Source organism: Kitasatospora sp. NPDC059747 (assembly GCF_042732955.1).
Classification (GTDB): Bacteria; Actinomycetota; Actinomycetes; order Streptomycetales; family Streptomycetaceae; genus Kitasatospora.
Window position 1 is genome coordinate 1 of the sequence record NZ_JBHWGV010000087.1, and the last position, 40499, is coordinate 40499.

Genomic DNA, 40499 nt, shown 5'->3' on the forward strand with positions numbered 1-40499 from the left:
GGTTACATTCCGAACCCGGAAGCTAAGCCTCACAGCGCCGATGGTACTGCAGGGGGGACCCTGTGGGAGAGTAGGACGCCGCCGAACAATCATTCCAAAAAGACCCACTCCCGATCGGGAGTGGGTTTTTTTGCGTTACCCTCTGCGAATGCAGAACCTGACCCTGACCTGGCAGTCCGCCGGGGGCACCGCCGTTGTTCTCTACGGCGGCGCGTACGTCGCCGCAAGGGTCCGGAAGCCGTCCTTGTCGGCGCTCCTGCGTGAGGCCGGCACCCTGCTCGCCCTGTTCGCGCTGTGGCAGCTGGTGGGGCACCTGTCGGTGATGAGCGCGGACCACGCGCTGGACCGGGCGGAGTGGATCCACCGGACGGAGCTGGCGGTCGGGCTGCCGGACGAGGCGTCGTGGCAGGCCGCGATCACGCCGTACCCGGTGCTGGTGCGGCTGGCGAACTACTACTACGCGGTCATGCACTTCGGCGTCATGCTGGTGGTGCTGCTCTGGGTGTTCCTGCGGCACCGCGAGCGGTACGCGTGGGTGCGGAACACCGTGGTGATCACGACGGCGGTCTGCCTCCTGGTCCAGTTCATCCCGGTGGCACCGCCGCGGATGCTGCCGGAGAACGGCTTCGTCGACGTGGCCGCGCAGTACGGGCAGTCCGTGTACGGCGGCGCGGTCGGCGGCGTGGTGGTGGCGGACCAGCTGTCCGCGATGCCGTCGGTGCACGTGGCGTGGTGCGTGCTGGCGGCGGTCGCGGTGATCCGGGTGGCGCGGAGCCCGTTGCGCTGGCTGATGGTGCTGCACCCCGTCCTGACGGTCGCCGTGGTCGTCGTGACCGCCAACCACTTCTGGGCGGACGGCATCGTCGCCGTGACGATCCTGCTCTTCGCCTACGCCGTCCTGGCGCTGACGGCACGCCGGCGGGGCCGGCCCTCCGTCGACGAGACGGAGGACCGGCCCCGCAGCGGGTCCGGTTCGCGGACCGGGCAGGTCACTTGAGCGGCAGCGCGATCCGACCCCACTTGCCGTTGCTCAGCCTGGCCGTGGCCCCGTACCAGGCGATGAGCCCGGAGAGCGCCGCGACCCAGCCCGCGAGCTTGGTGAGGCTGCCGTGGCCGCCGAACGCACCGATGGCGGCGACCAGCAGGGACAGCGTCAGCAGGCCGTAGACGGCCCGGCTGTACAGGCCCGCGCCCCAGCTCGCCGCGGTGAGGGTGAGGGCGAGCAGGGCCCACAGCAGCAGGAACAGCCCGGCGGCGTTCTTGCTCGCGCCGCCGGCCACCGACCAGGTCGCCCAGAAGGCGCCGAGGCTGGTGAACGCGGTGCCGGTGAAGCCCTCGCCGCCGCGGAGCTGCCAGAGGCCCGCGACGAACAGGGTGATGCCGCCGACGACGTGGGCGAGGTGGGCCGCGTCCCCGGCGCCGGTGCCCTTGAGGATTCCGGTCGAGAGCAGGCCGTAGGCGAGAAGTGTGAGGCCGAGTGCGAGGTAGCCGAGGTTACCCGCGTCGGCTCCGGTGGGACGGGCGTTCGTTGCCCCGGAGGCGTCGTTGCTCACCGGAGGCTCCTTTCACTCTGGGCGCGCGCAGGGCGCAGTCAACGCAGTGGAGTGGTCCGAAGGAGTGGTTGCGAGAAGGTGCGCGCGACCGCGCCGAGGGCGCACGGCAGGAGCGTGCGCGGGCTGCGGTCAGAGGTGGTGGGCCGAGGGCCGAATGTTCCGGGCCGAGGGGTGGGGGGAAGTCCCCGCTGAGGTCGGTGTACCCGGGCCGACCAGGCTTGTACCCTTGTGAATCGCACAATTTGTGGCGCCGTCAGCTGTGGAACGCTCACGATCGGCCGCCGGGCGGGTCCGGCCGTGGCAGATCTGCTCAGTGGCGGCGGTCCGGCGGGTCCGCCCCGGCGCCGACCCGATCGGCACGGGTGCGTCGCGCTCAGCTCGTGCGCTGGGCTGGCACCCGCAGCGTCAGGATCGCCATGTCGTCGGACGGCGGCTCCGGGGCGAAGCGCTCGACCGCGCGCTGCACGCGCATGGCGACGGCCCCGGCGGTGAGGCCGGTGCAGCCGGTGAGGACCTCGGCGAGGCCGTCGTCGCCCAACATCCGGCGGCCCTCGCGGCGTTCGGTGACGCCGTCGGTGACGCAGAGCAGGACCTCGCCCGGGGCGAGCACGAGGTGCTCGGCGGTGAGGTCGAGGTCGTCCATGACGCCGAGCAGGGGCTGCGGGGTGGCGGCGCGGTCGACCTGGCCGTCGGTGCGCAGCCGCAGCGGCAGCGGGTGGCCGGCGCAGACCAGGGACAGTTCGGTGCTGCCGTCCGGTCGGGGCGTCAGTTCGCCGTAGAGCAGGGTGAGGAAGCGGCTGCGCGAACCCTCGTCCAGGATGGCCGCGTTGAGCCGGGTGAGGACCTGCGGGGCGTCCAGGCCCTCACGGGCGAGCAGGCGCAGCGAGTGGCGGGCCAGGCCGGTGACGGAGGCGGCCTCGGGGCCGGTGCCGCAGACGTCGCCGATGGCGAAGCCGTACGTGCCCTCGCGGATGGTGAACAGGTCGTAGAAGTCGCCGCCGACCTCGTTCCCCTCGCCGGCGGCCTGGTAGTACACGTCCACCTCGACGCCGGGGATCTCGGGCAGGTCGGGCGGCAGGAGACTGCGCTGGAGGGCCTGGCTGGTCGCGGTGCGCTCGGAGTAGAGGCGGGAGTTGTCGAGGGCGAGGGCGGCCCGGCGGGAGAGGTCCTCGGCGAGTTCGAGGATCTCCTGGCGGAAGCGGACGCCGGCCGGGGTGCCGAGGGCGAGCAGGCCGATGACGCGGTTGCGGGCGGTGAGCGGCAGGACGACGGTCTCGCCGAGCACGCCCGCGAGTTCGGGGCTGTCGGTGAGTCCGCCGGCGGCGGCGGTCTCGGTGGGTGCGGGCCAGAACCGGGCGCTGTGGGCGGGACCGGGGTCGGGCGCGGGGGTCTTGTCGAGCAGGCCGCGCAACGCGTCGATGCGGTCCTCGTCCTCGTGCAGGACGAAGGCGAGGTTGGGCGCGGCGCCGTGGTCGCCCTTGGTGTAGACGGCGCACCAGGAGGCGAGGGTGGGGACGGCCATCTGGGCCATCAGGGCGAGGGTCTGCTCGTGTTCGAGGGTGCCGGCGAGCAGGTCGGAGGCTTCGACGAGGAAGGAGAGCGAGCCGCGGCGCAGTCGTTCGAGCTCGGTGAGGCGGGTGCTCTCGACGGCGAGGGCGACCCGGTCGGCGGCGAACTGCAGGCGCAGCGCGTCCTCGTTGTCGTAGCGGCCGGGGGCGGCGGTGGCGATGCCGAGGGAGCCGATCAGCCGGCCCTCGACCTTGAGCGGGACGGTGACCAGGGAACGCATGCCGCTGCCGTCGAGGAGGGCCGGTCCGGCCGGACGGGCGATCAGGTCGTCGTGGACGGTGGGCAGCCGGGCGGAGTCGTAGCGGTTGCCGTGTCCGACCGGGAAGCGGGTGTGGCGGCGGTGTCCGGTGGTGAGGCCGGTGGCGGCGCGGACCTCGAACTCGGTCTCGTCCTCGGTGGTGAGGAGCAGGTAGGCGGCGTCGGCGTCGAGCAGGTCGCGGGCGCGTTCGACGGTGCGCTGGAGCAGGGTGTCGAGGTCGTCGGTGGCGACCGGGCCGGCCAGCAGGTCGAGCCGGGGGCCGGCCGGGTCGGTGCGGTCGCCGGGCAGGGCGCGGGCGGGGGAGCGCAGGACGGCGCGGTCGGGTTCGAGGACGAGCAGGCAGAGTGTGGAGGGGACGCCCTCGGTGTCGCGGACGCGGACCTGGACGCCGTACACCTCCTCGGTGCGGCCGTCGGCGCGGCGGACGGCGAAGCCGCCCTCCCAGCGCGCGAGGCGCAGGGTCTCGGCGAGGCCGAGGCCGCGGGCGGGGGTGTCGGGCCAGACGGCGAGGTCGGCCCACGGGCGGCCGAGGACGCTGTCGGCGGGGTGCCGGAAGAGGGCTTCGGCGTCCGGGTTCCAGGCGAGGACGCGGCCGTCGTCGTCGAGCTGGACGACGGCGACGTGCACCGGGCCGGGGCCGCTGGGCAGGTCGCTGCCGGGGGTGGCGGGGACGGCGTAGCGGGTGCCGGCGACGGGGACCGGCAGGGCGAGGCGGAACCAGACGGTCTTGCGGCCGGCCGCGTACTCGACGCCCCAGCGTTCGGCGAGGGCGGAGCACATCAGCAGGCCGCGGCCGCCCTCGCCGTCGGGGTCGGCGTAGCGGTCGGAGGAGGTGACGGGGCCGTCGGTGAAGGCGGGCAGGCCGCGTTCCGGGTGGTGGTCGGTGACCTCGATCCGGACGGTGCCCTCCTCGCGCAGGCAGCCGACCTCGGCGGCGGTGCCGGCGTGCACGACGGCGTTGGTGACGAGTTCGCTGACCAGGACGACGGCGTCGTCGACGACCTCCGGCAGCCCCCAGCCGAGCAGCGCGTCCCGGACGAAGCCCCGGGCGGCGGCCGCGGACCTGCCGTCGGGGTCGAAGGTGGCGGCTGCGCGCGCGGTGACCACGTTGCCACTTCTCCTCTGCTGCTCTTGCCCTGGCTGTCCGGGTGCGGCGCCGTCTCCCGGTACGCGCCGGCGGGTGGGCGGCGGCGCTGGGACGGGTCGTGGCCCGGTGCAGCGCTCCACCCTACTTTCCGCTTGGTTCCCCGTGGGGGCGGGGCGTCGAAACGGGCACCAGAGGGTGATTCTGCCCACGCGTTTCGGGAGAGGCGGTAACAACCGTGTGCAACCGGCCGTATACCCGGGGCCGGTGCTGCCAGACTGGGGGGTCCGCGACGGTCGGTCGGGACAGTACGGTCGACGCGGGTGCCGGTGCGTCGTGAGGTGCGGCCGGTGCGCAGCCCAAGCCGGGGCGGTGCCCGGGCCCCGGTCCGCCGGGGCGCGGAGGGCCACCGGACAGTTCACGACGTGGGAGGGGCCCGTTGAGTTCGGCCACCAAGGACGCAACCGGTACGACGCAGGCCGCCCAGCGCGGTGCTCGCCCCGGGGCCGCGCCGCGGAGCGCGGCCGGCCGGCGAGCGAACCACGGCCGGGGCGCGGAACCGGCGGAGCTGCGCAAGCTGCTGTCGGCGCTGACGGCGATGCGCGACGGCAACTTCCGGCGCCGGCTGACGGTGCCGGGGGACGGGCCGCTGGCGGAGATCGCCGCGGTGTTCAACGAGGTGGCCGAGCGCAACCAGCACCTGACCGGTGAACTGGCCCGGGTGCGGCGGGCGGTGGGCCGCGAGGGCCGGCTGAACGAGCGGCTGGAGACCGGTGCGGGCGAGGGCGCCTGGATGGCGGCGGTCGACAACTGCAACGCGCTGATCGACGACCTGGCCCGTCCGATGGCCGAGGTGGGCCGGGTGCTGACCTCGATCGCCGAGGGTGACCTGGACCAGAAGATGGAGCTGCGCTCGCTGCACAGCAACGGGGTGAGCCACCCGCTGCGCGGCGAGTACCTGAAGATCGGGCGGACGGTCAACGGACTGGTGGACCAGCTCTCGGAGTTCACCGACGAGGTGACCCGGGTGGCCCGCGAGGTCGGTACCGAGGGCAAGCTGGGCGGTCAGGCCAAGGTCCGCAGCGTGTCGGGCAGTTGGAAGGACCTGGCGGACTCGGTCAACACGATGGCCGGGCGCCTGACGGCCCAGGTGCGCAACATCGCCCAGGTGACGACGGCGGTGGCCAAGGGCGACCTGTCCCGCAAGGTCACCGTCGAGGTGGCCGGCGAGATGCTGGAGCTGAAGAACACCGTCAACACGATGGTGGACCAGCTCAACGGCTTCGCGGCGCAGGTGACGAGGGTCGCCCGGGACGTCGGGACCGAGGGCCGCCTCGGCGGTCAGGCGCAGGTGCCGGGCGTGGCCGGGGTCTGGCGGGACCTGACCGACTCGGTGAACTTCATGGCCGACAACCTGACCGGCCAGGTGCGGAACATCGCCCAGGTGACGACGGCGGTGGCGCGCGGGGACCTCTCGCAGAAGATCGAGGTGGACGCGCGCGGCGAGATGCTGGAGCTGAAGAACACCATCAACACGATGGTGGACCAGCTGTCCGGGTTCGCCGAGCAGGTGACCAGGGTGGCCCGCCAGGTGGGCACCGAGGGCCGCCTCGGCGGTCAGGCGCAGGTGCCGGGCGCGGCGGGCGTGTGGCGCGACCTGACCGACAACGTCAACTTCATGGCGAACAACCTCACCGATCAGGTGCGCAACATCGCCCAGGTGACGACCGCGGTCGCCAAGGGCGACCTGTCGCAGAAGATCCAGGTGGACGCGCGCGGGGAGATCCTGGAGCTGAAGAACACCATCAACACGATGGTGGACCAGCTCTCGGCGTTCGCGGACGAGGTGACCCGGGTGGCTCGGGACGTCGGCACCGAGGGCATCCTCGGCGGCCAGGCGAGCGTGCCGGGGGTGTCCGGGACCTGGAAGGACCTGACCAACTCCGTCAACCTGATGGCCAACAACCTGACCAGCCAGGTCCGCAACATCGCCGAGGTGACCACGGCGGTCGCGCGCGGCGACGTCTCGAAGAAGATCACCGTCGACGCCCGGGGCGAGATCCTGGAGCTGGTGACGACCGTCAACACGATGGTGGACCAGCTGTCGGCGTTCGCCGACGAGGTGACCCGCGTCGCCCGCGAGGTGGGCACCGAGGGGATCCTGGGCGGCCAGGCCCGGGTGCGGGGGGTGTCGGGCATCTGGAAGGACCTGACCGACAACGTCAACTTCATGGCGTCCAACCTGACCGGGCAGGTGCGCAACATCGCCGAGGTCGCCTCGGCGGTGGCCCGCGGCGACCTCTCGAAGAAGATCACCATCGACGCGCAGGGCGAGATCGCGACGCTCGCCGGGACGCTGAACACGATGGTCGACCAGCTCTCGTCCTTCGCCGTCGAGGTGACCAGGGTCGCCCGCGAGGTCGGCACCGACGGCACCCTGGGCGGCCAGGCGAGCGTGCCCGGCGTGGCCGGCATCTGGAAGGACCTGACCGACAACGTCAACCTGATGGCCAACAACCTCACCGGCCAGGTCCGCAACATCGCGCTGGTGATCACGGCGGTGGCCCGCGGCGACCTGTCGCAGAAGATCGACGTCGACGCGCGCGGCGAGATCCTCCAGCTCAAGACCAGCATCAACACGATGGTCGACCAGCTGTCCGCGTTCGCCGACGAGGTCACCCGCGTCGCCCGCGAGGTGGGCACCGACGGCCGCCTCGGCGGCCAGGCCCGGGTGCCCGGGGTGGACGGCACCTGGCAGGACCTCACCGAGTCGGTGAACGAGCTGGCCAACAACCTGACCCGGCAGGTGCGCGCGATCGCGCAGGTCGCCACCGCCGTGACCAGGGGCGACCTGAGCCTGCGGATCGACGTCGACGCCGCGGGGGAGCTCGACGAGCTCAAGGACAACATCAACCAGATGATCGCCAACCTGCGCGAGACCACCCGCACCAACCAGGAGCAGGACTGGCTCAAGACCAACCTGGCCCGGATCTCCGGCCTGCTCCAGGGCCGCCGGGACCTGGAGGCGGTCGCCTCGCTGATCATGACCGAGCTCACCCCGGTGGTCTCCGCCCAGCACGGCGCGTTCTTCCTCGCCCAGCCGGCCGGCCGCACCGCCGAGCTGATTACCGAGGACGACGACGAGAACGACACCGTGCTGCGCCTGATCGGCAGCTACGGCTACCAGCGGCGCGCGATGCCGACCACCTTCCGCCCCGGCGAGTCGCTGATCGGCCAGGCCGCGGTGGAGAAGCGGGCGATCATCCTCAAGGAGGCGCCGCCCGGGTACCTCAAGATCGCCTCGGGCCTCGGCGAGGCCTCGCCGGCCCACATCGTGGTGCTGCCGGTGCTGTTCGAGGGCCGGCTGCTCGGCGTGATCGAACTCGCCACCTTCAGCTCGTTCACGACCGTCGCCCTCGACTTCCTCAACCAGATCGCCGACCTGATCGGCGTCACCGTCAACACCATCAGCGTCAACACCAAGACCGAGGGCCTGCTGCTGGAGTCCCAGCGGCTCACCGCGGAACTCTCCATGCGTTCGGCCGAGTTGGAGGCCCGCCAGGAGGAACTGGAGCGCACCAACGAGGAGTTGCAGGAGAAGGCCGAGCAACTCGCCCAGCAGAACCGCGACATCGAGATCAAGAACAGCGAGATCGAGGAGGCCCGCCAGGTCCTGGAGGAGCGCGCCGAACAGCTCGCCCTGGCCTCCCGCTACAAGAGCGAGTTCCTCGCCAACATGTCGCACGAGCTGCGCACCCCGCTCAACTCGCTGCTGATCCTGGCCAAGCTGCTCTCCGACAACAACGAGGGCAACCTCTCGCCCAAGCAGGTCGAGTTCGCCGACACCATCCACGGCGCCGGCTCCGACCTGCTCCAGCTGATCAACGACATCCTCGACCTGTCCAAGGTCGAGGCCGGCAAGATGGACGTCCGCCCGAGCCGGATCGCCCTGGTCCAGCTGGTCGACTACGTCGAGGCCACCTTCCAGCCGGTCGCGCTGGACAAGAACCTGGACTTCGCCGTCCGGGTCTCGCCCGCGCTGCCGGTCACCCTGCACACCGACGAGCAGCGGCTCCAGCAGGTGCTGCGCAACCTGATCTCCAACGCGGTCAAGTTCACCGACGCGGGCGCCGTCGACTTCTCGATCAGCCCGGCCGGGCCGGACGTGCCCCAGCACGTCCGCGAGCAGCTGCTGGAGTCCGGCTCGATCAAGGACCCGGACGACCCGCTGATCGCCTTCGCCGTCTCCGACACCGGCATCGGCATCCCCGGCAACAAGCTGCGGGAGATCTTCGAGGCCTTCAAGCAGGCCGACGGCGGCATCAGCCGCAAGTACGCCGGAACGGGCCTGGGCCTCTCGATCAGCCGGGAGATCGCCCGGCTGCTCGGCGGTGAGATCCACGTCGAGAGCGAGCTCGGCAGGGGCTCGACCTTCACGCTCTACCTGCCGCTGCGCACCGAGTCCTCGGACACCCCGCCCACCGAGCGCGCCGCCGTGGCGGCCGTGCCCAACACCCCGGTGCTGCGCGCCACCGTCGGCGTGACCCCGGTGGGCGTTCCCGTCCCGGTGGGCGAGAACCCGGCCGATCACTGGGCCCAGGAGGTCCGCGAACTCGCCGAGGAGCGCCGCCGCGGCGCCGTGGAGCGCCGTCGCACCGCCGCCCTGGACCTCCCCGCCGGGGGCCGCCCGGTGGAGCCGGTCCCGCTGCGCCCCGGCCGCACCGACGCGCGCTTCGGCGGCCAGCAGGTGCTGATCGTCGACGACGACGTCCGCAACGTGTTCGCCCTCACCAGCGTCCTGGAACAGCACGGCCTGACCGTCCTGTACGCCGAGAACGGGCGCGAGGGCATCGAGATGCTGGAGCAGCACGAGCACGTCGCGCTGGTCCTGATGGACATCATGATGCCGGAGATGGACGGCTACGCGACCACCGAGGCGATCCGCCGGATGCCCCAGTTCGCCGGCCTGCCGATCATCGCGCTGACCGCCAAGGCGATGAAGGGCGACCGCGAGAAGTCCCTCGCGGCGGGCGCCACCGACCACATCACCAAGCCGGTGGAGACCGACCACCTGCTGGCGGTGATGCACGAGTGGCTGCGGCCCGACCGGCCCTGAGCGCGTACCCCAGGTCCCGTTTCCCAAGCGGGACTTGGGCGACGGGCCGCCGGCGGGGCGCGCACCGGGAGGCGGACTCCGGGGCGTACGCCGGGCCGGAGATCGGTTTGCTGGCGGGGAGGGCCGGGAACCCGGTAGGGTCACCGATCGTTGCGAACAGTGACCGGACGGCGACACACTGCTGAGCGTGCGCCGGAGCACCGGCCGTGCACCGGTCCCGATCGGGTCCGACGCAGCCGGGTCGCGACGGAGCGATGTGCCGGGCGAGGGGGTGCGGCTAGCATGACCGGGGTAGCGGTGGGCAGTACGCGAGTGCCCTCACCGGGCAGGCAGGCGACAGGAGGGCGGGCCCTGATGCAGAAGGCGAAGATCCTCCTGGTCGACGACCGGCCGGAGAACCTGCTGGCACTGGAGGCGATCCTGTCGGCGCTCGACCAGACGCTGGTGCGCGCGGCGTCCGGCGAGGAGGCGCTCAAGGCGCTGCTGACCGACGACTTCGCCGTGATCCTGCTGGACGTCCAGATGCCGGGCATGGACGGCTTCGAGACCGCCGCCCACATCAAGCGCCGCGAGCGCACCCGGGACATCCCGATCATCTTCCTCACCGCGATCAACCACGGCCCGCACCACACCTTCCGCGGCTACGCGGCCGGCGCGGTCGACTACATCTCCAAGCCGTTCGACCCGTGGGTGCTGCGCGCCAAGGTCTCCGTCTTCGTCGACCTGTACGTGAAGAACTGCCAGCTGAAGGAGCAGGCCGCGCTGCTGCGGCTGGAGCTGGAGGCGGGCGGCGGAGAGCCGGCCCTCGGCGGGGCGCTGCTCGGCGAGCTGTCCGCGCGGCTGGCGGCGGTCGAGGAGCAGGCGGAGGCGCTGGGCAAGCAGCTGGACGGCAGCGCCGACTCGGGGGTGGCCGCCACCGCGGCGCACCTGGAGCGGAAGCTGGCCGGGCTGCGCCGGGCCCTGGACGCGCTGCGCCCGGGCAGCTCGTAGGGGTACGCAGGAGCCGCGCCGGCCGGCCCGACCGGGTGGAGCGCGCGGGCGTCCGGGTGAATTCCGGTCAGCGTGACGGAGTGTCTGCGACACGTCGGGGCGCCCCGGCTCGCCACATGTGCACCGGTGGCCCGCACCGGTAGGCTGCTGACCCATGGCCACTCGTACGCCCGGAAACGCAGCACGTAAGACGAGTCCGGGACCGTCCAAGAAGGCCGCGGCGAGGACTCCGGGCAAACCGCCGGCGAAGAAGGCGGCGCCCCGCAAGGCACCCGCGAAGAAGACGGCGGCCAGGTCGGCCCCGCCACCGCCGCCGAACAGGTCGATACTCCTGCGCGCCCTCAACGGGCTCGCGAGCCCGATCGCCGCGATCTTCCGGGGCGTCGGCGACGGTGCCAAGAACCTCCACCCGGCCCACCGCAAGGACGGGCTGGGCCTCGTGCTGTTCGCGCTCGGCCTGGTGACGGCCGCGGGGACCTGGTTCAGCCCGCAGGGCTGGCTCGGCGAGGCGGCCACCGCCGTGGTGTCCGGGCTGTTCGGGCGGCTCGACGTGCTGGTGCCGTTCCTGCTGGTCGGGATCGCGATCCGGCTCTGGCGCCACCCGGAGCTGCCGGAGGCCAACGGGCGGATCGTGATCGGCCTGAGCGCGCTGGTGGTCGGCGTCCTCGGCCTGGTCCACATCGGCTGCGGGGCGCCCACGATGGGCAGCGGCGCGTCCCGGATAAGGGCGGCGGGCGGCATCATCGGCTGGGCCGCGTCGACGCCCATGATGGCCGCCGCGGGCCCGGCGCTCGCCGTGCCGCTGCTCCTGCTGCTCGCCTTCTTCGGCCTGCTGGTGGTCACCGCCACCCCGGTCAACCGCATCCCCGAGCGGTTGCGCTCCGCCGGCGTGCGGCTCGGCGTGGTCGAGCCGGGGCCGGAGGACGAGTACGGCGAGGGGCGTGCGCCGGAGCGCGAACTGTCCACGGATCCGCCGGAGGACGCCGACCCGTCGGCGCTGCCGTTCAGCGTCGACTCCGAGGACACGGTCGACGAGGTGGCCGCCCGTCGGCGCCGCCGCCGGCGCAAGCCGCAGTCCGAGGAGCCCGAGGGCGCGGAGGCGGGCCCCGAGCCCGTCTCGTTCGACAAGGACGTCGACGACCCGTTCACCACCCGCAACCTCGCCGCGGGCGCCGCCGCCGACCTGGACGGCGCGCTGGTCTACGGCGTGCCCGCCTCCTCCGCGGTGGCGGACATGATGCACCAGGTGCAGGACCGCACCGCCCCGCCCGAGGAGGCCCTCGTCCCGGCGGCCCGCGGCGGCGGCCCGGGCGCGCCCGAGGAGCACGGCCGCGCCCCGGTGCGGATGGAGCAGCTCCAGCTCTCCGGCGACATCACCTACAGCCTGCCGCCGCTCGACCTGCTGGAGCGCGGCGGCCCGGCCAAGCCCCGCAGCGCCCTCAACGACGAGGTGGTGGCCCAGCTCACGAGCACGTTCGCCGAGTTCAAGGTGGACGCCAAGGTCACCGGATTCACCCGGGGCCCGACGGTCACCCGCTACGAGGTCGAGCTCGGCCCGGCCGTCAAGGTGGAGCGGATCACCGCGCTCGCCAAGAACATCGCGTACGCGGTGGCCAGCGCGGACGTGCGGATCATCAGCCCGATCCCGGGCAAGTCCGCGGTCGGCATCGAGATCCCCAACCGGGACCGCGAGATGGTCAACCTCGGCGACCTGCTGCGCTCGCGCACGGCCGCCGAGGACACCCACCCGATGGTCGTCGGCATGGGCAAGGACGTCGAGGGCCACACCGTGATGGCCAACCTCGCGAAGATGCCGCACATCCTGGTGGCCGGGGCGACCGGCGCGGGCAAGTCCTCCTGCATCAACTGCCTGATCACCTCGATCCTCGCCCGGGCCACCCCGGACGAGGTGCGGATGGTGCTGGTCGACCCCAAGCGGGTCGAGCTGACCGCCTACGAGGGCATCCCGCACCTGATCACACCGATCATCACCAACCCCAAGAAGGCCGCCGAGGCCCTCCAGTGGGTGGTGCGCGAGATGGACATGCGCTACGACGACCTCGCGGCGTTCGGCTTCCGGCACGTCGACGACTTCAACGCGGCGGTGCGCGCCGGGAAGGTCACCCCGCCGCTCGGCAGCGAGCGCGAGCTGACGCCGTACCCGTACCTGCTGGTGATCGTCGACGAGCTGGCCGACCTGATGATGGTCGCCCCGCGCGACGTCGAGGACTCGGTGGTCCGGATCACCCAGCTGGCCCGCGCGGCCGGCATCCACCTGGTGCTCGCCACCCAGCGGCCCTCGGTGGACGTCGTGACCGGTCTGATCAAGGCCAACGTGCCGTCCCGGCTGGCCTTCGCGACCTCCGCGATGGCCGACTCCCGGGTCATCCTGGACCAGCCCGGCGCCGAGAAGCTGATCGGCAAGGGCGACGCGCTCTTCCTGCCGATGGGCGCCGGCAAGCCGATCCGCATGCAGGGCGCGTTCGTCACCGAGGCCGAGATCGCCGCGGTGGTGCAGCACTGCAAGGACCAGTTGGCCGCCCGCTACCGGGACGACGTCGCGGTCGGCGGCGGGCCGAAGAAGGAGATCGACGAGGAGATCGGCGACGACCTCGACCTGCTGATCCAGGCCGCGGAGCTGGTGGTCTCCACCCAGTTCGGCTCGACCTCGATGCTCCAGCGCAAGCTCCGGGTCGGCTTCGCCAAGGCGGGCCGGCTGATGGACCTGATGGAGTCACGCGGGATCGTCGGCCCGAGCGAGGGCTCCAAGGCGCGCGACGTGCTGGTGAAGCCGGACGAGCTCGACGGGGTGCTGGTGACCCTGCGCGGCTGACGGACCGGGCGCGGGAGGCGGGTGTCCCGGACGAGGTGTCACTCGTTCGGAGGAGGGTAGGCGCCAGGGCGGGAACCGAACGTCCGCGCACCGCGTCACTGGCCGGAAAGCGATCACCGTGCTCCCCCTGCGTGACCCCGCCGACCGGCCGTCTGCGGGGCCCCACCCCGATCGGGGCGGGTGCGCGCATTCGGGCCTGTTCCGCTTGAGAATCGATCCGTCCACGCCCCTAGACTGTTCCCCAGCAGGTGGCCATCCGCTCGAAAGGCGTGCCCCGTGACCATCGGCAAGTCCCCCGACCGCGAGAACGCCCCGTCGTCCGCAGAGCCGAGCGACGCGGTCCAGGCGGCCGATGCCCCGAGCATCGGCCGGGTGCTGTCCGCCGCCCGGCTGGAGGCCGGACTCACGGTGGATCAGGTGAGTACGGCGACCCGCGTCCGGGTGCCGATCGTGCATGCCATCGAGGAGGACGATTTCGGCCGCTGCGGCGGCGACTTCTACGCCCGCGGGCACATCCGTGCGATCGCCCGCGAGGTCGGCGTGGACGGCGAGGCCCTGGTGGCCCGCTACGACGCCGCGCACGGCGGCTCGCCGGCCTCCAAGCGGCCCACCCAGCTGATCGAGAGCGGCCCGATCAAGGTGCCCTCCCGCGGCCGGCCGAACTGGACCGCCGCCATGGTCGCCGCGATCGTCGCGGTGGTCGCCCTGATCGGCTTCAACCTGGTGAGCGGCAAGGGCGGCCACACCGGCACCGGCTCGGCCAGCGCGCCGCTGCCCAGCGGCACCGGCACCGGCTCGATCGCCCCCGCGCCCTCGCCCTCCGTGCAGCCCCCGGCCCCCGCGCCGAGCGCCGCGGCGATCGCGGCCGTCCCGGCCGACAAGGTCACCGTGAAGCTGGTCGCCGAGGGCACCAGCTGGGTCTCGGCCATAGACGGGAACGGCAAGTCGCTGTTCCAGAACAACATCAGCGACGGCCAGGACCAGACCTTCACCGACCCCAAGCAGATCAAGCTGGTGCTCGGCAACGGCGGGGCCGTGCACGCGTACGTCAACGGCAAGGACCTCGGTCTGCTCGGCAAGGACGGGCAGGTGGTGCACGTCACGTACACCCCCGGAGACCCGCAGGCGGGCTGACCACCGGCACCGGGCGGGGCCCGCAGAAGATCGTGTTATCGAGGCGCGCGGCCTCCGGGGCGAACGGCACCGGGAGCCGCGCGTTAATCTTGGGCCTATGCCTGAACGCCGTACTGTCGCCCTTGTCACGCTCGGATGCGCCCGCAACGAGGTGGACTCCGAGGAACTCGCCGGGCGACTGGAGGCCGACGGCTGGTCGCTGGTCGACGACGCCGCCGAAGCCGACGTGGCCGTCGTCAACACCTGCGGCTTCGTCGAGGCCGCCAAGAAGGACTCCGTCGACGCCCTGCTGGAGGCCAACGACCTCAAGGGGCACGGCCGCACCCAGGCCGTCGTCGCGGTCGGCTGCATGGCCGAGCGCTACGGCAAGGAGCTCGCCGACGCGCTGCCCGAGGCCGACGGGGTCCTCGGCTTCGACGACTACGCCGACATCTCCGACCGCCTCCAGACCATCCTCTCCGGCGGCCACCACGCCCCGCACCTGCCGCGCGACCGCCGCAAGCTGCTGCCGATCAGCCCGGCCGAGCGGCAGTCCGCCGCCGAGACCGTCGCGCTGCCCGGCCACGGGCCCGCCGAGACCCCGGCCGAGCCGATCGACGACCTCCCCGAGGGCCTCGCGCCCGCCTCCGGCCCGCGCACCCTGCGCAAGCGGCTGGACGACAGCCCGGTCGCCTCGGTCAAGCTCGCCTCCGGCTGCGACCGCCGCTGCTCCTTCTGCGCCATCCCGGCCTTCCGCGGCTCGTTCATCTCCCGCCGCCCCTCCGACGTCCTGAACGAGGCCAAGTGGCTGGCCGAGCAGGGCGTCCGCGAGGTCGTCCTGGTCAGCGAGAACAACACCTCGTACGGCAAGGACCTCGGCGACATCCGCCTGCTGGAGACGCTGCTCGGCGAGATCGCGGAGATCGACGGCGTCGAGCGCGTCCGGGTGTCCTACCTGCAGCCCGCCGAGATGCGCCCCGGCCTGATCGACGCGATGACCGGCACCGCCGACGTCCTGCCCTACTTCGACCTGTCCTTCCAGCACTCGGCGCCGGCGGTCCTGCGCCGGATGCGCCGCTTCGGCTCCACCGACCAGTTCCTGGAGCTGCTGAAGACCATCCGGGACAAGGCCCCGCAGGCCGGCGCCCGCTCCAACTTCATCGTCGGCTTCCCCGGTGAGACCGAGGAGGACTTCGCCGAGCTGGAGCGCTTCGTCACGCACGCCGGGCTCGACGCGATCGGCGTCTTCGGCTACTCGGACGAGGACGGCACGGAGGCCGCGACCTACGACGGCAAGCTCGCCGAGGACGTGATCGCCGACCGGCTGGACCGGCTCAGCCGGCTCGCCGAGGAGATGACCGCGCAGCGCGCCGAGCAGCGGATCGGTACCGAGGTCGAGGTCCTGATCGAGTCGGTCGAGGAGGACGTGGTCGAGGGCCGCGCCGCCCACCAGGCCCCCGAGACGGACGGTCTGACCACCCTCACCGGCGTCGAGGACCCTCGGGTCGGCCAGTTCTGGCGGGCCAGGGTGGTGGCCAGCGAGGGCGTCGACCTGATCGCCGAGGCCCTGGAGCCGGTGCGGGTCCGGCAGGCCCCGGGAGCCGGGGAATGACCAAGGGGCCCGGCGCCCCGCCCGCGGCCCATCCGGACAGACCGGCCGCCGCGCTGCCGCCGGCGCCGGCCGTCTGGAACATCGCCAACATGCTCACGATGCTCCGGCTGCTGCTGGTGCCGGTCTTCGTGGCGCTGCTGTTCGCCGACGGCGGGCACGACCCCAAGTGGCGCTCGGTGGCCTGGGCCTCCTTCGCCATCGCGATGATCACCGACCTGTTCGACGGCGAGATCGCCCGGCGCAAGGGCCTGGTCACCGACTTCGGCAAGATCGCCGACCCGATCGCCGACAAGGCGATCATGGGCTCGGCGCTGATCGGCCTGTCGGTCCTCGGCGACCTGCCCTGGTGGGTCACCGCGGTGATCCTCGCCCGCGAGCTCGGCATCACGCTGATGCGCTTCTGGGTGATCCGCTACGGCGTCATCCCGGCCAGCCGGGGCGGCAAGCTCAAGACCCTGGCCCAGGGCATCGCGGTCGGCATGTACGTGCTGGAGCTGACCGGGTGGCTCGCCACCGCGCGGGCCGTGCTGATGGGCCTGGCGGTGCTGCTGACCGTCGGCACCGCGCTGGACTACATCGGGCAGGCGCTGCGCCTGCGCCGCGAGGGAATGGCCGCGGAGCGCGCGGACCGGTGAACGAGGGGGGCCTGGTGACGCACCACGGGACTGCGGAGCACACGACCGCGGACTACGCGCTGGCCGAGCGGGTGCACGCGGCGCTGCGCGGCGGGGGCAGCACGGTGGCCGTCGCCGAGTCGCTGACCGGCGGGCTGCTGGCGGCCGCGCTGGTCGACGTCCCCGGGGCGTCCGCGACCTTCCGGGGATCGGTGACGGCGTACGCGACCGAGCTGAAGGCCTCGGTGCTCGGGGTGGACGAGGGCCTGCTCGACGTCCACGGGCCGGTGCACCCGGTGGTGGCCCGGCAGATGGCCGAGGGCGTCCGGCGGTTGCTGGGGGCGACGTACGGGCTCGCGACGACCGGGGTGGCCGGGCCGGAGCCGCAGGATGGGCAGCCGGTGGGCACCGTACACCTGGCGCTCGCCGGTCCGGGGGGAACTCTGGTCAGTTCGCCCCGGCTGTCCGGGGGGCGTGCCACAATCCGTCACGGGGCCGTGACCGCCGCGCTGGAGCTGCTCGCCGGTCGGCTGCCGGCCTGAGCCGAAGGCACGGCCCAGGACCCCGTCCGTCCCGATCCCTGCCGACCGGGATCCGCCCGAAGTCGCGTGCGGGGACGGTGGAGCCGCAGGATCGTGTTACATCCGACAGCCTGGTTGGGCAGAAACCAGGTGGAGAACGAGTTGCGTGACGGTGGCCGGGCGGCCCGCGAGGGGTACCACGAGGGGCCCGCGGACCCGGGTACGACACCGGAACGAGGAGGGGGACAGCCTTGCAGCCCAGAGTGAACACGACCAGGGTCCCCGCACGCGAAGCGGGCAAGGCGGTACGGTGGGGGCGTGACATCTCGATCCGCAGTCCGAGGAGGGAGGCACCGATGATCCTGCTCCGTCGCCTACTGGGCGATGTACTGCGTCGGCAGCGCCAGCGCCAGGGCCGCACACTCCGCGAGGTGTCGGCGGCCGCCAGGGTTTCGCTCGGTTACCTCTCCGAGGTCGAGCGGGGACAGAAGGAGGCCTCGTCCGAGCTGCTCTCCGCCATCTGCGACGCGCTCGACGTCCGGATGTCCGAGGTCATGCGCGAGGTCAGCGACGAACTGTCGCTCGCCGAACTTGCGGCGATGGCCACCCTCTCCGAAGGTGATCTGCTGAGGCCGGTGCTCGAACCGGTACCGCTGCCCGCCCCCGGCGCCGACCGGGCGACCATGTCGCCCAAGGCCGCCGCGATGGACGTGGTCGCCGCCTGATCCGGCCTCGACTCCCGGCACGCCTGCTCGACGCAGGGCAGGGCCCGGGGCGAGCGAAGGAGGGCGGTCGTGCGGAGAGACGCGACGGCGCACGCGGTGGCCCGAATACGGCCGTTGCTGCGGCGCCTGGTGCCGTGGCCGGCCCGCTGGGTCCTGGTGGTCCTGTCGGCCGGGCTGGTCTGGTGGCTCCTGGTGGTCCGGGGGCAGCTGGCCGACGGCGCGGTGCTCGGCCTGCTCGCGGCCGGCGGCTGGGGGCTCGGTCTGATCCCGGTCCACGCCGACCGGAGCGCGACCGGACCGGTCCGCCGCGGGGCCCGCGGGGCCGTGGGCCGAACGGAGGCGCCGACGCCCCCGATCGGGTGAGAAGCGTGCGGGAAGGCCGCGGGGTCGTTGACTCCGCGGCCTTCGGCGTACCCGGGCACCGGTCCCGCGGGGTTCACGGACGCAGGCGCAGCCCGCGCGGAGTGGCGTGGAAGCCCGCCTCCTCCAGGGCCGCGCCGAGCTCCGAGCCGAGGGCGGGCTCGCCGTTGGCCCGTTCGACCGTGACGCTGCCGAGCGCGCCCTCCCGGACGGCACCGGCCAGGGCGGCGGCCGCCGACGCCCGGGTGGCCCCGTCCTCCGGCCAGGCCAGCAGGGACTTGCCGCCGCGCTCGACGTACAGGGCGAGCTCGCCGTCCACCAGCACCACCAGGGCGCCCGCCTTGCGGCCGGGCCGGTGCGCCCCGGCCTCCTTGGCGCCGGGGGCGGCCGGGGGCTCGGGCCAGGGCAGCGCGGCGCCGTAGGCGTTCGCCGGGTCGGCGGCGGCGAGCACCAGCACCTGCGGCGGCTCGGCGGCGGGGCCGGCCGGCCATTCGGTGGCCCGGGTGCGCTCCAGCCGGCCGTTGACCGACCGCAGCCGGTCGGCCGCGCCCTCCATCGCGAACTGGGCGCCGCCGAGGCCCTCGACGAAGTAGCCGCGGCGGGTGCGCCCGCGCTCCTCCATCGCGGCGAGCACCCGGTACACCCCGGCAAAGCCGCCCGGGACCCGCTCGGCCGCCACCGTGCCCCGGGTCAGCAGGCCGTGGCGGTCCAGCAGGGCCTGGGCCTGGGCGGTGGCCCGGACCGTGGGGTCGGCGGCCGGGGCGGGCAGCAGCGACCAGCGGCCGGCCACCGTCGGCGGGCCGCTGCGCAGGGCGCCGCCGGCCCGGCCGAAGGCGCGGCCGGCCCCGCCGTAGCGGCCGCGCGGGGTGGCCCTGGGGGCGCGGTGGGCGGTGGCGCCCGCCGTCCGGCCGGAGCCGAGCAGGGCGCGCAGCGGGGCGAGGGTGTCGTTGCTGACGTAGCCGGCCCAGACGAGGTCCCACAGGGCCTCGACGACCTCCGGTTCGGGGGTCTCGTCGCCGTCGGCGCGGAGCCGCTCGACCAGCTGGCGGAAGAACAGGCCGTAGCCGCCGGTGAGGGCGGTCATCAGGGCGCCGTGCAGCCGGGTGACGGCGGGCGGGACGGGCTCGGGGCGCAGCAGGTGGGCGTTCTCGGCCAGGTGGAGGCTGATCCAGCCGTCCTTGCCGGGCAGGGCGCCGGCGCCGCACCAGCCGAGCTCGCCGGCCGCCATCAGTTCGTCCAGCAGGCCGGGGGAGTAGTCGGCGAGGCGGGCCGGGAGGATCAGCTTCTCCAGGGCGGAGGCGGGCAGGGCGGTGCCCTGGAGCTGTTCGACCACCCGGAGCAGACCGTCCGGCCCGCGCAACCGGTGGCCGGCGAGGTGCTGCCACTGGGGGAGGAAGGCGGCCAGGGCGCGCGGCGGGACGGGCTCGACCTCCTGGCGCAGGGCGGCCAGGGAGCGGCGGCGCAGGCGGCGCAGGACCTCGGCGTCGCACCACTCGACGGTGGCGGTGTGGCCCTCGACGGGCCTGAATTCGCCCTGGACGAGGCGGCCGATGGCGGTGAGGCGGCGCAGGACGCCGGTGACGACGGCGGTGCCGAGGCCGAGGCGGGCGGCGGCCTCGGCGGCGGTGAACGGGCCGTGGGTGCGGGCGTGCCGGGCGAGGAGGTCGCCCAGGGGGTCCTTGACCGGTTCGGTGAAGGCTTCGGGGACGCCGACGGGCAGGGGGGTGCCGAGGGCGTCGCGCAGCCGTCCGGCGTCCTCGACGGCGGCCCAGCGCTGCTCGCCGGCGATCCGGACCTGGATGACCCGGCGGGCGGCCTCCAGCTCCAGGGCCCAGAGCGGCTCGGCGCCGCGGGCGGCGAGCTCCGCCTCGGCGAGCGGGCCGAGCAGGCGCAGCGCGTCGGCGACGCCCTCGGCGTCCTTGATCCGGCGCTCGGGGGTGAGGCGCTGGAGCTCGGCCTCCAGTTCGGCGAGCACCTGCGGGTCGAGCAGTTCGCGCAGTTCGGCCTGGCCGAGGAGTTCGGACAGCAGCCGGGAGTCGAGCGACAGGGCGGCGGCGCGGCGCTCGGCGAGCGGGGAGTCGCCCTCGTAGAGGAACTGGGCGACGTAGCCGAAGAGCAGGGAGCGGGCGAAGGGGGAGGGCTCGGGGGTGGTGACCTCGACCAGGCGGACGGCGCGGGATTCGAGGTCGCCCATCAGCTCGACCAGGCCGGGCACGTCGAAGACGTCCTGGAGGCACTCGCGGACGGCCTCCAGGACGATCGGGAACGAGCCGTACTCGGAGGCGACTTCGAGGAGCTGGGCGGCGCGCTGGCGCTGCTGCCAGAGCGGTGTGCGGCGGCCGGGGTTGCGCCGGGGGAGCAGCAGGGCGCGGCCGGCGCACTCGCGGAAGCGGGAGGCGAACAGGGCGGAGCCGCCGACCTGGTCGGTGACGAGCCGCTCGATCTCGCCGGGGTCGAAGAGGGCGGCGTCGGCGCCGACCGGGGCCTCGTCCGGGGCGCTGTCCGGGGCGGACCGCTGCGACGGGCCGGCGAAGTCGAAGTCGGGAGCGAGCAGGTCGGCGTCGGGCAGGCGGAGCACGATGCCGTCGTCGGCGTGCATGACCTGCGGGTCGAGGCCGTGCTTCTCGCGGAGCCGGGCGCCGAGGGCGAGGGCCCAGGGGGCGTGCACCTGGGCGCCGAAGGGGGAGTGGATGACGATCCGCCAGTCGCCGAGTTCGTCGCGGAAGCGCTCGACGACGATCGTGCGGTCGTCCGGGAGGTGGCCGCAGGCGGTGCGCTGTTGGGCGAGGTAGTCGAGCAGGTTCCCGGCGGCCCAGTCGTCGAGGCCGGCCCGCTTGAGGCGCTCGGTGGCGTCGGCGGGGGCGAGTGCGCCCAGCTCGCGGGTGAACGCGCCGAGGGCGCGGCCGAGTTCGAGCGGGCGGCCGAGGGTGTCGCCCTTCCAGAACGGGAGCCGGCCGGGGATTCCGGGGGCGGGCGTGACGAGGACCTTGTCGTGGGTGATGTCCTCGATCCGCCAGGACGTGGTGCCGAGGGTGAAGACGTCGCCCACGCGGGACTCGTAGACCATCTCCTCGTCCAGCTCTCCGACGCGGCCGCCGCCCTTCTTCGGGTCCGTCCCGGCGATGAAGACGCCGAACAGGCCGCGGTCGGGGATGGTGCCGCCGGAGGTGACGGCGAGGCGCTGGGCGCCGGGGCGGCCGGTGACGGTGCCGGCGACGCGGTCCCAGACCAGGCGGGGGCGCAGCTCGGCGAAGGCGTCCGAGGGGTAGCGGCCGGCGAGCATGTCGAGCACCGCGTCGAAGGCGGACTGCGGGAGGGTGGCGAACGGCGCGGCGCGGCGGACCACGGTGAGCAGGTCGTCCACCGGCCAGGTGTCCAGCGCCGTCATGGCGACGAGCTGCTGGGCGAGGACGTCCAGCGGGTTGCGCGGGACGCGCAGGGCCTCGATCCGGCCGGCCCGCATGCGTTCGGTGACCACGGCGGACTGGACGAGGTCCCCGCGGTACTTGGGGAAGAAGACGCCGGTGGAGACGGCGCCGACCTGGTGGCCGGCCCGGCCGACCCGCTGGAGGCCGGAGGCCACCGAGGGCGGGGACTCGACCTGGACGACCAGTTCGACGGCGCCCATGTCGATGCCCAGCTCCAGGCTGGAGGTGGCGACCACGGCGGGCAGCCGGCCGGCCTTCAGCTCCTCCTCGACCAGGGACCGCTGCTCCTTGGAGACCGAGCCGTGGTGGGCCCGGGCGAGGACCGGCGGGACGCCCCTGGCCGCGCCGGAGCCGCCCATCAGCTGGGCGGGGGCGTGTGCCTCGGGGGCGGCGGCGCCGGTGGCGCGCTCGTGGGCGATCTCGTTCAGCCGGTTGCACAGGCGCTCGGCGAGGCGGCGGGAGTTGGCGAAGACGATCGTCGAGCGGTGCGCCTGGACGAGGTCGACGATCCGCTCCTCGACGTGCGGCCAGATCGAGCTCTGGCGCTGTGGATCGCTGTCGGAGGAGCCGCCGGTGGCGGGGGCGGCGGGCAGGTCGTCCAGATCGGGGACGGGCACGACGACCGAGAGGTCGAACTCCTTGGCGGCGGCGGGCTGGACGACGGCGGCGCCGCGCTGCGGGCTGAGGAAGCGGGCCACCTCCTCCACCGGGCGCACGGTGGCGGACAGGCCGATCCGGCGGGCCGGGCGGTCCAGCAGCTCGTCCAGGCGCTCCAGGCTGAGCGCGAGGTGGGCGCCGCGCTTGGTGCCGGCGACCGCGTGGACCTCGTCGAGGATCACGGTGTCGATGCCGCGCAGCGCCTCCCGGGAGGCCGAGGTGAGCAGCAGGAAGAGCGACTCGGGGGTGGTGATCAGGATGTCGGGCGGGTGGGTCGCGAAGCGGCGGCGGTCGGCGGCGGGGGTGTCGCCGGAGCGGATGGCGACCTGGACGTCCGGTTCGGGCACGCCGAGCCGGACGGCGGCCTGGCGGAGCCCGGTCAGCGGGGCGCGGAGGTTGCGCTCGACGTCCACGGCGAGGGCCTTGAGCGGCGAGACGTACAGGACCCGGCAGCGGCGCTTGGTGTCGGCCGGGGGCGGGGTGCTGCTGAGCCGGTCCAGGGCGGAGAGGAACGCGGCGAGCGTCTTGCCGGAGCCGGTGGGGGCGACCACCAGGACGTCCGTCCCCCGTCCGATGGCGCGCCAGGCCTCGGCCTGGGCGGTGGTGGGCGCGGGGAAGGCGCCGGTGAACCAGGCCCGGGTGGCGGGGGCGAACCCGGCGAGCGGGTCGTCCTGCGGTTCGTCCGGCCGGTCGGCCGGCGGGGTCAGCTGCTGGGGCGCCATGCCCCCATGGTGCCGGGTGGGACCGACAACCGGGCGGGTGGCGGGGGAGCGCCGGGTGGGTGGGGCGGTGCGGTGGGCGGTGCAGCGAAAGGAGGTGTAGTTAAAGGAGCAAAAAAGACAATCCGCTCATATGGTGATGATTCCAGCCCATGATCACCCGCGCGCCCGCGGGACCGACGAGCGGAGACCGTGCGATGGCGCAGGTGAACCCGTCCGGAACAGGTCCCGTCCGCGCCCCCCGCCGCGGGGCCCGCGGGCCCGTCCGGGTCCTGCTGGCGATGCTGCTCACCGCGCTCGTGGTCGGCGGCGCCGTGCCGTACGTGTCCGGCAGCGGCCGGGTCTACCTCAGCTACCTGGTGCTGGCCGGACGGGACGACGCCGCCGGCGCGGCCCTGGCCGGGGCCGAGGCCCGCGCGGCGGGCGGGCAGGTCGTCCAGGAGTACCCGCAGATCGGGGCCGTACTGGCGTACGCCCCCGGCGGCTTCGCGGACGAGGTGCGGGCCAGGCCCGGGATCGCCGCCGTCGGGGCCACCCGCACCGCGCCGGTGGTCGGCCCGCCGCGCCCGCTGGACGGCGCCGGGGACTTCGCGGCCGGCACCGAACGCGCCGGGCGCAGCAGCGCGGACCGGTCGGGCGGGGCGGAGCGCTCCGGCGGGACCGACACCGCAGAACTGTCCGAGCGGCAGGAGGACACCACCCTCACGGTGCCCGACCCCGCCGAGCACGACGGCTGGAACCTCACCATGCTCGGCGCCCCCGGCGCCGGGGGCGGCGACGCGACCGCCGCGCCGGCCGGGCCCGCCGGGCCGGCGCCGGAGGCGCTGCACAAGGTGCTCGTCGCGGTGCTCGACTCCGGCGTCGACGACACCCACCCCGACCTCAGGACCGCCGTCGACCCCAAGGCCTCCGCCTCGTGCGCCGACGGGCGCCCCGACCCGCGCACCGGCTCCTGGCGGCCCGACCCCGGGGTCGGCGAGAGCGGGCACGGCACCCACGTCGCCGGGATCGTCGGCGCCGTCCGGGACGGCCGGGGCGTCACCGGGGTCGCGCCGGGCGTGCGGATCGCCGCCGTCCGGCTGCTCGGGCCGCTGGGCCAGTACTACGCGGAGAACATCGTCTGCGGCATGCTGTGGGCCGCCGACCACGGCGCCAGGGCGATCAACAACAGCTACTTCGCCGACCCGTGGAAGTACAACTGCCCGGAGGACCGCGACCAGGCCGCGCTGATCGCCGCCGTCGGCCGGGCCGCGGCCTACGCCCAGCGCAAGGGCGCCGTCGTCGTCGCCTCGGCGGGCAACGACGGGCAGGACCTCGGCGCGGCCAGGACGGACGAGCGCAGTCCGAACGACCGGGTCTCCGGCCCGGCGCAGTCCCGCCACCTTGGTACCGAATGCGTCAGGCTGCCCGGCGAGCTGCCCGGCGTCGTCACCGTCACCGCCGTCAACCGGGACGGCCGCCCCTCCGCGTACTCCAACTACGGGCGCGGCAGGGTCTCGCTGGCCGCGCCCGGCGGGGACCCGGACGGCGGGCCGCAGGGCGCGATCGTCTCCGACTGGCCCGGCGGGCAGTACGCGGCGCTGGCCGGCACCTCGATGGCGGCCGCGCACGTGACGGGTGCGGTCGCGGTGGCCGCCGCGCTCCACCCGGACTACGGCTCGGCCGGACTCGCCGCCCTGCTGGCCACCACGGCCGCGGCCGCCTGCCCGCCGGGGCCGTACGCGTGCGGGGACCGGCAGTACTTCGGCGCGGGGTTGCTGGCGCTGCCGCGGTAGCGCTCCTCCCGCGGACCGGGCGGCGCCCGTCGCGGCCCGGGCGGTGCCCGTCGCGGCCCGGAAAAGCGGGTGACGGACGAGCGCCGGCGGGCGAGGATCGGGGCATGACCGCATTCCTCGCCACCGAACGGCTCGTGCTGCGCCGCTTCACCGCCGCGGACACGGACCACCTGGTCGAGCTGGACGGCGATCCCGAGGTGATGCGCCACCTCACCGGCGGCCGGCCGACGCCGCGGGAGGTCGTGGAGGGCGAGCTGCTGCCGCTCTACCTCGCGCACTACGAGCGCTACGGGGACCTGGGCTGGTGGGCTGCGGAGGAGCGGGCGGGCGGGGCCTTCCTGGGCTGGTTCGAGTTCCGGCCGACGGTGGCGGGCGAGCGCGGCGAGGTCGAGCTCGGGTACCGGCTGCGCCGGGCCGCCTGGGGGCGCGGGTACGCGACCGAGGGCGCGCGGGCGCTGGTCCGCCGCGGTTTCACCGGACTCGGCGTGGAGCGGGTGGTGGCGTACACGATGACGGTCAACGCGGGCTCCCGGCGGGTGATGGAGAAGAGCGGCCTCTCGTACGTCCGGACCTTCCACGAGGACCACCCGGAGGCCATCCCCGGCAGCGAGCACGGCGAGGTCGAGTACGCCCTGGAGCGGGCGCGGTGGCGGGGCTGACGCGCCCGGGGGCTCCGGCGGCCGGTCCGGGATACTGGACGGCATGAGGCTGACGGAGTTCTGGCGACGGATGTACGAGCACTTCGGGGAGACGTACGCGGAGTCCTTCGCCTCCGACCACGTGATGAGCGAGCTCGGCGGCCGGACGGTCCGGCAGGCGCTGGACGCGGGCTGGGAGGCCAAGGACGTCTGGCGGGCGGTCTGCGAGACCCAGGGGGTCTCCGCGCTGCTCCGCTGAGCGGCTCCGCCGTCCCCCGGACGACGGCCGGATGTCGCCGAACCGGCCTCCGCCGCCGGGCCGATGGGACAGACTGTCCCGGTGACAAGTGACACAGAACACCAGAATTCGGACAGGCCGGCCGAGGTGCCGGCCGAGACGTCGGCCAAGGCGGCGGACGGGGGCGGCGGGCTCTGGGGCGGCGGGATGCCGCGCTGGCTGCCCAGGGCGATGGTGCTCGCGTTCGTCCTGCTCGGCCTGTTCCAGCTCGCGGACTGGGCGTTCCGCCAGCTCATCGACCTCTTCGTGATGCTCCTGGTGGCCTTCTTCCTGTCGCTCGCGCTGGAGCCGGCCGTCGACCGGATGGCCGCCCGCGGGGTGCGTCGGGGCGTCGGGACGTTCCTGGTGTTCGTCGCGGTCGCGGTCGCCGTCCTCGGGTTCCTGGCGGCGCTCGGCACGCTGCTGGTGGACCAGGTCGCGAAGATCGCGGGGGACCTGCCGCACCTGGTCGACAACCTGATCACGTGGTTCAACGGGACGTTCCACCAGGACGTCTCGCTGGGCGAGTTGCAGAAGAAGCTGCTCAAGGACTCCGGCACGATCGAGGGTTACGCCCAGCAGGCCGCCGACAACGTCTGGGGCCTGTCCTCCACCGTGATCGGCGGCCTCTTCCAGGCCTTCACGGTCGGACTGTTCACCTTCTACTTCACCGCCGAGGGCCCGAGGGTCCGGCGGACGGTCTGCTCGCTGCTGCCGCCCGCCAAGCAGGGCGAGGTGCTGCGGGCCTGGGAGATCGCGCTCGCCAAGACCGGTGGGTACCTGTACTCGCGCGCGCTGCTCGCGGTGGTGTCGGCCGCCGGGCACTGGGTGATGTTCGCGCTGCTGGACCTGCCGTACGCGGCCGCGCTGGCGATCTGGGTCGGCGTCATGTCGCAGTTCGTGCCGACCATCGGGACGTACCTCGCGGGCGCGCTGCCGGTGCTGGTGGCGCTCACCGTGGAACCGGTGGACGCGCTGTGGGTGCTGGTGTTCACGGTGGTGTACCAGCAGGTCGAGAACTACCTGCTGCACCCGAGGATCACCGCGAGGACGGTGGACGTGCACCCGGCGGTGGCGTTCGGGGCGGTGATCGCGGGCGCGGCGTTGCTGGGGGCGGTCGGCGCGCTGATCGCCATCCCGGCGGCGGCCACGCTGCAGGGCTTCGTCGGGACGTACGTGCGGCGCTACGAGGTGGCGACCGACCCGCGGATCGACCGCGGCGAGCAGCGGCGGGCCCGGCGCGAGCTGCGCCGGGAGGCGGCGCGCCGGCTGCGGCGGATGGTCGGCGGCGGGTCGGACGAGGCGGGCTGAGCCGGACCGGCCCGTCCGGAGCCCCGTGGAATCGAACGGAATCGAACGGGGCTGAATCCGTTCCGGTCGCACCGGGAGGGGCGGGCGGGGTTCGGTGCGCGCCCCCGGTGGCGTGCGACGCTTGAATCGAACAGATGTTCTTTGTACTCTCCGGCGAGGAGTTTTCCACAGGCGGAGCCCGGTCGGGCTCGTTTGTCAGTGGGACGCGCTAGCGTCGAGGACGATGAAGCGCACAGCACAGAACCCGAAGGAAAAGGCCATGGCAGGTACGGACCGCGAGAAGGCCCTAGAGACCGCACTCGCCCAGATCGAGCGACAGTTCGGCAAGGGCTCGGTGATGCGCCTCGGCGAGAAGGCCAACGAGCCGATCGACGTGATCTCCACCGGGTCCACCGCCCTGGACGTCGCCCTCGGGGTCGGTGGCATCCCCCGAGGCCGGGTGGTCGAGATCTACGGCCCCGAGTCCTCCGGAAAGACCACCCTGACGCTGCACCTGGCGGCCAACGCCCAGCGGGCCGGCGGCACGGTCGCGTTCGTCGACGCGGAGCACGCGCTCGACCCGGATTACGCCAAGAAGCTCGGCGTGGACACCGACGCCCTGCTGGTCAGCCAGCCGGACACCGGTGAGCAGGCCCTGGAGATCACCGACATGCTGATCCGCTCCGGCGCGATCGACCTGGTGATCATCGACTCGGTCGCCGCGCTCGTCCCGCGCGCCGAGATCGAGGGCGAGATGGGCGACTCGCACGTCGGTCTGCAGGCCCGTCTGATGAGCCAGGCGCTGCGCAAGATCGCCGGTGCGCTGAACCAGTCGAACACCACCGCCGTGTTCATCAACCAGCTCCGCGAGAAGATCGGCGTCATGTTCGGCTCGCCGGAGACCACGACCGGTGGCCGCGCGCTGAAGTTCTACGCCTCCGTCCGCCTCGACATCCGCCGGATCGAGACCCTGAAGGACGGCACCGAGGCGGTGGGCAACCGCACCCGCGTCAAGGTGGTCAAGAACAAGGTCGCCGCGCCGTTCAAGCAGGCCGAGTTCGACATCCTCTACGGCGTCGGCATCAGCCGCGAGGGCGGCCTGATCGACATGGGCGTCGAGCACGGCTTCATCCGCAAGTCGGGCGCCTGGTACACCTACGAGGGCGACCAGCTCGGCCAGGGCAAGGAGAACGCCCGCAACTTCCTGCGGGACAACCCGCAGCTCGCCGACGAGATCGAGCGGAAGATCAAGGGCAAGCTCGGCATCGGCCCGAAGGTCGAGGAGCCCGCCGAGGGCGCGGCCGACACCGCCGCCGCGGACGGCGCCGCCAAGCCGATCACCGCGGCCGCCGCCAAGACGGCCGCGGCGAAGAAGACGGCGGCGGCCGCCAAGGCCTGAGCCGTTGATGCAGCACGACGAGGTGGGCGGCGCCGGCCCGGCGTCGCCGGACGACGACCACGGGCCGCCGGACTGGTTCGCCGCCGTGGCGGAAGAGCCCGGTCCGGAGCCGTCGGCGACCGGCCCGGTCCGGCCGCGGCGCCGTCGGGAGCCGCGTTCGGCGGCGCGAGGGGCATCCGGCGCTGAGCCGGAGTTCGACCGGGCGCCGGTCCGGGCGGTGCGCGGCGCGGCGCCCGGACCGGGTCCGGCGGAGGGGCTGTCCGACGGGCTCGGGCTGGTCTCCGCCTCCGAGCTGCCCACCGGCCGGCGGCGCCGTCGCTCGGCGCTGGCCGAGGACGCCGACGGGTACGGGGAGCACGCGGACCGCGCGGAACCGGCGGACTACCGGGAGGCGGCCGGTCACGGGGGTGCGGCCGCCTCCGCCCCACGCGGGCGGACGAGCACACGGGCGGGTGGCCGGTCGGTTGGGCGCCGACGCACCGAGCCGGACGCCGAGCAGGCCCGGCCGCGCGAGCCGAAGCGGGCCCGGGCCGAGGAGCACGCCGATCCCGAGAGCCGCGCCCGCGACATCTGCCTGCGGCTGCTCACCGGCACCGCCAAGAGCCGCAAGCAGCTCGCCGACGCCCTGCGCAAGCGGGAGATCCCGGAGGACGTCGCCGACCAGGTGCTCACCCGGCTCGAAGAGGTCGGGCTGATCGACGACGCGGCCTTCGCCGCGGCGTGGGTGGAGTCCCGGCACGCCGTCCGGGGCCTGTCGCGGCGGGCGCTCGCCCAGGAGCTGCGGACCAAGGGCGTGGCCGCCGACCTGGTCGAGCAGGCCGTGGCCCAGCTCGACTATGACGACGAGACGGAGGCCGCCCGGGCCCTCGTCGACCGCAAGCTCCGCAGCACCCGCGGGCTGGAGCCGCAGGCCCGGATGCGGCGGCTGGTCGGCGTGCTGGCCCGGCGCGGCTACTCCGAGGGGCTGGCCTTCCGAGTGGTGCGCGCGGCCATCGAGGAAGAGGACGCGGAAGCCGACGACTGAGCTGCCTCGGGGGCCCGGCGCACCGCATCGAACCGGAGGACGCGCACCGGGCGTGGTGACCGAGGGGAGCGGGTGCCGGTGCAGCCGCGAGGAGATCGAGCAGGGCTGCGTGCGGGTCGGCGAGGACGTGCTGTCGGCCGTCCGGGGCGGCGGGAGCACCCCGAACTCGTGCGCACCCCGGGGGCGTTGCGCTACCGGGTCTCGTAGCGGCGGAACGTGCAGGCCGGGCGCGAGGTGCGCGTCATGGTGCGGCCGGAGGCGGTGGACGACCTCGGGGCCGGGCTGATCGCCCGGGAGGTCGCCCGGCGGGTGTCCGAGGAGCTGACCCACCCGGGGCGGATCCGGGTGACGGTGGTCCGGGAGAGCCGGGTCACCGAGGTGGCACGGCAGAGGGGTCGAGCCGCTCGGGGACGGCCTCCGGGGCCGGCTCGGGTTCGGGCTCGGCCGCGCCGGTGAGCGGTGCCGGGCCGCCCCGGGCCCGGTCGGCGAGCGCCAGCAGGTCCTCGGCGGCGGCGCCCTGGGTGACGCCGACGAGGTGCCCGTCCGGCCGGATCAGCAGCACGGTGTGCGGGCCGGCGTCCGGGTACTCCTCGGCGACGAGCACCTCGGCCGGGACAGGCAGGGCGTTCGCGACCTCGGCGAGCCGGGGCATCAGCCCGGCGCCCAGCCAGTGCTCGGCGGACCAGACGGCGGTGCCGGGGGCCACGAGCAGCAGCAGGAAGGTCGAGCCGAGCCGGGCGTGGAGGTGGTCGGGGCTGCCGTCGGCGGAGAGCACCGGGAGGTCGGGCACGAGCACGCCGGGGGCGGTGGCGGGCAGCAGCTCGCTGAGCGAGGTGGTGGTGCGCGCGCCGCGCTGGACCGGCACCCGGCCGGGGACGCCCGAGGGCGCCGCCGGGTAGGCGGGCGCGCCGCCGAAGCGGCCGGTGCCGAGCTGGCCGTCGGCGAGCAGCGGCGCGTGCTTGCGGAAGCCGCCGACGAGCAGCGAGCGCCGGGTCTGCTGCCAGCCGCGCAGCGGGCGCAGCAGCGGCATGGACTGGTCGACGGCGCGCAGCCGGGCGCCGACGGCGCCGCGGCGCTCGGCCTCGTAGCCGTCCAGGAGGGAGCCGCCGGGCTGGGGGCCGCCGGAGTGGAGGTGCCAGGCGAGGGCGAGCCGCCAGGCGAGGTTGTCGGCGTCGCGCAGCCCGTCGGCGAGGTTCTGCATGCCGAGGGCGCCGTGCAGGTGGGCGGCGTCGCCGGCGAGGAAGCAGCGGCCGCTGCGGAAGCGGGCGGCGAGGCGCTGCTGGGCGGTGTGGTCGGCGGCGGCGAGCAGCTCGAAGCGGGGGAGTTCGCCGCACCAGCCCGTGAGGCTCGCGGTGACGCGGTTGAGCAGGGTGTCGCCGGTGACGACGCCGGGCCAGGTGGCGTGCGGGTCGACCTGCTCGGTGGCGGCCGGGCGGCCGGGCGGCAGGCGCCAGTCGAGCCGCCAGACGCCGTCCGGCAGGGGGCGGGCGGAGGCCTCGCGGTCGCCGCGCCACGGCGGCTCGCGGTGCAGCCGGGCGCCGTCGAAGGGCAGGTCGACCCGGACGGTGGCGATGGCGTTGCGGTCGACGGCCGGGCGGCCGGGGAAGCGGATCTTCAGGAGCTTGCGGATCGTGGAGCGCGCGCCGTCGCAGCCGACCAGGTGGCTGCCGCGCCACCAGGTGCTGGAGCCGTCCTGGGTGCCGTGGGTGCGGACGCTGACGCCGTCGCGGTCCTGGACGAGCTCGGTGACGCGGCTGAGCGGGACGAGTCTGACCAGCGGGGTGCCCGTGAGGGCGTCGCGCAGGCCGCGCTGGAGGCGGTGCTGCGGCAGGTGGAAGGCGGGCGAGTCGGTGAGGTCGATCCGCAGCACCTCCTGGCGGCGCCGCCAGATGGCGAAGGAGTCCCAGAGGGCGGAGTCGGAGACGGCCCGGGGGTAGCCGATCCGGGTGAGGAAGGCGGTGGAGTCGGCCCCGAGGACGACGCTGCGCGGGCCCTCGGGGCAGAGCCCGGAGCCCTCGTCCAGGACGACGGTCGGCACCTCGTGCCGGGCGAGCGCGAGGGCCAGGGCCAGACCGACCGGTCCGGCCCCGACCACGATCACCGGGTCCATGCCGGGCCCTCCGGGCGGGGGTGGACCGTTCGGGCCCGGAAGGCCGGGCATGGGCAGGCCGTCAGGCTGGCGTCATATGCCGCGTGGAAGCTCCCGGGAGGTGTCACGAAGAGCAATGCAACAGTTCACCTGCGTGTCCGTCAAGCAGCAGCCGAAGTGCGCCGGTTCGCGCCGCGACGGCCGCGTGCTTCGATCCACCGGGCGAGCGCGGTGAGCAACAGGCACATCGCGACGTAGATCGGACCGATCACCAGGACCACCGGGATGTAGGGGAAGCCCGCGGCGTTCATCGGCTGGCTCGCGATCGCCTTACCGACGAACAGCAGCTCGTGGTAGGTGATGACGAAGCCGAGCGAGGTGTCCTTCAGGGTGACGACCAGCTGGCCGATCATCGTCGGCAGCATCGAGCGGACCGCCTGCGGCACCAGGATGCCGGCCATCACCTGGGTCTTGCGCATCCCGAGGGCGTACGCCGCCTCGGACTGGCCCCGGGGGACGGCGTTGACGCCGCTGCGGATGATCTCGGCCTGGACCGCGCCGTTGTAGAGGGTGAGGCCGAGCACCAGCGCCCACATCGGGTCCTTGGCGAAGAACGCGTAGTAGAGCGCGACGATGAGGATCAGCAGCGGCATCGCCCGGAAGAACTGGACGATCGCGGTGCACACCCAGCGCACCGGCTTGTGGTCGGACAGCCGCCCGGCGGCGAGCAGCGAGCCGAGGGTGAGCGAGAACAGCGCCGCCAGGCCGAAGGCCTCCAGGGTGGAGAGCAGGCCGTCCAGGATCCGCTGCTGGATGGTGTTGTACTGGAAGACGTCCCAGAGCCCGGCGTCGAACTGGCCGCTGTCGGACAGCGCCGTGACGGCGTACCAGAGCAGGCCGGCGATCGCGACGAACGCCAGCACGCCGAACAGCCGGTACCGCGTGCGGGCCTTCGGACCGGGGGCGTCGTACAGGACGCTGGCGGTCGAGCCGCGGGTGAAGGGGCTGTTCATCGGGCCACCGCCAGTCGGGACTCCAGGATGCGGAACAGGGTGGCGATCACGGCGCTGATCACCAGGTAGGCGCAGGCCACCCAGAAGAAGATCGAGAAGATCGAGTAGCCGCGCTCGGAGAAGGTCTGCTGCGCGCTGTACAGCTCGCCGACGCTGAACGCGCCGGCGATCGCCGAGTTCCTCGGCAGGGCGATGAACACGCTGCTCATCGGGGCCAGCACGGTCCGGGCGGCCTGCGGCAGGACGACCAGGGTGAGCGTCTGGCCGAAGGTCATGCCGAGGCTGCGGGCGGCCTCGGCCTGGCCGAGCGGCACGGTGTTGATGCCCGAGCGCAGCACCTCGCAGACGAACGAGGCGGTGTACCCGCCGAGCGCCAGCGTCGCGAAGGTGAGGTGCTCGAAGTGCACGTCGAGCGCGGGCAGTCCGAACTCGACGGCGAAGAACAGCAGGGTCAGCGGGGTGTTGCGGAAGATCGTCACCCAGCCGGTGCCGAAGGCGCGCAGCACCGGGACCGGGGAGACCCGGAAGGCCGCCAGCAGGGTGCCCAGCAGCAGGGCGAGCAGCGCGCTGAGGGCGCTCAGCTCGATCGTCTGCAGGAAGCCGTCGCGGAACAGCGTGAAGTTGCCGTCCTCGAACAGGAAACCCATCCGGCGGCCCTCCTCTCAGGAGCGGTAAGGAATCGGGCGGGTGGATCAGTAGCGCTCGAGGGCCGGCGGGGTGGGCGCCGCGGAGCCGGAGAGGCCGAGGGTCGCGTCGTACGCCTTCTTCCAGTCGCCGTTGTCCTGGTGCGCCTTGATGGAGTCGTTGATGGCGTTGCGCAGGGCCGCGTCGTCCTTGTTGAGGCCGACGCCGTACTTCTCCTGGGTGAACGGCTGGCCGACCACCTTGAGCTTGGGGCTGTACTTGGAGGCGTAGCCCTTGAGGATCGCGTCGTCGGTGGTGACGGCGTCGACCTCGCCGGACAGCAGCTTCTCGACGCAGGCCGAGTAGGTGTCGAACTGCGTGATCTTCGGGTTGTACTGCTGGATGTTCTTGATGGACGTCGAGCCGGTGGCGGTGCAGACGTTCTTGCCCGTGACCGCGTCCTTGCCGGTGATTTCCTTGTTGTCGGCCTTCACCAGCAGGTCCTGGCCGGCGATGTAGTACGGGCCGGCGAAGGAGACCGACTTCTTGCGCTCGTCGTTGATGCTGTAGGTGCCGACGTAGAAGTCGATCTGGCCCTTGGCGATGGCGGGCTCGCGCTGCGAGGAGACCAGCGTCTGCCACTTGATCTGCTGCGGGGTGAAGCCGAGGTCGGCGGCGACCATCTTGGCGATCTCGATGTCGAAGCCGCTGCGGTCGCCGCTGGCGACGTCCTCCCAGCCGAGGAACGGCTGGTCGGCCTTGGCGCCGATGATCAGCTGGCCGCGCTTGTGGGCCTCGGCGAGCACCGCCGAGTCGATCTTGACGTCGGTCTTGACCGTGTAGGTCGGCAGCGCGGGGGCGCCGCTGGGGGTGGCGGCGGCGTCGGGCGAGCCGTCCTTGCCGCACGCGGCGGTGGCGGTGAGCGCGACGGCACAGAGCGCGACGGCGAGGGTGCGACGAGTCCTCATGAGGGTTGTTCTCCTGGGGGCTGGGCCACGGGGTCAACCGGGCTCTGGCGTCTGGAAGTTGTGCGCAGGGGCGGGCCGGCCGGCGCCGTTGGCGGGCCGGCCTTCCGGGGGAGGCGGAGCGTCAGTGGTGCAGGATCTTGGAGAGGAAGTCCTTGGCGCGCTCGGAGCGCGGTGCGGTGAAGAAGGCGTCCGGCGTGTTCTGCTCGACGATCTTGCCGTCGGCCATGAACAGCACCCGGTTCGCGGCGGAGCGGGCGAAGCCCATCTCGTGGGTGACCACGACCATCGTCATGCCGTCGGCGGCCAGCTGGCGCATGACCTCCAGCACCTCGTTGACCATCTCCGGGTCGAGGGCCGAGGTGGGCTCGTCGAAGAGCATCACCTTCGGCTTCATGGCCAGCGCGCGGGCGATCGCCACGCGCTGCTGCTGGCCGCCGGACAGCTGGGCCGGGTACTTGTCCGCCTGCGCGCCGACGCCGACGCGCTCCAGCAGCTCCCGGGCCGTCTTCTCGGCCTGCGGGCGCGCCACCTTGCGCACCTTGACCTGGCCCATGACCACGTTCTCCAGCACGGTCTTGTGGGCGAACAGGTTGAAGCTCTGGAACACCATGCCGACCTCGGCGCGCAGCCGGGCCAGCTCCTTGCCCTCGGCGGGCAGCGGGCGGCCGTCGATGGTGATGGTGCCGGAGTCGATGGTCTCCAGCCGGTTGATCGTCCGGCAGAGCGTGGACTTGCCCGATCCGGAGGGCCCGATCAGCACCACGACCTCGCCCTGGGTGATCCGCAGGTCGATGCCCTGGAGCACGTGGAGGGCGCCGTAGTGCTTGTTCACGCCGTCCAGCACGACCAGCGGAGCGGCTGCGGACTTCGAGTCCATGATCGGATTCCCGGTCATCGCGCCTGCTCTCTCGTTCGGCCCGCGCGAAGTCTGAACTCCCTTGGGCTGCAATGGTGGTACGAAATCCGGGGGCCGCAGCCGGCGGAGCCGCAGCCCCCGGTGGGCCGACCATAGGAGCCGTGACGATGCCTCGTCAGCCGATCTGAGCGGAACTTGAGCATCACGAAACGGCCACACGGCGCTCGCAAGCTGTTCGTCCGGCCGCGATCGGGGCACGGTTGACGTGGACGGCGCCCGCGCGGTGCGTCCCGCGGGGCCCCGCCGCGCGGCCGAACCTGGCGTCCGGCGGCCCGCTGGCCCATACTGCGCAGGACCGGGACCGACCGAGCGGCCCCGGTGATCACCGCCCGGGGGAGTCCCCGGGGCCCCTGGAGACGTCGGGGAACGGGGAAGGAGGAGACATGCGACTACTGCTCGTCGAGGACGACGAACGCGTGGCCGCCGCGCTGGTCGCGGTGCTGGGACGGCACGGGTTCCAGGTCCGGCACGCCCGCAGCGGGCACGAGGCCCTGGACGCGCTGGTGCCGGACGGCAACGAGCCGTACCGGGTGGTGTTGCTCGACCTCGGGCTGCCCGACCGCGACGGCTTCGAGGTGTGCAGCCGGATCCGGGCCGGCAGCGGCGTTCCGGTGATCATGGTCACCGCCCGGGCCGACATCCGCTCCCGGATCCACGGCCTCAACCTCGGCGCCGACGACTACGTCACCAAGCCGTACGACATGGGCGAACTGCTCGCCCGCATCCACGCCGTCGCCCGCCGCGGCGCCGCGCCCTCCGCCGCCTCGCCAGCCGCGCCCGACGCGGTCCCGCAGCAGCGCGGTCCGCTGGAGTCCCGCGGCATACGGATCGACCGGGAGCGCCGCCGGGTCAGCGTGGACGGCCGCGACGTGCCGCTCACCCGCAAGGAGTTCGACCTGCTCGCGCTGCTCGCCCAGAGCCCCGGCGTGGTCTACCGCCGCGAGCAGATCTTCAGCGAGGTGTGGCGCAGCGGCTGGGAGGGCAACGGCCGCACGCTGGAGGTCCACATCGGCTCGCTGCGCAACAAGCTCGCCCTGCCCGGCCTGGTCGAGGCCGTGCGCGGCGTCGGCTACCGGCTGATCCCCGAGTGCCCGGCGGCCGCCCCGGACGCGCCCCCGGCCGGCGCGGAGCACTGACCGTACGTGCGTAATCGCCTGCTCGGCATCCTGCTCGCCCTGATGGTCTGCGTCCTGGCCGCCCTCGGGCTGCCGCTCGCGGCGGCGGTCGCGGCGGCCCAGCAGACCAAGGTGGTCGTCGACCGGCTCGACGACGCCGCCCGCTTCGCCCAGGACCTGCCCACCTCCGGCACCTCGGACGCGGCGCGCAAGGGCGACCCGGGGCCCGCCCCCGGCGACCTCAGCCGGCGCAACGCGATCGACGCCGAGGTCGCCCGCTACTACGACCTGTACGGCGTGCGCCTCGGCATCTTCCAGCGCGACGGCGTCCCGATCGCCGCCGCGCCGAAGAACTGGACGGTGCCCTCCGGCGGCTCCGGCGCCCAGGCCTTCCAGGAGGCGCTGGACGGGCGGCGCAGCCACAACCCGCCCCAGGTCTGGCCGTGGACCGGTGACCGCACGGTCATCGTCGCAGCCCCGGTGGTGCGCGACGGCGACGTCGTCGCCGTGGTGCTCAGCGAGTCGCCGACCGGGGCGCTGCGCACCCGGATCCTGCACAGCTGGCTGGTGATCGGGGCCGGCGAGGCCGCCGCGATGATCGTCGCCGTGCTGCTCGCCGTCCGGCTCACCGAGTGGGTGCTGCGCCCGGTGCGCACCCTGGACCGGGCCACCCACGACATCGCCACCGGCCGGATGAACGCCCGGGTCGCCCCCGGCGGCGGCCCGCCCGAACTGCAGCGGCTGGCGCACTCGTTCAACGAGATGGCCGACCACGTCGTGCTCGCCCTGGACCAGCAGAAGGCCTTCGTCGCGGACGCCTCCCACCAACTGCGCAACCCGCTGGCCGCGCTGCTGCTGCGGGTCGAGGTGCTCGGCCTGGAACTGCCCGAGGGGCACGAGGAGGAGCTGGGCGTCGTCCGCGAGGAGGGCGCCCGGCTGGCCCGGGTGCTGGACGACCTGCTCGGCCTCGCCACCGCCGAGCACGCCCGCCCCGAACCCGAGCCGACCGACCTCGCCGCGCTCACCCTCGCCCGGGTCGACGCCTGGCGGACGGTGGCCGTGCAGCGCGGCATCGAGCTGCGCTGGGACGGCCCGGCGCTCGCGCTCGGCATGGCCGACCCGATCGGCTTCGGCTCGGCGCTGGACGCGGTCCTGGACAACGCGCTCAAGTTCTCCCCGGAGGGCAGCCGGGTGCGGCTGCGGGTCGCGGTGCGGCGCGACGAGGTCGCGGTGACGGTCAGCGACGCCGGGCCGGGCCTCACCGAGGAGGAGGTCTCCCGGGCGGGCGACCGGTTCTGGCGCAGCCCGCGGCACCAGAACGTGGACGGCTCCGGGCTCGGCCTGTCGATCGCCCGCACCCTGCTGCTGGCGGGCGGCGGTTCGCTCGGCTTCGCCCCGGTCAAGCCGACCGGGCTCGCGGTGACCCTGGCCGTGCCCCGCCCGGGGAAGCAGTAGTCGGGGAAGCAGTGGTCGCGGACGCGCCAGGTCAGGGCTTGACCGAGCGGTAGTAGCGCATCGCGCCCTCGTGGAGGGGGAGCGGGTCGGTGTACACGGCGGTGCGCAGGTCGACCAGCTGGGCGGCGTGGACCTGGGCGCCGATCTGGTCGCGGCTGTCGATCACCGCCTCGGTCATGCCCTGGACCAGGCCGGGGTCGACGTCGTCCCGGGTGATCAGCAGGTTGGGCACCGCCACGGTGGCGACGGCGTCCTGCGGCTCGGCGTTCGGGTAGGTGCCCTTGGGCATGGTGGCCGCCCGGTAGGCGTCGGTGCCGCCGCCCTCGGCCTTGTGGAGCTGCTCGGACAGGTCGGCCAGCGGGACGATCCTGATCCGGACGTGGTCGGAGAGGTCGGTCAGCGCGCTGGTGGGCAGGCCGCCGGACCAGAAGAAGGCGTCCACCCTGCCCTCGCGCAGGTCGTCGGCGGCGTCGCCGACCCCGTCCGGCACGCCCTTGATGTCCCGGTCCGGGTCCAGGCCGGCGGCGGTCAGCAGCCGCCTGGTCACCAGGTTCACCCCGGACTGCGGCAGGCCCACGCCCACCCGCAGGCCCTTGAGGTCGGCGGTGCGCTGGACCGGCGAGGAGGCCGGGACGATCAGCTGGAGGTAGTCGTCGTAGAGCCGGGCGATCGCCCGCAGCCGGTCCTTGCCGGGCCCCTGGTAGTCGGCGACGGCGTCGGCCGTCGCTATGGCGAACTGGTCCCGGCCGTCGGCCACCCGCTTCAGGTTCTCGACCGAGCCGTCGGTGTTGTCCAGCGCCAGCCGTACCCCGGGCATCGACTTGGCGACGTGCGCCTGCAGCAGCTGCCCGTACCGGTCGTAGACCCCGCGCTGCACGCCCGTCGCGAAGTGCGTCTCCCCGCGCGGGTAGCCGGGCGAGCGGCCCGCCGAGAGCCACCACCCGCCGAGTCCCGCCAGCAGCAGGGCCAGTACCAGGACCGTCCGCCACAGCGGGCTTCGGGCGGCCGCGCGGAGCACGGCGCCCGGACGTGAGGGAACGGTGGGGGTCATGCAGGGATAGTGCCAGGCGCCCCGGCAGAACGGGAGGGGCCGCGGGGCCGCCGTCCGTGAAAAAGCCCTTCACGCGTGCCCGTACCCTGGTCTGGTGAGCGGTGAGAGCGGATTGAAGAGCTACAAGGTCGTCACGCACGGCTGTCAGATGAACGTCCACGACTCCGAGCGCCTGTCCGGGCTGCTGGAGGAGGCGGGCTACGTCAAGGCCGGGCCCGAGGGCGACCCGGACCTGGTGGTGTTCAACACCTGCGCGGTGCGCGAGAACGCCGACAACAAGCTGTACGGCAACCTCGGACAGCTCGCGCCGGCCAAGGGCCGCAACCAGGGCATGCAGATCGCCGTCGGCGGCTGCCTCGCGCAGAAGGACCGCGACACCATCGTCCAGCGCGCCCCCTGGGTCGACGTGGTGTTCGGCACCCACAACATCGGCCACCTGCCGGCGCTCCTGGAGCGGGCCGCGGTCGAGAAGAAGGCCCAGGTCGAGATCCTGGAGTCGCTGGAGACCTTCCCCTCCACGCTGCCCACCCGCCGCGAGTCCGCCTACGCCGCCTGGGTCTCGATCTCGGTCGGCTGCAACAACACCTGCACCTTCTGCATCGTGCCCGCGCTGCGCGGCAAGGAGGAGGACCGCCGCCCCGGCGACGTCCTCGCCGAGATCGAGGCGCTGGTGGACGAGGGCGTCATCGAGGTGACCCTGCTCGGCCAGAACGTCAACGCCTACGGCTCCGACCTGGGCGACCGCGAGGCCTTCTCCAAGCTGCTGCGCGCCGCCGGCCAGGTCGAGGGCCTGGAGCGGATCCGCTTCACCTCCCCGCACCCGCGCGACTTCACCGACGACGTCATCGCCGCGATGGCCGAGACGCCGAACGTGATGCACCAGCTGCACATGCCGCTGCAGTCCGGCTCGGACCGCGTCCTCAAGGCGATGCGCCGCTCGTACCGGCAGGACCGTTTCCTCGGGATCATCCGCAAGGTCCGCGAGGCCATGCCGGACGCGGCCATCTCCACCGACATCATCGTGGGCTTCCCCGGCGAGACCGAGGAGGACTTCGAGGAGACGATGCACGTCGTCCGCGAGGCGCGCTTCACCAACGCGTTCACCTTCCAGTACTCCAAGCGCCCCGGCACCCCGGCCGCGGAGATGACGGACCAGGTGCCGAAGGCCGTCGTGCAGGCCCGCTACGACCGGCTCATCGCGCTCCAGGAGGAGATCTCCTGGGACGAGAACAAGAAGCAGGTCGGCCGCACGCTGGAGATCCTGGTCGCCGAGGGCGAGGGCAAGAAGGACGGCAAGACCGACCGCCTCTCCGGACGCGCCCCCGACAACCGCCTCGTGCACTTCAACCCGAGGCTTCGAGGGTTGAACGACGAGCACAGCACGCGGCCCGCCGAGCCGGTGCGCCCGGGTGACGTGGTGACCGTCGAGATCACCTACGCCGCCCCGCACCACCTGCTGGCCGAGGGCCCGGCCCTCGCCGTGCGCCGCACCCGCGCGGGCGACGCGTGGGAGAAGCGCCAGGCCAAGCCCGCCGCCAAGCCGGCCGGCGTGATGCTCGGCCTGCCGACCGTCGGCGCCCCGGCGGCGCTGCCGCTCGCGGCCCCGGCGGGCGGCTGCTGCGGGGACTGACGCCCGCCCCGCCCGCCCCCCCCCCCGCCCCCCCGGGGGGGGGGGGCGGGCCGGGGGGGGGGGGGCGGCGGCCCGGGCCGGC

29 protein-coding genes and 1 rRNA gene are annotated in these 40499 nt (G+C 73.7%); 20 read left to right on the plus strand and 10 right to left on the minus strand.

Going from position 1 to position 40499, the window contains the following annotated elements:
- Together rrf and ACFV4G_RS30710 are read left to right on the plus strand one after the other, a co-directional pair.
- Positions 1 to 87, plus strand: a 5S ribosomal RNA gene (gene rrf / locus ACFV4G_RS30705); the annotation flags it as partial.
- A gap of 61 nt (positions 88 to 148) precedes the next feature.
- Complete coding sequence (locus ACFV4G_RS30710; RefSeq protein ID WP_380445381.1) at positions 149 to 997, plus strand: phosphatase PAP2 family protein; 849 nt, start codon at positions 149 to 151, stop codon at positions 995 to 997.
- On the opposite strand, the gene ACFV4G_RS30715 is transcribed toward ACFV4G_RS30710, so the two are convergent.
- Positions 990 to 1553 (minus strand): acetate uptake transporter, encoded by a 564-nt coding sequence (locus ACFV4G_RS30715; protein WP_380445382.1) that lies wholly within the window; start codon positions 1551 to 1553, stop codon positions 990 to 992. The genes ACFV4G_RS30710 and ACFV4G_RS30715 overlap by 8 nt on opposite strands.
- Positions 1554 to 1926: 373 nt before the next feature.
- The gene (locus ACFV4G_RS30720; RefSeq protein ID WP_380445383.1) at positions 1927 to 4488 is read right to left on the minus strand and encodes a SpoIIE family protein phosphatase; all 2562 of its coding nucleotides are present in this window, start codon (positions 4486 to 4488) and stop codon (positions 1927 to 1929) included.
- A gap of 575 nt (positions 4489 to 5063) precedes the next feature.
- Between ACFV4G_RS30720 and ACFV4G_RS30725 the strand changes: the two genes are divergently transcribed.
- The 9 genes from ACFV4G_RS30725 (at position 5064) to ACFV4G_RS30765 (ending at position 18352) form a co-directional block, all read left to right on the plus strand.
- Entirely contained in the window at positions 5064 to 9581 is a 4518-nt protein-coding gene (locus ACFV4G_RS30725) for a HAMP domain-containing protein (protein ID WP_380445404.1), read from the plus strand.
- Positions 9582 to 9932: 351 nt separating this feature from the next.
- Positions 9933 to 10571, plus strand: a complete 639-nt coding sequence (locus ACFV4G_RS30730) for a response regulator (RefSeq protein WP_380445405.1) — start codon at positions 9933 to 9935, stop codon at positions 10569 to 10571.
- A gap of 154 nt (positions 10572 to 10725) precedes the next feature.
- Complete coding sequence (locus ACFV4G_RS30735; RefSeq protein WP_380445384.1) at positions 10726 to 13404, plus strand: DNA translocase FtsK; 2679 nt, start codon at positions 10726 to 10728, stop codon at positions 13402 to 13404.
- A 276-nt stretch (positions 13405 to 13680) separates the two neighbouring features.
- Positions 13681 to 14538 (plus strand): RodZ domain-containing protein, encoded by an 858-nt coding sequence (locus ACFV4G_RS30740; RefSeq protein WP_329924323.1) that lies wholly within the window; start codon positions 13681 to 13683, stop codon positions 14536 to 14538.
- A 97-nt stretch (positions 14539 to 14635) separates the two neighbouring features.
- Complete coding sequence (gene rimO / locus ACFV4G_RS30745; RefSeq protein ID WP_380445385.1) at positions 14636 to 16129, plus strand: 30S ribosomal protein S12 methylthiotransferase RimO; 1494 nt, start codon at positions 14636 to 14638, stop codon at positions 16127 to 16129.
- Entirely contained in the window at positions 16126 to 16764 is a 639-nt protein-coding gene (pgsA, locus tag ACFV4G_RS30750) for a CDP-diacylglycerol--glycerol-3-phosphate 3-phosphatidyltransferase (RefSeq protein ID WP_380445386.1), read from the plus strand. Before rimO ends, pgsA begins: the two co-directional genes overlap by 4 nt.
- 14 nt (positions 16765 to 16778) lie before the next feature.
- On the plus strand, positions 16779 to 17285 hold the full coding sequence (locus ACFV4G_RS30755) for a CinA family protein (RefSeq protein ID WP_380445387.1): 507 nt from the start codon (positions 16779 to 16781) through the stop codon (positions 17283 to 17285).
- Between the two features lie 335 nt (positions 17286 to 17620).
- Positions 17621 to 17989 (plus strand): helix-turn-helix transcriptional regulator, encoded by a 369-nt coding sequence (locus ACFV4G_RS30760; protein WP_359964922.1) that lies wholly within the window; start codon positions 17621 to 17623, stop codon positions 17987 to 17989.
- Positions 17990 to 18058: 69 nt separating this feature from the next.
- Complete coding sequence (locus tag ACFV4G_RS30765) at positions 18059 to 18352, plus strand: hypothetical protein (RefSeq protein ID WP_380445388.1); 294 nt, start codon at positions 18059 to 18061, stop codon at positions 18350 to 18352.
- Positions 18353 to 18425: 73 nt separating this feature from the next.
- On the opposite strand, the gene ACFV4G_RS30770 is transcribed toward ACFV4G_RS30765, so the two are convergent.
- Positions 18426 to 23156: an ATP-dependent helicase gene (locus ACFV4G_RS30770; protein ID WP_380445389.1), complete on the minus strand. Its 4731-nt coding sequence runs from the start codon at positions 23154 to 23156 to the stop codon at positions 18426 to 18428.
- Between the two features lie 194 nt (positions 23157 to 23350).
- Between ACFV4G_RS30770 and ACFV4G_RS30775 the strand changes: the two genes are divergently transcribed.
- The 6 genes from ACFV4G_RS30775 to ACFV4G_RS30800 all read left to right on the plus strand — a co-directional run bounded on the left by ACFV4G_RS30775 (position 23351) and on the right by ACFV4G_RS30800 (position 29556).
- Entirely contained in the window at positions 23351 to 24928 is a 1578-nt protein-coding gene (locus ACFV4G_RS30775; RefSeq protein WP_380445390.1) for a S8 family serine peptidase, read from the plus strand.
- Between the two features lie 104 nt (positions 24929 to 25032).
- On the plus strand, positions 25033 to 25587 hold the full coding sequence (locus tag ACFV4G_RS30780; RefSeq protein ID WP_380445391.1) for a GNAT family N-acetyltransferase: 555 nt from the start codon (positions 25033 to 25035) through the stop codon (positions 25585 to 25587).
- Positions 25588 to 25630: 43 nt separating this feature from the next.
- Positions 25631 to 25825, plus strand: coding sequence for a DUF3046 domain-containing protein (locus tag ACFV4G_RS30785; RefSeq protein ID WP_359964912.1), 195 nt, complete (start codon positions 25631 to 25633; stop codon positions 25823 to 25825).
- A gap of 186 nt (positions 25826 to 26011) precedes the next feature.
- Complete coding sequence (locus tag ACFV4G_RS30790) at positions 26012 to 27154, plus strand: AI-2E family transporter (RefSeq protein WP_380445406.1); 1143 nt, start codon at positions 26012 to 26014, stop codon at positions 27152 to 27154.
- Positions 27155 to 27413: 259 nt separating this feature from the next.
- On the plus strand, positions 27414 to 28532 hold the full coding sequence (recA, locus tag ACFV4G_RS30795; RefSeq protein ID WP_380445392.1) for a recombinase RecA: 1119 nt from the start codon (positions 27414 to 27416) through the stop codon (positions 28530 to 28532).
- Positions 28533 to 28539: 7 nt separating this feature from the next.
- Entirely contained in the window at positions 28540 to 29556 is a 1017-nt protein-coding gene (locus tag ACFV4G_RS30800; RefSeq protein ID WP_380445393.1) for a RecX family transcriptional regulator, read from the plus strand.
- A 191-nt stretch (positions 29557 to 29747) separates the two neighbouring features.
- On the opposite strand, the gene ACFV4G_RS30805 is transcribed toward ACFV4G_RS30800, so the two are convergent.
- From ACFV4G_RS30805 to ACFV4G_RS30830, 6 genes are all read right to left on the minus strand, one after another.
- Positions 29748 to 29930 (minus strand): hypothetical protein, encoded by a 183-nt coding sequence (locus ACFV4G_RS30805; RefSeq protein WP_380445394.1) that lies wholly within the window; start codon positions 29928 to 29930, stop codon positions 29748 to 29750.
- Positions 29927 to 31666: an FAD-dependent monooxygenase gene (locus tag ACFV4G_RS30810; RefSeq protein ID WP_380445395.1), complete on the minus strand. Its 1740-nt coding sequence runs from the start codon at positions 31664 to 31666 to the stop codon at positions 29927 to 29929. The genes ACFV4G_RS30805 and ACFV4G_RS30810 overlap by 4 nt, the downstream gene beginning before the upstream one ends.
- 140 nt (positions 31667 to 31806) lie before the next feature.
- Entirely contained in the window at positions 31807 to 32658 is an 852-nt protein-coding gene (locus tag ACFV4G_RS30815) for an amino acid ABC transporter permease (RefSeq protein ID WP_380445396.1), read from the minus strand.
- Complete coding sequence (locus tag ACFV4G_RS30820; protein ID WP_380445397.1) at positions 32655 to 33305, minus strand: amino acid ABC transporter permease; 651 nt, start codon at positions 33303 to 33305, stop codon at positions 32655 to 32657. The genes ACFV4G_RS30815 and ACFV4G_RS30820 overlap by 4 nt, the downstream gene beginning before the upstream one ends.
- Positions 33306 to 33350: 45 nt before the next feature.
- A complete protein-coding gene (locus ACFV4G_RS30825; RefSeq protein ID WP_380445398.1) occupies positions 33351 to 34250 on the minus strand; it encodes a glutamate ABC transporter substrate-binding protein in 900 nt (299 codons plus the stop codon).
- Positions 34251 to 34371: 121 nt separating this feature from the next.
- Positions 34372 to 35127 carry an amino acid ABC transporter ATP-binding protein gene (locus tag ACFV4G_RS30830; RefSeq protein WP_380445399.1) on the minus strand — a complete coding sequence of 252 codons (756 nt, stop codon included), beginning with the start codon at positions 35125 to 35127 and terminating at the stop codon, positions 34372 to 34374.
- A 422-nt stretch (positions 35128 to 35549) separates the two neighbouring features.
- On the opposite strand from ACFV4G_RS30830, the gene ACFV4G_RS30835 reads away from it, so the two are divergent.
- Together ACFV4G_RS30835 and ACFV4G_RS30840 are read left to right on the plus strand one after the other, a co-directional pair.
- Entirely contained in the window at positions 35550 to 36302 is a 753-nt protein-coding gene (locus tag ACFV4G_RS30835; protein WP_380445400.1) for a response regulator transcription factor, read from the plus strand.
- Between the two features lie 6 nt (positions 36303 to 36308).
- On the plus strand, positions 36309 to 37736 hold the full coding sequence (locus ACFV4G_RS30840) for a sensor histidine kinase (RefSeq protein ID WP_380445401.1): 1428 nt from the start codon (positions 36309 to 36311) through the stop codon (positions 37734 to 37736).
- Positions 37737 to 37767: 31 nt separating this feature from the next.
- On the opposite strand, the gene ACFV4G_RS30845 is transcribed toward ACFV4G_RS30840, so the two are convergent.
- A complete protein-coding gene (locus ACFV4G_RS30845; protein WP_380445402.1) occupies positions 37768 to 38787 on the minus strand; it encodes a TAXI family TRAP transporter solute-binding subunit in 1020 nt (339 codons plus the stop codon).
- Positions 38788 to 38881: 94 nt separating this feature from the next.
- Here ACFV4G_RS30845 and miaB point away from each other — a divergent pair, with 94 nt between their 5' ends.
- Positions 38882 to 40417: a tRNA (N6-isopentenyl adenosine(37)-C2)-methylthiotransferase MiaB gene (gene miaB / locus ACFV4G_RS30850; protein ID WP_380445403.1), complete on the plus strand. Its 1536-nt coding sequence runs from the start codon at positions 38882 to 38884 to the stop codon at positions 40415 to 40417.
- Positions 40418 to 40499: the final 82 nt, after the last annotated feature.

Excerpts from the sequence above, each read along its gene's own strand:
- ACFV4G_RS30710 (WP_380445381.1), top strand. The coding sequence starts at position 149 with ATGCAGAACCTGACCCTGACCTGGCAGTCCGCCGGGGGCACCGCCGTT.
- ACFV4G_RS30725 (WP_380445404.1), top strand. The coding sequence starts at position 5,064 with ATGCGCGACGGCAACTTCCGGCGCCGGCTGACGGTGCCGGGGGACGGG.
- ACFV4G_RS30735 (WP_380445384.1), top strand. The coding sequence starts at position 10,726 with ATGGCCACTCGTACGCCCGGAAACGCAGCACGTAAGACGAGTCCGGGA.
- rimO (WP_380445385.1), top strand. The coding sequence starts at position 14,636 with ATGCCTGAACGCCGTACTGTCGCCCTTGTCACGCTCGGATGCGCCCGC.
- pgsA (WP_380445386.1), top strand. The coding sequence starts at position 16,126 with ATGACCAAGGGGCCCGGCGCCCCGCCCGCGGCCCATCCGGACAGACCG.
- ACFV4G_RS30760 (WP_359964922.1), top strand. The coding sequence starts at position 17,621 with ATGATCCTGCTCCGTCGCCTACTGGGCGATGTACTGCGTCGGCAGCGC.
- ACFV4G_RS30770 (WP_380445389.1), bottom strand. The coding sequence starts at position 23,156 with ATGGCGCCCCAGCAGCTGACCCCGCCGGCCGACCGGCCGGACGAACCG.
- ACFV4G_RS30775 (WP_380445390.1), top strand. The coding sequence starts at position 23,351 with ATGGCGCAGGTGAACCCGTCCGGAACAGGTCCCGTCCGCGCCCCCCGC.
- ACFV4G_RS30780 (WP_380445391.1), top strand. The coding sequence starts at position 25,033 with ATGACCGCATTCCTCGCCACCGAACGGCTCGTGCTGCGCCGCTTCACC.
- ACFV4G_RS30785 (WP_359964912.1), top strand. The coding sequence starts at position 25,631 with ATGAGGCTGACGGAGTTCTGGCGACGGATGTACGAGCACTTCGGGGAG.
- ACFV4G_RS30790 (WP_380445406.1), top strand. The coding sequence starts at position 26,012 with ATGCCGCGCTGGCTGCCCAGGGCGATGGTGCTCGCGTTCGTCCTGCTC.
- recA (WP_380445392.1), top strand. The coding sequence starts at position 27,414 with ATGGCAGGTACGGACCGCGAGAAGGCCCTAGAGACCGCACTCGCCCAG.
- ACFV4G_RS30800 (WP_380445393.1), top strand. The coding sequence starts at position 28,540 with ATGCAGCACGACGAGGTGGGCGGCGCCGGCCCGGCGTCGCCGGACGAC.
- ACFV4G_RS30810 (WP_380445395.1), bottom strand. The coding sequence starts at position 31,666 with ATGGACCCGGTGATCGTGGTCGGGGCCGGACCGGTCGGTCTGGCCCTG.
- ACFV4G_RS30815 (WP_380445396.1), bottom strand. The coding sequence starts at position 32,658 with ATGAACAGCCCCTTCACCCGCGGCTCGACCGCCAGCGTCCTGTACGAC.
- ACFV4G_RS30820 (WP_380445397.1), bottom strand. The coding sequence starts at position 33,305 with ATGGGTTTCCTGTTCGAGGACGGCAACTTCACGCTGTTCCGCGACGGC.
- ACFV4G_RS30825 (WP_380445398.1), bottom strand. The coding sequence starts at position 34,250 with ATGAGGACTCGTCGCACCCTCGCCGTCGCGCTCTGTGCCGTCGCGCTC.
- ACFV4G_RS30830 (WP_380445399.1), bottom strand. The coding sequence starts at position 35,127 with ATGGACTCGAAGTCCGCAGCCGCTCCGCTGGTCGTGCTGGACGGCGTG.
- ACFV4G_RS30835 (WP_380445400.1), top strand. The coding sequence starts at position 35,550 with ATGCGACTACTGCTCGTCGAGGACGACGAACGCGTGGCCGCCGCGCTG.
- ACFV4G_RS30845 (WP_380445402.1), bottom strand. The coding sequence starts at position 38,787 with ATGACCCCCACCGTTCCCTCACGTCCGGGCGCCGTGCTCCGCGCGGCC.